The organism is Nocardia sp. NPDC050799, assembly GCF_040654015.1.
GTDB lineage: Bacteria > Actinomycetota > Actinomycetes > Mycobacteriales > Mycobacteriaceae > Nocardia.
The window spans coordinates 1-57,285 of sequence record NZ_JBFAHF010000009.1; the positions used below are offsets into that span (position 1 = coordinate 1).

Genomic DNA, 57,285 nt, shown 5'->3' on the forward strand with positions numbered 1-57,285 from the left:
GCGGGCGATCCGTGTGGATCGCCCGCACCGCCGCGGCCGCTGGATGGAGTCGCCGGTGAACGGCGTCAGTAATAGTGGCGCCGGCCACCGACGGGCCGGCCCACCGAGCCGGCGATGGCCAGTACCGCGCCGACCACGAGCAGAACGAGGCCGATGGTAGTGAGCACGCCGATACCGAGCAGGTAACCGACGATGAGCAGAACAAGTCCGAGAACGATCATGACACTGACTTTCTGATTCGATATTCGATATCCGGGTGAGGGACAGGGATTACTTGGCGGTCGCCGCGCTCTTGTCCGGCTTGCGCAGCAGTTTGCTCATCGACCAGGCCGGAGCTGCCGGAGCGGCGGGCGCGGGCTTCTTCGCCGGGTCCTTGGTCTTGGCGAGATCCCGCTGGGCGGCGGCGATCTCCTTACGCGACTGCCGCAGTTCACGGCGGGTCTCCAGGCCCCGGCGGGTGGACCGCCACGCACCGGCGGAGACGAGACCCACTCCTAGCCCGCCGACGACACCGACGATGATGCCGATGAGGAACAGTTCACCGGTGGTACCGGCGAAGTGATAATCGAAGACCGAGAAGTCGCTGGTCAGCCGATTGACATCACTGGTATTGGCCGCGACGCCGGCGACACCGGCGGCAACCGCCGCGACGGCGATCACGAGCCCGAGAACAATGATCATGGCAATTCCCAAGGGTCGAGGAACACTATGCTCCCGCTATTCCCGGCGACGACGAAGTCAAACGGGGGAAGGCCAAGTCCGCCAGATCGATTCACCGGCGGGGTGGATCCGGGGTCTCGGACGGCGGGGGCTCAGGCGAACAGGTCGCGGACGAACGGCACCGAGTCGGGTAGCGAATCGTGCACGGCGCCATCGTGATCGGTGGGGTACACCCTCAGCGTCACCGGCTGCCGGTTCGCCCCGAGCACCGCCGCGAACCGCAGCGTCTCCGGGGTGATCACATCGGTGTCGAGCAGACCCTGCCCGAGGAAGAGCGGCTTGTCGTAGCCGGATTCCGGCAGGCCGAGATAGCGGGTGAGCAGCCCGCGCAGATCCGGGATATCGGCCAACGGCCGGGAGAAGAGGTCTCCGATCACCACACCGTGGGCCACCAGTTCGGCACCGAACGGGGACAGGCATTCGGTGCGCGCGCGTGCCAACCAGTACCGGCCGGAATCGGTGAGCAAGGATTCGATGTCCAGCTCGGGGTAGGTGGTGCGCAGGCCGTTGAGCAGGTACAGCGCGTACGCCGTGGTGTGTGCGCCCAGTTTCACCGGCGGTACGCCCGGACCCATGAGAGCGAGAATGTTCTCGATATAGGCGGGGACGCCGGTAGCCACCGCGCCGCGGTAGTCCAGTTCCGGGCCGCCGAATTCGGTGGCGTACCGGGCGGTGGTGACCGCGGCTCCCCCGCCCTGTGACTGCCCGACCACGACCCATTTGTTCGACAGGGCGGAGTAGTGCCCCGACGCGGCCCGGACCGCGTCGACGACACTGTGCGCCTCCACCACCCCGTTCAGATACGGATGCTCGCCGGAGGTACCCAGCCCGGCATAGTCGGCGGCGACGATGGCATAACCCTGCTCGAGCCAGCTACCCAGGTACGCCCAGTCCCGTGCCACGGCGCCCGGGCCGGCCACACTGTACGCGCAGGAATCGCCGAGCCCGACCGTGCCGTGCGCCCAGGCGATCACCGGCCAACCGCCGGCCGGGGGCGCGCCGGCCGGGAAGTACACGGCGGCACTGGCCACGGTCGGCGCTCCGCCGACCGTGGTCGTCGTATAGAGCATGCGCTCCGAACCCGCCGAGCCGGGCAGCACGGCCGGGGCGGCCAGCGGTTCGACGGATTCGACGACGCCGGTGCCCGGTGCCGCTACCGCGTGCCCGCCGGGCAGCCCGGCGATGGCCGCCGCCAGCAGCGCGGTGACCGCGGCCGTACCGCATTTCCGCATGATCTTCCTTTCGCCGGATCGCCCACCGGTGCCGTGCCGCCTCGGGCGGACCCGGCCAGTCTTTCACCTGGACGGACGACCAGCCATATCGGCATGCCGACCGGCCCGCGACGATCGGAAGAACGGTGCGCCAGGTCCGGCCGGCCGGCTCGGCCCCGAGCCGGTCCGGGCGACGGTCGATAGATCATCGGCGGCGGGATGCCGATCCATCCTCGCCCCGCCCGGCAGCCGACGGAGACCGCCGGGCGGCTCGGCGGTCAGCCGCCGATGGCCCGCGCCAGATGCGGCCACGAATCGTGCAGGTCGTATTCGAACTGCCCCCAGGTGTGCGCGCCGGCCGGACGGTCGATGTGCACCGCGCCGATGCCGAGTTGCCCCAGGTGGTCGGCGAAGGCCGAGGTGCAGGCGGCGGCAATGGCTTCGACCGGCGGGAACCCCCAGCCCCGGTCGATCTCGCCGGGGATACCCGACGCCGCGGACAGGTACACGGTCTTTCCGGCCAGCCGGGAGGCATGCGCGAACGCGTCGTGGGCCTGCCAGCCCGCGGACCCCGGCGGACCCCACATCTTGCCCGGGTCGGCACCACCCCGCACCACCTGCGCGCTGACCATCGCGATTCCCGCGGCGTCGGCCGACCACGGGCATCCGCTATAAGACGCGACCGCTTCATAGCGGTCCGGCGCCTGGATGGCGAGGTCCACGGCCGACCCGCCACTCATCGACACCCCGGCGATCGCATTGCGTCCGGTGGTGCCGAACCGGGCGTCCACGACCGACGGTAGTTCCCGGGTGAGGTAGGTCTGCCAGCGGGCGCGGCCGACTACCGGATCGTCGGTGTGCCAATCGGTGTACATCGAGTAGGCACCGCCGATCGGCATCACCACGTTCACGTTCTTGTCTCCGAAGAACTGCCGGACATCGGTATCGTCCCACCAGGAGATACCGTCGGCACCGCCACCGATCCCGGTCAGCAGGTACACCGTGGGCGCCGGTCCCCCGCCCGGCGCGGGGATGACCCGATTGGTCACCACGGTGTCCATGGCGGGTGAGTACACCTCGAGCAGGATCGCGCGACCGTCGATCGGTTTCTCCGCGTCGACCCGCGGCCCCGGGGCGGCCGCGGCGGGTTGGACGGTGAACAGGGACGCCGCGACAGTCAGTACCGCGGCCGGCATGGTGAGCAAGAATTTGTACCGCACCCCTCCGGTGTACCCATTCGCGCACCGGATCGCCGCCGGACTTCTACGGTTCATCCGTTGTGTGCCAGTGTGTCTCGCGGTCGTGCGCGAAAAGCCGCTGCTCGGTCCGGGCACCTCCGGAGCCGCCCGGTACGAGTACGCCCGGCCGCGCGGCCGGAATGCTCCGGTACGGCGACCCCACCGCCATCGGGCCCGGCCCGGCCGTACAGACCGGTTGTCGGCGGGTCTGCGCACGGCCCGGCCGGGCCACCCGGTAGAAAGAAGACAGGGCACACGCCGGGCGCGCGGCCGGTCTCCACGATCATCGCGGCCCGGTGGACCCGCCGAAATGTTGGAACAGTCGAACGAAAGAGCTGGTTCATGGCTTCCTCCGCAGCGCGTGCACAGATCGGGGTCACCGGCCTGGCGGTGATGGGCAGCAATATCGCCCGCAACTTCGCCAAGCACGGCTACACCGTGGCACTGCACAATCGCAGCGTCGCCAAAACCGACGCGCTGCTCGCTGCGCACGGCGACGACGGCGATTTCGTCCGCACCGAGACCATCGCCGAGTTCGTCGCCGCCCTGGAGAAGCCGCGCCGGGTGCTCATCATGGTGAAGGCCGGCGACGCCACCGACGCGGTGATCGAAGAACTCGCGGGCGCGATGGAAACCGGCGACATCATCATCGACGGTGGCAACGCCCTCTACACCGACACCATCCGGCGCGAGGCCGCACTGCGGGCCCGCGGCCTCAACTTCGTCGGCGCCGGCATCTCCGGCGGCGAGGAGGGGGCCCTCAACGGACCGTCGATCATGCCGGGCGGGCCCGCGGAATCCTACGAATCGCTGGGACCGCTGCTGGAGTCCATCGCCGCCCAGGTGGACGGCACCCCGTGCTGCACCCATATCGGCCCGGACGGGTCCGGCCATTTCGTGAAGATGGTGCACAACGGTATCGAATACGCCGATATGCAGCTCATCGGCGAGGCCTACCACCTGTTCCGGGCCGCACTGGACCTGGATCCGAAGCAGATCGCCGATATCTTCACCCAGTGGAACTCCGGCGAGCTGGAGAGCTACCTGGTGGAGATCACCGCCGAGGTGCTGAACCAGGTCGACGCGAAGACCAGGAAGCCGCTGGTCGATGTGATCGTGGACGCGGCCGAGCAGAAGGGCACCGGGCGCTGGACCGTGAAATCCGCGCTCGATCTGGGTGTTCCGGTGACCGGTATCGCCGAGGCCGTATTCGCCCGGGCGCTGTCGGGATCGCGGGGGCAGCGCGCGGCGGCCGTGGGGCTCGCCGCCGGCGAACTCGCCGCCAAGCCCACCGATATCGCGCAGTTCACCGAGGACATCCGGCAGGCCCTGTACGCGTCCAAGGTCGTGGCCTACGCCCAGGGGTTCGATCAGATCGCCGCCGGCAGCGCCGAATACGGCTGGGATCTGACCCCCGGCGATCTGGCCACCATCTGGCGCGGCGGCTGCATCATCCGGGCCCGCTTCCTGAATCGGATCAAAGAGGCCTACGAAACCGATCCGACGCTGCCGAGCCTGATCCTGGCGCCGTATTTCCGGGACGCGATCGAGACGGCGATCGACAGCTGGCGGCGGGTGGTCTCGACCGCCACACTGCTCGGTATCCCGGTGCCGGCATTCGCTTCCTCGCTGTCCTACTACGACGCGTTGCGCGCCGACCGGCTGCCCGCCGCGCTCACCCAGGCCCAGCGCGATTTCTTCGGCGCGCACACCTATGAACGGGTCGACGTCGAGGGTAAGTTCCACACACTGTGGAGCGAGGACCGTTCCGAGGTCTCGGCGGGCTGAACACCCGGTCGCCGGGCGGGCGGTCCGCCCGGCGACGCACACGTCCTCTTGACTCCGGGTCATCCGACCAGTTGCAATGGGGTGTGAGCTACGACACGATCATCAAGGGTGGCCGCTGGTTCGACGGTACCGGCGCGGCCTCGGCGATTCGCCATCTCGGACTGCGCGGCGACCGGGTCGTGACCGTCTCCGCGGAACCGCTCGACGAGACCGGCTGTCCGGATGTGGTGGACGCGGCGGGCAAATGGGTCCTGCCGGGAATGATCGATATCCACACCCATTACGACATCGAGGTACTGAAGTCCCCCGCGCTGTCGGAATCGGTCCGGCACGGCATCACCACGGTGCTGCTGGGCTCGTGCTCACTGTCCACCGTGCATATCGACCCCACCGGCGCGGGCGATATCTTCGGTCGCGTGGAGGCCATTCCGCGCCGCCATGTGATCGATACGCTCGACGAGACCAAGACCTGGACCTGCGCCCGCGAGTACGTGTCCGCCCTCGAGCAGTTGCCGCTGGGCCCGAATATCGCGGCCATGCTGGGGCATTCCGATATCCGGACCGCCCGCCTCGGCCTGGACCGGGCCACCCGCAAGGAAGTCCGCCCCACCCGCGCGGAGCTGGCGGATATGGAGGCGGCGCTGCACGAGGCGCTCGACGCCGGATTCCTCGGTATGTCGGCGCAGCAACTGCTGTTCGACAAGGTCGACGGCGAGACCTGCCGTTCACGTACGCTGCCGTCCACCTATGCGCGGGCGAAGGAGCGCCGCCGTCTCAATGCGATCCTGCGGCGGCGCGGCCGGGTTCTGCAGGGTGGACCGGATATCACGTCACCGCGCAGTCTCGGGGCGATGATCTTCAGCAGCCTGGGTATCGGGCGCCGCAAGCTCAAGACCAGCCTGCTGTCCGCCGCCGATATCAAGGCCAACCCGTTCGCCGTCGTCCTGATCGGCACACTGGCACGGCTGGTCAACGCGCTCGGCGCGGATTTCCGCTGGCAGCATCTGCCGGTGCCGTTCGAGGTGTACGCCGACGGTATCGATCTGGTGATCTTCGAGGAGTTCGGGTCCGGCGCGGCCGCCCTGCACCTGGCCGACCGGGTGGAGCGGGACGCGCTGCTCGCCGACGAGGCCTACCGCCGCCGCTTCCGCAAGGACTACGACGCGAAGTTCGGGCTGCGGGTCTGGCACCGCGACTTCTTCGACGCCGAGATCGTGAGCTGCCCGGACGAGGAGGTTGTGGGTAAGACCTTCGGACAGGTCGGTGTGGACCGGGGTGGTCTGCACCCGGTGGACGCCTTCCTCGACCTGGTACTCGAACACAGCACCAAACTGCGCTGGCGCACCACCATTTCCAACCACCGGCCCGAGATACTGGACCGCTTCGCCGCCCATCCCGGCATCCAGCTCGGCTTCTCCGACGCGGGCGCCCATCTGCGGAATATGGCCTTCTACAATTTCGGGCTCCGCTTCCTGCGCCGGATGTACCGGGCCGAACAGGCGGGCACTCCGGTGATCCCGCTCGAGCGGGCAGTGCACCGGCTCACCGGCGAGCTCGCCGACTGGTACGACATCGACGCCGGTCGCCTGCGCGAAGGCGACCGCGCCGATCTGGTCGTCATCGACCCGGCGGGCCTCGACGATTCGCTCGACGCCTACGCCGAGAGCCCGGTGGCCCAGTACGGCGGACTGGAGCGGATGGTAAACCGCAACGACGCCGCCGTCGCGGCGGTGTACATCGGCGGGCAGTACGTGTTCGGTGACGGCGCCGCCGATCCGGCCCTGGGCAGCACCCGCACCGGACGCTTCCTGCGGGCCGGGCAGCGCTGAGATAATTCCGGCGGGGGCCGTTCGCGGTCGCCTGCGATCGCTCCACCCGCGAACCGTCCGCCCGGGGCCGGCCACCGCAACCGGTCCGCCCGGGCCGGTCACCGTGGTCGGTCCACCCGTGAACGGTCCACCCGCCGTCGGTCACCGGTGTCAGCCCGCCTGGGCTCGGTCACCCCGTCCGGCCCGCCCCGGGTCGGTCACCGGCGTGCGGGCAGCCCGCCGCCGGCGCGCCGGGGTCGCCGGAGTTCTCGATCGTTGTCACGGTGTCCCCTCGGCGATGGCCGGTGCCGGACGCGCTCAGCGCCGGTCGGCGGGTACCGCGAAGGATTCGAGACCGTAGCTGCGGCAGACGGCCACGAGTTTCTCGTACTGAAGGCGGTTGTAGGCCAGGGGTTGCATCAGCCACCGGTCGGGCAGCGTCCGCCAGGCGAGCTGCAACAGCCACACGTAGAGTGCGAACTCCGTGTCGTGGCGCGGTGTGAGTTCGAATCCGGTGAGCTGTTGCACGGCCGGATGCATGGCTTTGGACGAGCACACCTGGATCACGTGTCCGGCCACCGGTCGCAGCACCAGCCACATCGGGGTCAGTGCCCGGCGGGCCAGCGGCGGCAGCCCGAGGGTCGGCAGCGGCAGTTTGGTCAAGTCGGCGAACTTCTGGACGAGGAACGGATTCTCGGCCAGTTCCTGGGTCGCCATCCGGTCGTAGTAGGCGCGCGCCTCGGCGAGGTCGGCCGGCAGTTTCCCGGCGGCACTGGGCAGTTCGAGATCGGCGAAGGCGGCCCGCAACTGCTGATAGGCCGCCTCTTCCTCGTCCGGGCGCAGTTCGGTCCCGGTGCAGTGGGTGAAGGTGTTCAGCACGACGAAGATGCCGCTCACCGCGATCCATTTCCAGGTGAAAGGATTCAGCGCGCTGTATTCGACCTCGCCGAACGCCGCGCTACCGGACCCACGGACGTCGCGGTGCCTGAGTTTGAGCCATTCGGCTTCGGCGCGGCGGTCGTCGGAATCACCCCACAGCGCAATCATCGCCGAGACGCCGCTGCGGACACCGCGATCGGCGAAGTTCTGCTCGAACCGGCCGGTCCGGTCCACGGCGGCAGCCACCGGGACCAGGGCTACCTGGTCGAAGGCAGCACCGGCGAAGGCGCCGGCCAGGACGCTGCCGGAATGTTTGCGGAATTCACGCAGTACCTCGGGCCGGACTCGCGGGTCGGTCGACTCTTCGGCGGTGCGCTCCGTTGCGTGGGTCGCCATCTCGTCACCTCGGGGCGAAGAAGAATGATGATGATAGATTGAACGCCTTGATTCTATCATTCGGGCGGCATGGAAACCATGGTCCCGGCGCGCGGATCCGGTGCCCACGCCGGGTGCGGCGGCAAGGCGGTAGGCTGATCCGAATGGAAACAACCGCTGCGCAGTGGACCGAACTGCAGCAGTTGGACACCAGATCCCGCACGATCGTCGACGCCGCGCGCGAATGTTTCGCCGCGCACGGGTTCGAGGAGACGACCATGGTGCGGATCGCCGAGGTCGCGGGCGTGGGCGTGGCCACCGTCTATCGTCGTTTCGGCACGAAATCCGCGATCGTCCGGTACGCGCTCATGGCCGAATCGCAGCGGCTGGCAACGATCGTCGCCGACGCGATGCACCGGTCCGCGGGCCCGGTCGGAGCGCTGGCGGATATGTTCGCCGCGTTCGTCGGGGAAGCCACCGCACCCAAACTGCTGACCCGCAGCCTGCGCGTTTCCGGCGCGGCCGGCCAGCTCACCGATTTCCTCACCGACGACGATGTCATCCAGCAGGGACGCGGACTGGTCGCGCAATTCCTGACCTATTGGCAGGAGCGCGGGGAGCTCGGCAGTTTCGACCCGGAGGTGGTGGCCGAACTGTTCGTCCGGCTCACCGTCTCGTTCATCTCCAACCCGCGCGGGGTGCTACCGCTCGGGGATACCGACGCGGCCCGGGCCTTCGCCCGCCGCTACCTCGCACCGCTGATGTATCCCCATCCCGGTAGCGACTGACCGGACTCCGGGGGCGGGTTCGATCGGCGGCGGCACCGGCCGGCGCGGATCAGCCGCCGGGCACGATCGTGATCGGCTCGCGCGGGGTCTCCTGCCGCGGGCGCACCGTGTACGCGGCCGATTTCAGCTCCCGCTGCTTCATCTTCTGGATCTGCTGATGATGTTTACGGGCGTGGTAGGCGATCGGGAAATAGGTCAGCCGGTCCGGCAGCACGCGGTAGGCGAACCGGATCACCGCGTAGGCGCGTTCCAGTGCCCGCTGGTCCGCGTCGGTCCACTCGGCGCCGATCATCGTGCGCAGGCGGGGATCGAGGAGCCCGACGATCGACAAGTAGTTGAAACGGATCATCGGATACCCCAGCAACCGCGCGATACGGCCGGCGGGAAACCCCATGGCCCGGAACTGGTCCAGATCACCGGTCCGCAACTGACGGTACTGTTCGCGGACCTCGTCGTCGGCGGAGAGCACCTCGGTCACGATGTACTCGTAGTACTCGTCGAACTCGGCACGGGTCTGCGGATACCCCTTCATCGGAACCTGCAGGATGCGGGCTATCCGGATGTTGTCGCGCAACAACTCCTCGAGTTCGTCGTCGGTGAACTCGCGGCCCATCAGCAGCGGCCCGGCCTTCGAGGTGGTCACGTAGGCGGTGGCGATCACCCACTGATAGGCACACGGATGCAGGGCACTGATCTGTTTGCCCTCGCTGCCCTTCATACGCAGCGGCGCGTGCAGCGACCGCAGCCGCCGACCGTCCTGCACGGCCTCGAGACCGCCGTAGGTCCAGCGCAGTACGGAATCGACGGAGCGGATGGCGCGACCGGCCGGATCGGTTTTTGCTACCGAATACTTGTCGGTGACCTCGCGGATCACCGGGTGCAGCCCCTGCATCGCGAAGGCCGCGCCCTCCATCATGAGATAGGTCCAGTGCCCGACCATTTCGGCGGTCAGCGAGTCCAGCGGGACCAGTTCGATCGGATCGTCGGCGGCCGGGTGGCCGCCGCTGCGCGGGGTATCGGACGCGGATGCGGTGGTCATACTCTCTCCTGGATAGTGGGTGGAACGTGCAGCGGGGCGGGAGCCCCGGTCCGGGTGTGGTCTCCCCCGCTCCGGCCGCCGGTCCGGAACCGCTCACGTCGGTGACGGTCCAGTGCGCGGCGCGGTTCGGAGTCAGGGTGTAGGCGGCGGTCGCGGTGACGCCTTCCGGGGCCTGGCAGCTCGTCGAGCGCATCTCCACGAACGCCTGCACGGTGTACAGGTCGCCGTCGCGGCCGGTGACCCTCGCGGCGAGCATCGTGGCCGTGGACCGGTACTCCATCTGCGCGAGCCGCGGGCCCACCACATCCATGGCGGCAGACCACGCCTGCACCAGGGTTTCGCGAACCGGGAAACGGAGGCGGGCACTGTCGGCCACCACGATCGCCGCGGCGCGGACCCCCAGCCGAAGCTACGGGTACTGGCTTCGAGCCGCTCCGCCACGGCCGCAAGAGGTCCACCGGCCGGGGCAACGCGAGCCTGGGACATGGCGACTCCTAGCGCGGGCGGCCCCGCGGCATCGAGGAGGACCGCATCGGCGAACCGAAATCCACAGTGATAGTGAATCCAGCCTTAGGCTATCAATTGTTCGGGGTGAAACGACGCGGATCAGCGAGATCCGATCGATCGAACAGGGTCGGAGAATCTATTCCGGCCGTCCTCTCGATCCCCGATCGCGGACGACCCGGATCAGGCGGGCGTCACCGACACCGGGACGCCGTTGAACACGGCGTTACCGGACGGGACATCCAGCACCGAATCATCGGTCAGCACATTGGCGTTGACACCGGCGTGCTGCCGCGCCACCTGCTGAGAACTGGTCGCATGCCCCCAGCCGTGCGGCAGGCTCACCACTCCCGGCATGATCGAATCGGTGGGCTCGATCGGCACCGTGACCGACCCGGCCGCGGATTTCACCAGGGCCTGCTCCCCCAGTCCGAGCCGGGCGATATCGTCGGGATGGATCTGCAGGGTGCAGCGATTCGTCCCGCCCACCAGCCGGGGCGCGTTGTGCATCCAGCTGTTGTTGGAACGCAGATGACGGCGGCCGATCAGCACCATCTCCGCCGGCGCGGTCGCGAACCGGGCACGCAGACGGTCGAGATCGGCCAGCAGCATCGCCGGCGCCAGCTCCACCGTCCCCGAGGCGGTGCGCAGAACTTCGGACAGGCGCGAACGCAGCGGACCGAGGTCGAGACCGTGCGGATCGGCCAGCAGGCTACGCAGATTCAGGTGCCCGCCGTTCCATTCGCCGTAGGGTCCCAGCCGCAGCATCAGGTCCAGACGCTGCTCGGTACTCGTACTACCGGTGAGCTCGTGCCGTCGCTGTTCGAGACCGGCCTGCCGCAGCGTGGTGCCGAGGACGAGCTCGTCGAACGCGGCCAGCGGATCGTACTCCGCGGCCGGGTTGTGCGGCTGCCCGCTCACCGCCGCCGCCAGCCGGACATAGACCGCGGCCTCCGACGGCCGGTCCCCCAGCGGCACCAGCGGCGGCGAGAACCGGGCGTAGTTGCGGACCGCGAACTGCAGCAGCGCGAAATCGTAGTGCGGAGACTGCACCGGACGCGGCGGCGGCAGGATCACATCGGCGTGCCGGGTGGTCTCGTTGAGATAGCAATCCAGGCTCACCATGAAGTCCAGCCCGGCGAACGCGGCGTCCAGCCGGGCGCCGCTCGGCGCCGACAGCACGGGGTTGCCGGCCGCCGTGATCAGCGCCCGCACCTGCCCGTCGCCGGGGGTGGCGATCTCATCGATCAGGGTGGCCACCGGCAGTTCACCCATCGACTCGGGCAGGTCGCGTACGCGGCTGCGCCAGCGGCCCGGCCGGAACGGTTTGGTGCGCACGATCCCGCGGACCGCGGCCGTCGCGAACATGGCGCCGCCGGGCGTGTCGAGATTGCCGGTGAGCACGTTGATCACGTCCACCAGCCACTGGGTCACCGTGCCGAATTCGGCGGTGCAGGTACCGATCCGGGCGTACACCACCGCGGTCGGAGCGGCCGCCAGTTCACGCGCGAGCCGGCGCACGGTCTCGGCGGGCACCCCGGTGCGCGCGGCCACGGTCTCCGGATCGAATTCCGCGGCGGCGGCCCGCACCTCGTCCAGGCCCGTGACCGCGATGCCGACGTCGGTCAGCCCCTCGGCGAAGAGGGTGTGCACGATCCCGAACAGCAGATACGCGTCGGTGCCCGGTCGCACGAAGAGGTGCTCGTCGGCGCGGGCGGCCGTGCGGGTCCGGCGGGGATCCACCACGACCAGGCGGCCGCCCCGCGCCCGCAGTGCCTGCAACCGGCCCGGGAAGTCCGGTGCGGTACACAGGGAACCGTTCGACTCCAAGGGGTTGGCACCCAGCATCAGCAGGTAATCGGAGCGGTCCAGATCCGGGACCGGCACGGCGAGCGGGTCCCCGAACATCAACCCGCAGGCCACCTGTTTGGGCATCTGGTCGGCGGTGCTGGCGGAGAACACGTTCTTCGTCCCCAGGGCCCGGATCAGCGCCGGCGCGTACAGGGTTCCGGCGACGGTATGCGCGTTCGGGTTGCCCAGATACAGCGCGATCGCCTGAGCGCCGTACTCGGCCCGGATCGCCGGAATGCGCGCGGCGATCAGATCGAATGCCTCCGCCCAGCCCACGGTCCGCCACGAGCCGGTGGCACGATCCCGGACCATGGGCTCGGTGAGGCGATCGGGGTCACCGTCGAGCTGCCCGAAACTGGCCCCCTTGGGGCACAGGAAGCCCTTGCTGAACGGATCCAGCTTGTCACCCCGCGCACCGGTCACCCGATCCTGCGAGTCGAGGGTCAGCTCCAGGCCGCAGGCCGCCTCGCACAACGGGCAGGTGCGCAGCAGGTTCCGGACGGCGGTATCGGGTACGGCGGGGTTCGGTGCGGCCATGCCACCATCATCACTCTTTGAGACACCGGACAGAAGGTGTATTGAGAGAATTCGGATAGATCTGTCGCAAGCGCAGCCCGGGTCACCAGAGCCCTGGGCCCGCCGATCCGGCGGCGCCGCCGAGGGACACCACCCCACCCTTCGCCGCCGATTCACGGGCCGCCTCGAGGACCCGCAGGCCCGCCAGGGCGTCGGCGGGGTCGACCGGTACCGGCGCAGCATCCAGGACGGCGGCGGCCGTGGCCGCGTAGAAGGCGGGGTAATCGCCGGGCAGGGTGGGGTACGGTGCCGGGTCGTCACCGGCGCCGAGCACACCGAAGTCCGCTTCGCCGGCCTCTCCCCACGGTGTTCCGTCGCCCGGGCGGTGCCCGGCGCGCAAGGCCGCCTCCTGGGGGTCCAGTCCGTGCACTTCGTAGCCTGCGCGGTCCCCTAGGACCCGGAAGCGGGGGCCCAGCAGCGGGGCCACCGCGCTCGCCCACAGGTGGGAGCGCACACCGCCGGTATGGGTCAGGGCGAGGAACATATCGTCGTCGGTGCTGACCCCGGGGCGGCGACGGGCCAGTTCGCAGTAGACGCTCGCGGCCGGGCCGAACAGGGTGAGCGCCTGGTCGACCAGGTGACTGCCCAGGTCGTACAGGATCCCGGCGGCATCGGCCGGGCCGCCCAGTTCGCGCCAGCCGCCCTTGGGCACCGGACGCCAGCGCTCGAACCGCGATTCGAAGCGGCGCACCGGGCCCAGCGCGTCCTCGGCCATCAGCCGGCGCACCGTCCGGAAATCGCCGTCCCAGCGCCGGTTCTGGAAAACGGTCAGCACTCCCCCGGCTTCCCGGGCGTAGCGCAACAGATCCTCGGCTTCCGCGGCGGTCACCGCGAAGGGTTTGTCGACCACCACCGCCGCCCCGGCCGCGAGCGCCCGCCGGGCCAGTTCGGCGTGCACGCGATTGGGCGCGGCGACCACGACCAGATCGATCCCGGACATATCGGCGAAAAGACTGTCGGCATCGGGCAGTACGCGCACCCCGGGGTGCTCCTGTCGCGCCTGCTCCGCCCGCTGCGCCGAGCCGGTCACCACCGCGGCCAGCCGGAGCCGGGGTTCGGCGGCGACGAGTGGGGCGTGGAATACCGCACCGGCCAGCCCGTATCCGATGATGGCGACTCCGAGACTGCTCATACCCGCCGACGTTACCCGGCGGGCGCGTTCACCCCGCGGAGGTCAGGAACGACAACCGCACCTCACGATCCGGATTGTCGATATTGATATCGACCAGCGCGATGGACTGCCAGGTGCCCAGTGCCGGTTCGCCGTCCAGGACCGGAACGGTCGCGTACGGGGCGATGAGCGCGGGCATCACATGGGAGCGACCGTGTCCGGGCGACCCGTGCGCATGCCGCCACCGGTCGTCGGCCGGGAGCAGATCGCGCAGGGCGGCCAGCAGATCGTCGTCACTATGGGCGCCCAGTTCCAGGATCGCGATCCCGGCGGTGGCGTGCGGTACGAAGATATGCAGGAGCCCGTCGCCGCCGGCGTCGTTCACGAACGCCCGGCACTGCGGGGTGATGTCATGGACCACTTCGCTGCGGCCGGTGTGCACCGCGATGACTGTGCTGCGCATATCCGGGCAGCCTACGCGGGCCCGGCCGGGCCGGCCGCGGGACGCGCGCCACGGATCCGGTAGCGCTCGGCGAGTCCGGACAGTACCGGTGAACATCCGGCGTCCAGCCGCCGGTCGGCGAGACCGTCGCTGCGCGTGGCGCCGCGATTCACGATCACCACCGTGCCGCCGTTGCGGGCAACCCGGTGCACGAAACGACGGCCCGACAGCACGGTCAGACTGGACCCGGCCACCACGATCACGTCCGCCGCGTCCACCAGTTCGTAGGCGGCCGCGACCCGTTCGGGCGGCACGCTCTCCCCGAAATAGACGATATCGGGCTTCCACATCCCGCCGCATCGCGCGCAATCCAACATGCGGAAACCGCTGGTGTCCTCGACCACGGCGTCGGCGTCGGGAGCCACTTCGAGGCCGGTCACCGCGGCGGTCGCGAAACCTGGATTCGCCTGCTCCAGCTGCTCGGCCAGCGCCATCCGGGAAAGGCCGGCACCGCAACCCAGACAGCGCACCTGGGCATAGCTGCCGTGCAGGTCGATCACCCGGCGGCTACCCGCCTTGGTGTGCAGCAGATCGACGTTCTGGGTGATCACGCCGGCGACCGGGCCCCGGCGCTCCAATTCGGCCAGGGCCCGGTGACCGGGATTGGGACGGGCGGCGTCCATGTACCGCCAGCCCACGTGATTACGCGCCCAATAGCGCTGCCGGAACACCGGATCACCGACGAACTGCTGGTAGGTCATCGGCGTCCGTGGTGGGGCGTCCGGGCCGCGGTAGTCGGGGATACCACTGTCGGTGGAGATCCCCGCACCGGTGAGCACGACCGTGGATCGGTCGCCGATCAGCTCGACGAGATCGTCGAGGGCATCGGACCAGGCGTCCGGGTGCGGCGGGATGAGCAGTGCCGTTTCGGGCATACCCCGAGCGTACGTGCCGGTCCGGCCCCGGCCACCCGGGGCCGGAGAGCACCGGTCAGGTCTGGACGCCGGCGAGTTTGCCCGCTTCCGCATCGAGACCGAGCATGGCCAGCAGATTGCGGCAGTCGGCGGCATCGGTGGAGTGGCCGGCCACGATCCGGGCCGCGACGGCGCTGCGGCGGGCGACCTCGGCGCGTTCGGCATTGCGGATTTCGGCGAATTCGGCCAGATCGGCCTCGGGAAGAGCGTGTTCGACAACGGTGGGACGGCTGGATATGCCAGGCATGGGTCTCCTTCGAGTTGTCCGAAGCCTACGCCGAGGACCGGTGAGGCACTGCACAACCGAAAACTGGATCCGGCCGCTGGACCGCCCCGCCCCGGACCGCATCACCTGCGCCGACCAGGACACGGACCGGTGTGACGCCCGCACCGCCGGACATCGGAACCCAGAAGAGTTGGGCGGCAGCGGATACTGGAACCAACATGCCGAACGATTGCCAGGATCGATAGCAGTCGATCAGGTAATGTGTCTCACGTCATAGCGCGACTACGGGGGCGCCGTCGCGCCGATTCGGTGTCGCAGGTGCGCCGAAGTCATTTTTGCGGCCCTTGTTTTTTATGATCCAACTCCTCTAAATTCACCTCCTGCACGTTCATCAATTTGGAATGCTCGTGTTCCGCTGTCACGGGGGCGGGGTTCCACCCCAGCGAGGAGGTTCACCGGTGGAGATCGACCACTTCAGCCATGGCTGGCTCACCCCCGTGGTCGCGTACGTCATGTCGTTCACCGGATCGTTGCTTGCGCTACGGTGCATGAGCCGCGTACGCAGCGGATCACCGTTCGACGGCTGGCTGATCGCGGCGTCGGTCGCCCTCGGCGGCACGGGCATCTGGGTCATGCACTTCATCGCCATGCTGGGTTTCCGGATCGACGGCGCCGCCATCCGATATGACGTACCCGTCACCCTGGTCAGCGCCGCGATCGCCATGGTCGTGGTCTGGCTCGGACTGTGCCTGGCCCAGCAGCGCCGGCTGGGCGGCCAGAGCCTGCTGGTCGGCGGCGTGGTCACCGGGATCGGCGTGGGTGCGATGCACTATGCCGGCATGTACGCCATGAAGACCGATGTGGAGATCGGTTACGAGTGGTCGACCGTGGCGTTGTCCATGGTGATCGCGGTGATCGCCGCGACTGCCGCGCTCTGGTTCACCCTCAATGTGCGCGGCGCGCTGGCCACCGTGGGCGCCGCCCTGGTGATGGGCGTCGCCGTGGCCGGTATGCACTACACCGGCATGTACGCCATGCATCTGGGCGAACAGCACCATATGACGCCCACCGGCGCCGGAGCCGCCCAGCTGCTGACCCCGCTGATCGTCGGTGTCAGCCTGCTGACCGTGGGCATGCTGTTCCACCTGGGCCTGACCGAGGTGAGCGGCGGCGCGTCCCTTACCCGCCGCCCCGCCACCGACAACTACTGGCCCACCCGCGACTGACCGGAAGTCGTCCACACCGCGACATTTCCGGCAGATCGACCGAAATGCGTCACTGTGACACGACCCACGCCGAATCCGCTGCCGTCTCCCCCGATAGGGTCATGGAGTGCGGCAGCGGATCATCCTGGACGTGGACACCGGCGTGGACGATTCCCTCGCCCTGCTCTTCCTGCTCGCCAGCCCGGACGCCGAGATCATGGGAATTGTTTCCACCGCCGGCAATGTGCCCGCGACCCAGGTCGCGATCAACAATCTGGCCTGGCTCGAGCTGGCCCGCGCCCCGGAGATCGAGGTGACCCTCGGGGCGGCCGAACCGCTCGCGATCCCCTTGCGCACCACCGAGGACACCCACGGACCGCACGGCGTCGGCTACGCCGAACTCCCCGCCCCGACACGGCGCATCTCCGATCGCAGCGCGGCGCGGATGTGGGTGGATCTGGCACGCCGCCATCCCGGGGAACTGATCGGACTGTGTACCGGGCCGCTCACCAATCTCGCCCTCGCCCTCCGCGAGGAACCCGAGCTGCCCCGGATGCTGCGCCGGCTGGTGATCATGGGCGGGGCGTTCTCCCACCCCGGCAACACCACACCGACCAACGAATGGAACATCCATGTCGACCCCGAGGCCGCGAAGATCGTCTTCGACGCCTTCTCCGCCGCTCCGCCGGACCGCCGTCCGCTGGTCTGCGCCCTCGACATCACCGAAACCATCGAGATGCGGCCCGCCCACCTGATCCGGCTGGCCGAGCGGGCCGGCAGCTTCCCGCTCGAGACGGTATCGCCCGCCGACCCACCCACGGCGCGGTCGGCGGCGAGCAATCCGATCATCCGGTACCTCACCGACGCGGTGCGCTTCTACTTCGATTTCCACCACGGATACGACCTCGGCTACCTGGCCCATATGCACGACCCGTTCGCGGCCGCGGTGACCCTGGACCCGGCGCTGGCGCGCACCCGGCCCGCTACCGTGGACGTCGAGCTCACGGGCACCCTCACGCGGGGCGCCACCATCGCCGACTGGGCCGGTATGTGGGGGCGGCCACCCAACGCCGATATCGTCGTCGGCACCGACCCCGTGCGTTTCTTCGATCGCATGATCGCCCGGATCGGCGATCACGCGCGCACCGTGTATCCCGGCAAGCCCGTCGGTGAGCCCGTCGCCCGGCGTCGATGACATTCCGGACGCCCCCTGTCCGATCCGATCGAGAGGGACGAGCGTGAACTCTTCCGGAACATATGAGGTTCCGGCCGACGAGGCGTATCTGGCGGAGTTCCGGCAGCGGCTGGGTCTTCCGGGAATGATCGATGTGCACACCCATTTCATGCCGCACCGGGTGCTGCGCAAGGTCTGGGCGTACTTCGACGATGCCGGTCCGCTCACCGGACGCCCCTGGCCGATCACCTATCGCGCCGACGAACCGGTCCGGCTGGAGACACTGCGCCGGTTCGGAATCCGCGCGTTCACCGCACTGGTGTATCCGCATCGACCGGAGATGGCGGCATGGCTGAACGAGTGGACCGCGAAATTCGCCGCCGAGGTGCCGGAATGCCTGCACACCGCCACGTTCTACCCCGAGCCGAGTGCGGCGGGATACGTGGCGGCGGCGGTGGACCAGGGTGCGCGGGTGTTCAAATCGCATATCCAGGTCGGCGCCTACGACCCCCGTGACCCGCTGCTCGATCCGGTCTGGGGCCTCCTCGAGGACGCCGGCGTACCCACCGTCATCCACTGCGGTTCCGGCCCGGCGCCCGGCGCGTTCACCGGGCCCCAGCCGGTCGCCGAGGTGCTGCGACGGTTTCCGCGCCTGCCCTTGATCGTGGCGCATATGGGCATGCCCGAATACCGCGACTTCCTCGACCTCGCCGACCGGCATACCGGTGTTTCGCTGGACACCACCATGGCGTTCACCGATTTCGCCGAAGCCGATATCCCGTTCCCGGTGGCCGACCGGCACCGTTTGCTCGACCACGGCGACCGGATCATGTTCGGTAGCGATTTCCCGAACATCCCGTACCCATACCGGCACGCCGTCCAAGCCCTGGAACGGCTCGACCTGGGCGACGACTGGTTGCGCCGGGTCTGCTACCGCAATGCCGCCGACCGGTTCGGCCTGCCCTGACGAGGATCTCGGCAGCGCCCGGCGCCGATGCGGTCCGGTGTCAGGCCGGTCGTTCCGTCCCGGCCCCCACCCGCGCGGGTGGCTCCTCCGGCGTGCCGGGCCCCGCCCAGCGGGTCAGCGCCGCACGGCATTCGGCGATCTCGCCGGGCGTGGGCGCGGAGTCGGTGGCCCAGGCCACCCGGCCGTCGGGTCGCAGCAGCAGTGCGGTCGCCGTGGTGTCCCCGGTGTGGGCGCGCACCACGCCGACCCGGCTCGGCAGGCCGGGGAGGGCCGCGGACCACGCCCCGTCGGCGCCGAGGTCCAGCAGCAGTGGACGGTAGTCCCGGATCAGCTCGGCCAGGCGCACCACACCGCCGCCGACGCGCAGCGTGAGGTCCGGGGCGCTGTAGCCGACGAGCGGATGCGGGTTCGCGGCGCCCATCTCGTAGCGGATATCCGTCCCGGCGATCATCGCGGCCACCCGCGCGACCGCGGATTCGTCGGTGAGCAGTTCGGCGAACACCGTACGCAGGGCGGTGGCGTCCCCGCCCGGGGCGAGCAGCGCCGATTGGGCCCGGGCGGCCAGTTCCGTCCGGGTGGCCGCCTGCCGCCGTTCCCGGTCGTAGCTGTCGAGTAGACCTGGCGGCGCCCAGCCGTCGATCTCCGCGGCCAGTTTCCAGCCCAGTTCCACCGCGTCCGCCAGTCCCACGTTCAGTCCCGGCCCGCCACCGCCGGTGTACACGTGTGCCGCGTCGCCGGCCAGGAAGACCGGTCCGTCACGGAAGCGTTCAGCCACCCGGGTATGCCCGCCGCGCAGCCGCCGCAGCAGGTGCGGGCCCGGTCCCACGGGCTCGCCGAGCGGGATCTCCGCGCCGAGGACCCGGAAGATACTGGCCCGCATCTCCGCCAGCGTCATCGGTTCGTCGGCCGGGGGTTCGTCCCATTCGACAGTGGACAGCATCGGCGGCCGGCCCGCGAACGGGGCGTAGGTGAAACCACCGTGCTCGGTACGTAGCGAAAGGAACGGCCGGACCGGGCCGTACCCGGGCACCCGCAGCTCACCGGAAGCCGGGTCCACCCACCCGGCGGGAATCGAGGCGTGGACCGTACGGGCGGTCGTGCGGTCGTATCCGATGCCGGGGAAACCGATCCCGCGCTGTTTGCGGACGATGCTGTGCGCGCCGTCGGCGCCGACCAGGTAGCGGCCACGAAGATACGCCGAGCCGTCCGGGCCCGAGACCTCCACCGCGACCCCGTCGCCGTCGTCCGCGACGGCCACGATCGCCGCGCCGCGCCGGACCTCGATACCGAGTTCGGCGGCGTATCCGCCCAGGGCGGCGACCAGTTCCCGCTGTGGGATCGGCAGGGTGTAGATCGGCCCGTCGTCGAGCAGACTCAGATCGAGGGCCAGCCCGCCGAACATGAAGTACCGGTCGTTGGGCCGGGGTGGACCGGAGGTCCCGCTGAGCCGCTCGTACAGCCCGCGCCGATCCAGCAGCGGCACCACCTGGCCCACCAGGCCGTTGGCCCGGGGTTCGGTCTCGGTCTCGGCGTTGCGTTCGATGAGGAGCGGCCGGATTCCGGCCCGGCCCAACTCACAGGCCAGCAGCAGCCCGACCGGGCCCGCCCCGGCGATGATCACGTCGTAGCGCATCTCAGCTCCCGCCATTCGGTTCGGGCAGCCCGGCGGCCACCTGGATCAGCGCCGCGCGCAATGCGGCGGCGAGGGATTCGGGCGGCCGGGTGGTCCGGGAGTGCTCCGTGGCGACCGCACAGGCCGAACCCACCACCGCGGCCACCAGTTTCGGATACAGGTCCCGGTCGGGATCGCCGCCGACCCGTCCGGCGACGGCCGCGGCCAGTTCCCGCTGCGCGAGCGCGTCGGCCTCCAGTACGGCACCGCGTACCGCGGGCTGGGAGAGAATCTCCCCCACACCTTCGGCCCAGCGGGTATCGCCCGACCAGTGCGCCTGCGTATCGCCCTCGCCCACCTCGAATCCGTGCAGGACCGCGGCGGTGATCGCGCTCCAGAGCGGTTCCGACACCGGGCGGGCGCTCAGCAACCGGCCGATCTCGGACATCCGGTCCAGGTGCCGGGAGGCCACTGCTTCGGCCTTGCTGCCGAAATAGTTGCGGAAGGTCCGATCGGAGACACCGACGGCGCCCGCGATCTCCTCGACGGTGACCGCGTCCCAGCCCTTCTCGATCGACAGCCGGATGGTGGCGAGACTCAGCGCCAGGCGCGTTTCCCGTTTCTTGCGCTCCCGTAATCCGGGTTCGGCATCGTCCATGCCCACCACGGTACACAAAGTTTCCAAAACGGAAAGATTTCCATGTCGGAAACTTTTTAGCTGTCGAAGGCGTCCAGCAGTTTCTGCGCGGCCAGCGCCGCGGTCAGTGTCCCGTCCCGGACCTCGCGCTCCACTTCGCCGCGCAGCGCCTTCACCTCCGGGTTGTCGGCCAACCGGCGGAGCAACTGGTCGTGCACCATGGTCCAGGTCCAGTCGACCTGCTGCCGGCGGCGCTTCTCGGCGAACTCACCCGCGTCGGTGAGCACCCGGCGGTGTTCCAGCACGGTCTGCCAGAACTTCTCCAGGCCGACCCCTTCCAGACCGCTCATGGTGAGCACCGGCGGCCGCCACAGCGCGTCGTGCGGATGGATCAGCCGCAGCGCCCCGGACAGTTCCCGGGCCGCCGATTTCGCCTCGATCTCGTGCTTACCGTCGGCCTTGTTCACCGCGACCAGATCGGCCAGTTCCAGGACACCCTTCTTGATGCCCTGCAACTGATCGCCGGTACGCGCCAGGGTGAGGAAGCAGAAGACATCGACCATGTTCGCCACGGTCACCTCGGATTGCCCCACCCCGACGGTTTCGACCAGAATGACGTCGTACCCGGCCGCCTCGAGCAGCACGATCGTCTCGCGGGTCGCCTTCGCCACCCCGCCGAGGGTGCCCGCTGTCGGGGACGGCCGGATGAAGGCGTTGCCCTCCACCGACAGCCGCGCCATCCGGGTCTTGTCACCGAGGATCGAACCGCCGGTCCGGGTGGACGACGGATCCACCGCCAGCACGGCGACCCGGTGCCCCTGCCCGATCAGCTGCATACCGAGGGAGTCGATGAAGGTCGACTTCCCCACCCCGGGCACCCCAGTGATCCCCACCCGGTTCGACAGTGCCGCACCGGTTTCCGGGGTCAACCGGAGCAGCAGCTGCTGCGCCTGGTCCCGATGGTCGGCCCGGGTGGACTCCACCAGGGTGATCGCCCGCGCGAGGGCGGCCCGCTCACCGGAGCGGACCGCCTGCGCGAGTGCTTCCACGTCGACGACACGTGTGCTCATCCCTGGTTTTCGACCCCGGATCCACTGTCGCCGGAACCGAGTTCGTGCCCGAGCGCGGCACCGAGCTTGCGCAGCAGATCGATCGCCGCGTCGGCGATCACGGTGCCCGGCGGGAAGATCGCCGCCGCACCCGCCTCGTACAGCTCGTCGAAGTCACCGGGCGGGATGACCCCACCGACGATGACCATGATGTCGGGCCGGCCGACATCGGCCAGTGCCTGCCGCAGAGCGGGCACCAGCGTGAGGTGACCGGCGGCCAGCGAGGACACACCGACGACGTGCACGTCGTTGTCCGCCGCCTGGCGGGCCACCTCTTCGGGGGTCTGGAACAGCGGGCCCACATCGACGTCGAATCCGAGATCGGCAAAGGCCGTGGCGATCACCTTCTGGCCGCGGTCGTGCCCGTCCTGGCCCATCTTCGCGACCAGGATGCGCGGACGCCGCCCTTCGGCCTCGGCGAACTCGTCCACCAGATCCCCGGCGGTGGTGATGTTGGTGACCTTGCCGGCTTCGTCGCGATACACCCCGGACAGGGTACGGATCTCGGCCTGATGCCGGCCGTAGACCTTTTCCAGCGCGTCGGAGATCTCGCCGACGGTGGCCTTCGCGCGCGCGGCGTCGATGGCCAGGGCCAGCAGGTTGTTCGCCATCCCGCCCGCCGACGAGGCGGCGGCTCGGCCGAGTTCGCTCAGCGCCCGGTCCACCGCGTCCTGATCACGGTCGGCCCGCAACTGCCGTAGCTTCTCGATCTGCTCGGCGCGCACCCGGGAGTTCTCGACCTTGAGGACCTCGACCTCGTGATCCTCGGCGACCTGGTATTTGTTGACGCCGATCACCGGCTGCTGACCGGTATCGATCCGCGCCTGGGTCCGGGCCGCGGCCTCCTCGATGCGCAGCTTGGGGATGCCCTCGCCGATGGCCTGGGCCATCCCGCCGTGCGCTTCGACCTCGGCGATATGCGCCCGGGCCCGTTCGGCGAGCTGATGGGTGAGCCATTCGACGTAGTAGGAGCCGCCCCACGGGTCGATCGGCCGTGTGGTGTTGGACTCCTGCTGGATCAGCAGCTGGGTGTTGCGCGCGATCCGGGCCGAGAAATCGGTCGGCAGCGCGAGCGCCTCGTCGAGCGCGTTGGTGTGCAACGACTGGGTGTGCCCCTGGGTCGCGGCCATGGCCTCGATACAGGTGCGGGCCACATTGTTGTAGGCGTCCTGCGCGGTCAGCGACCAGCCGGAAGTCTGCGAATGGGTCCGCAGCGATAGCGATTTCGGGTTCTTCGGATCGAACTTCGCGACCAGTTCGCTCCACAGCAACCGGCCCGCCCGGAGTTTGGCGACCTCCATGAAGAAGTTCATCCCGATGGCCCAGAAGAACGACAGCCGCGGCGCGAACTTGTCGATCTCCATGCCCGCATCGATGCCGGCCCGCAGGTATTCCACGCCGTCGGCGAGGGTGTAGGCGAGTTCGAGATCGGCGGTCGCCCCGGCTTCCTGGATGTGGTAGCCGGAAATCGAGATGGAGTTGAACTTCGGCATCTTCGCGCTGGTGTAGGCGAAGATATCGGAGATGATCCGCATCGAGGGCTTCGGCGGATAGATGTAGGTGTTGCGGACCATGAACTCTTTCAGAATATCGTTCTGAATGGTTCCGGCCAGCTGTTCCGGCGCCACGCCCTGCTCTTCGGCGGCGACCACGTACAGCGCCAGGATCGGCAGCACCGCGCCGTTCATGGTCATCGATACGCTGACCTGATCCAGCGGGATGTGGTCGAACAGCTGGCGCATGTCCAGGATGGAGTCGATGGCCACCCCGGCCATACCGACATCACCCTGTACCCGGGGATGGTCGGAATCGTATCCGCGGTGGGTGGCCAGGTCGAACGCCACCGACAGGCCCTTCTGTCCCGCCTGCAGGTTACGACGGTAGAAGGCATTGGAATCCGCGGCCGTGGAGAAACCCGCGTACTGGCGGATCGTCCACGGCTGGTTCACGTACATCGTCGGGTACGGCCCACGCACGAAGGGCGCGACACCGGGCACGCTGTCGAGCGGGAACCCGGCCTCGGCGACGGCATCACGATCGGCCTTGGTGAACACCGGCGGGACATCGATCCCCTCCGGAGTCGACCACACCAGCTGCTCGGGAGCGTAGTTGTTCGCCGCGGCCGCCTCCTGCACGAAGGAGTCGCGGGCGCTCTGGTCGGCCTTGCCGGGCGTGAAACCCGGCTCGGTGAGCGGTACGTCGGCGAAACTACCGACCTCCTGCTCGATTCGCTGTGTCGTCATCAGGCTCCCACCTTCTCCAGCAGGGCGGTCAGGGCGGCGACCGCGTCGATCCGGGCCGCCAGGAACCCGTCCGGACGCCGGGCCTCCTCGATACCGGCCACGACCTTCTCCGGACCGGCCAGCAGCACAGTCCCGACTCCGGCGCCACGCAGTTGTTCCACCGCACCGGCCGCATCGGTGCCGTAGCGCGCGTCGGTACCGCAGAGCACCGCGATCGAGGCACCGGATTCCTTTGCTGCCGCGGCGATATCGCTCTCGGCGAGCGGCCCCGGGTTGATGGATTCGATACCGCCGGACGCCAGCAGGTTGGCGATGAAGGTGACCCGCACATTGTGCTCGGCCACCGTGCCCAACGGCACCAGCAACGCCTGCGGGCGGCGGCCGTGCGCCGCGAGGTAGGCATCCGAGCGATCCCGCAGCGCGTCGAAGGCGGCACCGTAGCGCTGACCGGGGCCGGCCGTACGAGCAGCCTCCGACAGCGGCGCCTCGGCGAGGTTCGGGAATTCGTTCACCCCGGTCACGGCGGTGCGGCGATGAGCGATATCGCTTTCCCGGCGGGTGTGCGTCTCGGCGATCCGGGTGGCCACCAGACCCGAGTCCAGCGCGGCCCGGTAACCGCCGGCGGCTTCGAGCTCCTGCATGAACGCCCAGGCGGCGGTGGCGAGTTCGTCGGTGTAGCTCTCGACGTACCAGGAACCCGCGCCGGGATCCTGGACGTGCCCGAGATGGGATTCCTCGAGCAGCAGTAGCTGGGTGTTGCGAGCCATCCGTTCGGAGAACGATGCCGAGACCCCGAGCTCACCGGCGGGCAGCGCGGAATCGAACGGCTGCACGGTGACGGTATCGGCGCCGCCCACCCCGGCGCCGAAGGCGGCGAGGGTGGTACGCAACAGGTTCACCCAGGGGTCGCGCCGGCTCATCATGGCCGCCGAGGTCACCGCGTGCTGCGGGGCCGCGCCCTCCGACGGCGCGCCCAGCGCGTGGGCGACCCGCGCCCACAGGCGCCGCGCGGCCCGGAACTTGGCGATGGTGGCGAACTGGTCGTCGGTGGCGGCGAACCGGAACTCCAGCCGACGCAGCGCTTCGGGGACCGGCATCTCCCCGGACAGCACCCGCAGGTATTCGAGCCCGGCGGCGACGGCCGCACCCAGTTCCTGGGCGTCGGAGGCGCCGGCATCGTGGAAGACGGTGCCGTCCACGCTGATCGCCCGGACGGTTTCGGGCCGCTGCCCGGCGGCGACGGCCAGGGCCGCGGTCTCGGCGAGGCCGATATCCTCGGTTCCGGCGAACGCGCTGGTGAGGGGTGCCGCACCGAGAGAGATCCGGATGGCGGTGCGATCGGGCGTCGAGTACCGGTCGAGCACCTCGTAGACCGCCGCGGCCGCGGCCGCGGTCGCGGTCCCGGCACGCAGGGCCAGCGGCGCCAGTTCGAAGAGCAGACCGTCGAGCGCGGCGGCGATATCGGCCACCGGCAGACCGTGCGCACCGACCCCGAGTTCCACGGCGCTCAGGCCGTTCTCCAGTCCGCCGGTGATCTCCCGATTGGCGGACGCGGCATCGGCGGCGCCGATCCGGGCACTGACGAACCAGCCGCGGTGGACATCGCGGGTGGCGTCGCCGCCGCGGACGAACGGATAGGCGCCGGGCAGCGGCAGCTCGGGCAGTTCGTCTCGACGTGTGTACAGCGGCGCGATACTCAGCCCGTCGTAGGTGGACTGGTTCAGTAGCTTTTCGGGTTCCGCACCGAGTTCGGCCGCGTCGACCTTGCGGGTTTTGGCCAGCACTCCCGCCACACCCTTGCGCCAGGCGGGATATTCGGGCACCGCGGACGAGGACGGATCAGCTCCGGCCGCGGGCTCTGCAGCAATCGGCATACCCTGTTCCCTCATTGTCGTTCCAGTACAAGCGCACCACTGGGTGCGCGGGTACCTTGGCATCCGCCCAGCTCAGCGAATACGTTGGTTAACGAGCATTCAGCCCGCTCCTCCGATGCTAGCGGGATGCCCGTACGGCATCGTCCGTGGCCACCACTACCAGCGAGTAACCTCGCTGCCGCGATCCCCGCCGCGCCTGTTCACCGGCGCCCCGGAGCCGTGACCCTCGCGGAAGCGTCCTGCGGCGGGCGCGCGGTGCGGTAGCGGCGTTCCGATCTCGGCCGGTACGACGGCGGCGCCGCGGACCGCGAAACCGACCTCGCGGACACGGGTTCACCTTCCACATCCGCCGTGGACGATCCGGCGGCCGTCCGAGGGGCGGGCAGCTCCACACCGCTCGGCGGGCGTCCGGCGGCCGACCGGTAACCTCGGCCGGTGTCCCGAATGCTCCGCGACCGGCGGCTGGTCCCGCTGCTGTGCTGCGCCGCCCTCATCTGCGCGGCGGCACTGCTGACCCCCCTGCCGAGCCCCGGGCAGATCCAGCAGTGGGCCGGGGAAGCCGGTCCCTACTTCCCGGTGCTGTTCTTCGTGGCGCACACCCTGATCACCATCGCCCCCGTCCCGCGCACCGTGTTCACGGTGGCCTCGGGCCTCCTGTTCGGTCCCGTGGTCGGGCTCGCGGTGGCCGTGGGCGCCACCGTGCTCAGTGCCGCCGCCGCATTCCTTCTGGCCCGCGCCTACGGACGCGACCGGGTGGGCGTGTACCTGGACCATCCCACCGTGCGGATCGTGGACGAGCGCCTGCACCGGCGGGGCTGGCTCGCCGTGGGCGCGCTCCGATTGATCGCCTTCGCACCGTTCTCGGTGGTCAACTATTGCTGCGCCCTGTCCTCGATCCGGTTCTGGCCGTACCTGGGCGCGACTGTCATCGGGATCCTGCCCGGCACCGCCGCCACCGTCATCCTGGCCGACGCGCTGACCGGAGGCACCCATCCGGTGATGGTGGCGGTCTCGATCGCCTGTATCGCCGCCGGCCTGCTGGGTCTGGCGATCGATCAGCGGTGGAAACCGGCGGTGGCGGATCCGGTCGGCGTCCTCGATTGACCGGTCCGGGAGCGCGACACCACGCCATGATCGTCGTGGCGCTGTCCGGGCGCTACAGGACCGGCGTGGAAATCGTCTCCTCCCGCACCTCCAGCGGCCAGCGCTCGAAATCCGGCGGTTCGGCCCCACCGCGGATCGTCGCGGCGTGGCCGGTGTAGTAGGTCACATGGGCCGCGCGGGGATTGCGCCGGCCGGCCTCGGCCAGCCAGCTGTGCGCGTAGCGCTGCACCTCGGCGACGTCGTGCGCCGGTTCGCCGTCCAGGACCAGATCGCCGTGCTCGGGCGCGACGATCACCGCGGCACCGAGGTGCTGCAGACAGCGTCCGATACCGCTGTTGTCGGCCAGCTCTCGATAGATGGTCAGGGCGTGCTGCCAGCAGCGCAGGGCGCCACGCGGTTCACCGCGGGCCCAGGCGACCGCACCCGCGATCTCGTGTACCCGGGCCCAGCCGTCGGCGTTCTCGTCATCGCGTGCGCGCAGCGCCGCCAGCTCCAGCCGGTCTCGGGCGGCGTCGAGGCGGCCCTGATGGATATGCGCCACGGCGAGGTCGGTCAGCACCCGCACCTGGTTCGCCAGGTCTTCGCGCGGCAGTCGCCACCAGGCCGCCCGCAACCGATCGACGGCGGCGGCCAGCGCATCGGGGGTCTCCGCCGATTCGAGTAGCGTCAGACCGGCGGTGTGTTCGGCACGGGCGCCGATCCCGGTGGCCCGGCGCCACCACGGGCGCCACCGCCACGGCGGTGCTCCGGCCGGCTGAGCGCGCAGCGCGAGCGCCCGGTGGTGGCCACCCAGTACCTCCGGCCCCAGCCTCACCACAGCCGCTGCCAACGATCGTGTTCTACTGTCGGGGGCCGGACGGACGGCATACCAGGTATCGAGAGCGTCACAGATACGGACCAACTGGGCCGCCGTGGCCGAGGGGATCGCCGCGACGCGATCACTATCACCGAGGCAACATCGACGCACAAGCGTGCGCAGGCGCGGGTCCTCCACCGCGAACCAGCGGCGGGCCGGTGGTCCGAACGGCACCGTGGTGACCCCGATGGCCCAGCCGGCGGCCCGGTCGGCGCTGTGGCGCAGGAGCGCGAAAAGGGCTGCCTGAAAGATCGCCCCGGCGAGCACGGTCGCCCGGTCTGGTTCCGCCGGATAGCGGGCGAGCCGATAGCGCTGGGTTTCGTGACAGACCAGCACCCCGTCCGAGATCAGTTGCGCCAGCAGGTCCGTGGCGGTCCATCGCTCGCCCGGTGCGATCGGCTGCGCCCCCGCCGAGGGGCTCCCCGCCTCCGGGTGGAGCGCCAACTCCATTCCGATCGCGGTCAGAATCGCGTGCACAGTGGCGGCGTCGTATTCGGCGACCGGCAGTGCGCGCAGCGCGGCCGCGACCGGGTGGTCGCCGAGGGTCGGGTCGGGCCCGACGCCGTATTCGCCCTCGGACTCGTCGATGCGTTCGTTGTTCTCGTCGTCGTTCTCGGAGGATGACAGCAGGTGGTCCGAGGCCCACGGACCGGTGAGCGGCGGTCCGTCCAAGCCCGCGAGTAGATCGCGGCGGCGCCGCAACCGGCGTCGGTCCCGCCGTTCGGCGGTCAGCCGGTATCCGGTGTAGAGCAGGGCCAGGACGACGAGCAGCACCGCCAGCCAGCGCAGCCCGGAAGCCACCAGCTGCACCTCGGCGCTCTCACCGAACGAGTCCATGACCAGGTTGCGACCCAGTTCCAGCAGCAGGGCCGAGGCCAGCACCGACAGACCGCTCAGTACCCCCGAGACGACCGAGGTCCGCGGTAACGGTTCTCTCATCGCAGCACCCCGCCGGTCAGTCCGGGCACGATCCACCGCCGCCACGTCGCCAGCACCAGTGCTACCGGCAGCAGTCCCGCGATCAGCGAACCGGCCGCCAGCTGGGCGGCGTTCTCACCGAACTGCCGAGCCTCCCCCCACAGCAGCAGCGACCAGGGTGAGGCACCGGCACCACTGATCAGCAGGCCGACGATGAAATCGTTCCAGACCTGGACGAATTCGAGTACGGCCACCGCGCCCAGAGCCGGGCCCGCCGAATCGAACAGCCGGCGGCTGATGGTGCCCGGGGCCGCCAGCCCGTGCAACGCGTCCGCGGCCGGGCTGCCGGGCGGTGCCGCGACCGCGCCGCGCAGGATCAGCACCGCGATCGGCACCCCGGCCGCGGCGTGCACGAGCACGAGCGGCACCCGGGTCCCGGAGAGTCCGTGGTCGTCGATGAAGATGTCCAGCGGACCCAGATACGCCTGGACCGGCAACACCGCCAGTACCACCAGCACGGTGACGATCGTGCGGGTCACCCATCCGGCGGGAGCCACCGCGAGACGGTACGCCAGCGGCGCGGCGGCGGCCACCACGATGATCGTCGCGAGCAGGGCCACCCAGAAGGTCGCCTCGACCGAATGCAGCAGCCACCGGTCCCGCCACACATCGGTGAACGCGGCCGCCGACCAGCCGTCCGGCCCGCGGAACGCCACCACCGCGAGCACCACCAGCGGTATCACCGCGGCCACCGACACCGCGCCGATCAGCACACCCCGGGCCCAATCGGCGACAGTTCTGACGGTGGGCGCGGCGGGGATCTCGTCGGCGGGATGTGCGGCGGGCGGAAAACCGGCGCGCCGGTCCCGGAGGTCGGTCTGCAGCGCCCAGGCCGCCACCCCGAGCAATGCGGCCAGCGGGAGAGCGTAAGCGGCGGCCTCGCCCGCGGTGGCGGGGTCGGTGGCCAGCCGCCACCACGACACGGTGGCACTGTCCACCTGGTACTGGACCGAGCCCGGTACACCGATGAGCACCACATCGAACACGCGCGCCGCGGCGACCCCCACCACGAGTCCGGCCACCAGAACTATCGACCGCTGCAGGGCGAACAGCCGCCATACCAGTGGGAGCCCGCTCTTCTCCCGGAGCCTGGTCCATCGCACGGGGTCACGCTCCAGGGCCCGGATACCCGCCCGGAACACCCCGACCAGGAACCCGAACCAGGTCCACAGAAAAGCCGAGCCCAGCATCACCACGAACCAGGTGCGATATCCCGGGAAACCGTCGAAACCCAGCCGCGCGCCGGTGTACTGGAAGATCAGGCGGAACGCGACCCCGGACACGATCGCCGAGATACCGAACGGCACGATGAGCGGCAGCCACAGCCCTCGGCCGCGCCGGGTCCACCAGGCCAGTAGCATCGCCGTGACCAGCAGCGCGGCCGCGAACGCCATCCAGTAAAGGCTGCGCGCGTACGATTCGTCCGACAAGTACAGCACAACGAGCGATACCGCACCCACCAGCGCCGGAACCGCCCATAGGCGCCGATTTTCGCCGCGGCGGGCCGCCTGCACCGCGGCAACGAACACGGCGGCCGCCACCACGCTGACCACCACCGGCCACAGCCGTGTGCGCACGGCCAGCACAACGGTTCCGGTAGCCGGTACCAGCAGCAGTGCCAAGAGGAGCGCGGCCGGTAGGCAGGCGACCAGGGTGATACCGCGTTGCGGCGGCCGCCCGGGCTGCAGTGGGCCGTGCATCGGCCCGAGCGGCAATTCCAGTCGCAGGTTATGTGCTTCGAAGCCCGGTGCCGCGGTCATCGCCAACCTCTTTCGAAACGCCCCAGGGTCGCGACGGCGGTCTCGGCGGCGGCGCCGACATCACCGCCGATGTCACCGACGGTGATCAGGAATTCGGTGAGCACCCGCCACAATCCGTCGCGACCGCCGACCACGCCGAGACGGTCGGACAGATCGAAATCCGGCCAGTCGGCCAGTGCCGCGGCGGTGGGCGCCGACCAGCGTGAATATCGGGCCCGGGTGTGCAGGTTGGGCCCGAGGAATCCGCCGACCTGTTCGATCCACGGCACCGGCGCCCCATCGGCCGCCAGCGCGGCCACCACCGCGTCCGCGCGTGGATCCGCCGACCGCGTCAGCACCATCACATCGCCGCCCATGATCCGCGGCTTCTCTCCGCCCGGCAGCACACTCGGGAACGGCACCACCGTGGCCGCTTCTTCGGTCCGGCCCGACCGCCGCAGCGCATCACGCACCACCGGCTCGGCGAAGTCCGGCGCCGCCACCGCCAGCGCCCGCCGGTGTGCGAAAACATCGCGCACGGCATCGGCGAACTGTTCGGTCAGCGCGGTGCCCACCCCGCCCGGTAACCCGTTCCGGATACCCCACAGCCCGCCCAGCCGAAGAAAGGTCTGGTGCACGGCCGCCGCATCCCAGGTCCGTACTCCGGCGCCCAGCTCGCGATACACCGCCGGCGATTCGGCCAGCAGCAGGTTCTCGAAGAGATCGGTGAGCACCCAGCCGTCGGCGGCGCCCAGGGCGAGCAGCCGCCGGGACATGCCGGCGGTTTCGCGCACCCCCGCGAGCCAGTCGTCGACCGTCCAGCCGGCCGGATCGCCCAGCCCGGACGCCGCGAAGGCGTCCCGGTCGTACCAGATCAGCGATTTACCGCTCGCCTTGAACGGCACCCCGTAGAGCCGGTCCCGATGGTGGCACAACTGCCGCCACTGCTCGGCGTAACGCGGCCCGTCCGGGCCGGACCACAGCTCCGCCGGCACCTCCCGCAGCCGTCCGGCGGTGACCAGATCCCGGAGCTGCCCGGCCTGCGGCAGCATGACGATATCCGGTGCCGACCGGCCGCGCGCGGTGAGCGCGGTGCCGATTTCGTCGCCCAGCGGCACCACCTCGACCGGCGCCGGCAGGGCGGCGGCGTCGAGCACCGACCGGAAGGCCGTCAATTCCAGCCCGCTCCAGGCGACCGCGATCCGTACCACCGCACGGTCGCCGAGCAGCACATCCGGTGAGCAGGCCACCAGCAGCGGCGCGAGCGCGGCCGTCCGGAGCACGGCACGACGTGTTCTCACGATCCCCCGATGCGCTTGTCCGGCAGTGGGTTCCGATTATGACCCAGCTGCCGGTCCGGCGCGTGCTGTTCGGCGAACCTACGGGATGGTCACCGGAGCGATCGGCCCCGGCGACGCGGTTACCGGTCCGGCTGCTGCTGCTGCGGTGGTACGCCGGGTTGCTGCGCCGCGATTCCGGGTTGCTGTGCGTGCTGCGGCGGCAGAGCCGCCGGGACGGCGGGCTGACCCGGCTTGGTGGTCGTCACCGGTGCGGCGGTATCGACCGGGGTCCGCGCGACCGACTCCGCGGCGCGGACCGCCCGCTCCACCGCCGGATCGGTGCTGGTATCGAACCAATCGGCCACCTCGTCGGAATCGTCGTCGGGTTTCCCGGGGACCTCCGCGTCGGCGGGCGGCTCGTACCGGAACACGCCGTCCTCGCCCTGCGTCGCGAAGTTCTTCGCGAAACCTTCCAGCGCCTTGCCGAAATCGCTGGGAACAAGCCAGACCTTGTTCGCGTCGCCGCGCGCCACCATGGGTAGGGTCTGCATGTACTGGTACGCCAGCAGTTCGGGTGTCGGTTTACCGGACTTGATCGCCGCGAAGACCTTCTCGATAGCTTTGGCCTGGCCCTGGGCCTGCAGGTACGAGGCGGCCCGTTCGCCCTGGGCGCGCAGGATCCGGCTCTGCCGCTCACCCTCGGCCGACAGGATCGCCGACTGCTTCGCGCCCTCGGCCGACAGGATCTGTGCCTGTTTGGCGCCCTCGGCGGTCTTGATCTGCGATTCCCGGGTGCCCTCGGCGGTGAGGATCATGGCCCGCTTCTCCCGGTCCGCCTTCATCTGCTTCTCCATCGATTCCTGGATCGACGGCGGCGGATCGATGGATTTGAGCTCGACCCGCGCCACCCGCAGGCCCCAGCGTCCGGTGGCTTCGTCGAGCACCCCGCGCAGCTGGTTGTTGATCTGATCGCGGGAGGTCAGCGTCTCCTCCAGCGTCATCCCGCCGACCACATTGCGCAGGGTGGTGACGGTGAGCTGTTCGACGGCGGCGATGTAGTTGGAGATCTCGTAGACCGCGGCCTGCGGCTGGGTGACCTGGAAATACACCACCGAGTCGATCTGCAGGGTCAGGTTGTCCTGGGTGATCACCGGTTGCGGCGGGAAGGACACCACCCGTTCGCGCAGATCGACCTTGGCGCGGATCCGGTCCACGAACGGGATCAGAAAGGTCAACTGCCCGGAGACCGTCCGGGAGTACCGGCCGAGCCGTTCGATCACCGCCGCCTCGGCCTGGGGTACCAGCGCAATCGATTTGAACACGACCACCGCCACCAGCAGTACCAGTGCCAGGACGATTATCAGTGCAGCCATTACGGCCCTTTCCAGACGACGGCGGTCGCGCCGTCGATCTTCATCACATACACGGTCGCGCCCTCCGGGTATTGCTCCCCCGGGTCCAGAGAACGCGCGGTCCACACCTCGCCGCCCAGTTTCACCAGACCGGCGTGCTCACCCACCGGTTCCAGCACCAGCGCGGTCTTACCCGGCAGTGCGTCGGCATTGGTCAGCGTCGGCGGCGGAGTGCCGAAGCGCCGCAACAGAACCGGCCGGACACCCAGCAGCAGCACCACCGCCGACACGGCGAACACCACCGCGTCGACCACCGGCGCGGTGTCGCCGAGGAAACTCACGCCCGCGGTGAGCAGTGCGGCGGAACCGAGCATCAGCAGAGTCAGTTCGCCGACGAACATCTCCGCGGCCGCCAGCAATATGCCGGCGACCAACCAGACAAGTGCGGCCACACCGCCCACCTTAGTGCGATATCCGCTGTCCCGGGGCCGGACCGACGACACCCCGGCACCGGAGACCGCCACGGCGGCGGCGCGTGCGCTACGTTCGGGCCGGTGAGCGATCGATACGGTGACATCTTCTCCGGCCACCCGCGCACCGCCCGGCGCACCGTCCCGCGGGTGGACGCCGACCCCGATCTGGTGGTCGAGGACGCGGCCAGCGGGTTCTGCGGCGCAGTGGTCGGATTCGACCGCGGCTACGACGGTGATTTCGTGAAGCTGGAGGACGCCCGCGGCACGGTACGCCTGTTCGCGTTACGGGAAGCCGCGTTCCTGATCGACGGGAAGCCGGTCACGCTGGTCCGGCCGAAGGCGCCCGCGCCGAGCCGGCCCGGCCGCTCCGCGTCGGGTTCCACCCGGGTCGAGGGGTTGCGGGCGAAAGTCGCCGCGCCCAGCCGGATCTGGGTCGAGGGCGTACACGACGCGGCGCTGGTGGAACGGGTCTGGGGACACGACCTGCGGATCGAGGGCGTGGTGGTCGAACATCTGGAGGGGCTGGACAACCTCGGCGCCAGGCTCACCGATTTCGGACCCGGCCCGGGGAGACGAGTCGGCGTACTGGTCGACCATCTGGTCACCGGATCCAAGGAGACCCAGCTCACCACCGGGCTCGGCGAGCACGTGCTGGTTACCGGGCACCCGTACGTGGACGTCTGGCAGGCGGTGAAACCGGCGGTGCTGGGCATCCCGGAGTGGCCGCGAGTGCCGCGCGACGAGGACTGGAAAACCGGCGTGTGCCGGCGGCTCGGCTGGGGCACACCGCAGGAGGGCTGGCGCCGGGTGTATTCGGCGGTGAATTCGTTCCGCGATCTGGAGGCTCCGCTGCTGGGCGCGGTGGAACGGCTGATCGACTTCGTGACCGAACCGGGTGAATCATTCTAACCCCCGGAAACGGCCTGTGCAGAGGCTGCCCGCCGGTTGCCGACACCCTTTATGCTCGATGATTATGTGCTCTCCCAGTGCCACCCTCACACTGTGGGCCGGATCGTGGCTCGCGGGTCGCAGCGCGCCCGACGACGTCCTCGAGGCGCTGCACGCCTGGGCGCCGCGGCATACGCTCGCGGCCGGGGACCCGGTCACCGGCGGGCGCACCGACCTGCCGTGGTCCGCGCACGGGAACCCGAACGGCACCGGAGTCATGCCGCTGCTCAAGCTGATTCGCGAGGAGCTGGCCGTCCCCGGCGCGGAACTACGGCTGGTGCTGCCGGTGCCCGGCGATGTCCGCGGCCTGCCGACCGGGACCGCTTTCGCCGCCGACGCCGTGGAAGCCGGGGAGGGTCTCTTGCTGGGGGTCCCGGGCGCCGAGGGCACCGGGCTCATCCCCTACCCGGTGGACGAGAACACCCTGCAATGGACCGTCTACAGCGTGCCGATGCCGCGCGCCGGCGGACCCGATATGTCGCTCGGCGAGGCCGAATACGCGATGCGCGAAGCCGTCCGGGATGCGGCGGACGCGCTGATGCGCCTGCACACCACCGGCCTCGGCGCCGGTGACGCCGACCCGCGTGAACTCATCGAGGCCGAACTCGCCGACTATTCACGGCACACCTATCCCGAATGCGTACCGTTGCGCGCCAAGCGGATCCTGGATTCGGCCGACCATGTGGCGGCGATCCTGACCGTGGCCCAGCGCGAGCCGGCCTCCGCACCGACCTCGGCCAGCGCCGCCACCGCGCACGAGACCCTGCTGCGGCCGCTGTGGGACGCCCTCCGCGCGGCCCGCCTCGTCGCGGTGCACACCGCCGCGCCGCAATCGCGCTGATTCGGACCGGGGTGCCCGCCGTGCCCCGCACGCACCGGCGAGCTCCCGTCACGCGGTCACCGCCGGGCCGGTATTTCGAGGCGCCTGCTCGCACGGCATGCCGGACGGACTACCGGGCGAACCGAGGGTCAGCGGGAGGCGATGATCGCCGAGCCGTGGCCGAAGAGGCCCTGATTCACCGCGATACCCGCGCGCGCGTTCTCGACCTGACGGTCGTCGGCCTGCCCGCGCAGTTGCCAGGTGAGCTCGCAGACCTGGGCGATTGCCTGGGCGGGGATCGCCTCGCCGAAGCACGCCAGCCCGCCGCTCGGGTTCACCGGCACCCGTCCCCCCAGTGTCGTGGCGCCGCTGCGCAGCAGTTCCTCGGCGCCGCCCGGCTCGCAGAGCCCGATCTCCTCGTACCAGTCCAGCTCCAGCGCGGTGGAGAGGTCGTAGACCTCCGCGAAGGACAGGTCGGTGGGTCCGAGACCGGCTTCCTCGTACGCGGCGTGTGCGAGGGCGGACCGGAACGTGTGCCGCGGGGGTTCCACGGCCACGGCCGAGTCCGTGGCGAAATCCGGCAGGTCGAGGACGGTTTTCGGGAAGGTCGGCGTGACCGTCGACAATGCCCGGATCCGCACCGGATCGCTGATCCCGTGCCGGCGGGCGTACTCCACCGACGTCAGGACCAGGGCCGCGCCGCCGTCACTGGTCGCGCAGATGTCGAGCAGGCGCAATGGGTCGGAGACGATGGCCGAGGCCGCGACCTCCGCCGCCGAGACCTCTTTGCGATAGCGGGCGTACGGATTGTTCAGTCCGTGCTTGGCGTTCTTCACCTTCACCGCGGCGAAGTCGTCGAGGGTGGCGCCGTGCAGCGCCATCCGGCGGCGGGCGTAGAGCGCGAAATAGATCGGGTTGGTGGCGCCGAGCAGGTGGAAGCGCAACCAGTCCGGATCGTCACGGCGTTCGCCGCCGACCGGCTGGAAGAAACCCTTGGGGGCGGCGTCCGCACCCACCACCAGCGCCACATCGGTCAGCCCGGCCAGGATCTGGGCGCGGGCGTTGGCGATGGCCTGCGCACCGGAGGCACAGGCGGCGTAGCTGCTCGAGATCCGTGCGCCCGACCAGCCCAGCGCCTGGGCGAATGTCGCCCCGGACACGAAACCGGGGTAGCCGTTGCGGATCGTATCCGCGCCGGCGATGTAGCCGACGTCGCGGTGGTCGACACCGGCGTCCGCCAGGGCCGCGCGGGCCGCGACCAGCCCGTATTCGACGAAATTGCGGCCCCATTTGCCCCACTGGTGCATACCGGCACCGAGGACGGCGATATCGCGATCATTCCTGTCGATCATCGACCGGCCTCCACATCCATACCGTGTGATCGGCTTCCTCGTCCGTGTACAGCACCCCGAGGGTGAGCTCCACCGGCATTCCGACGGCCAGGTCGTCCACCGTGAGGCCGCGCACGACCTGCCCGAGAACCACCATCTGCTCGACCTCGAGCTCCACCGCCGCGACGACGTAGGGCTCGAACGGATCGGATGAGACATACGGCGGGGGCGGCTTGTACCGGGCATCCGCGTAGGACCAGATCCGGCCCCGCGTGGAGAGAAGGTATTCGGATAGTTCCGAGCCGTCCTTCGGACTTGCGCACTGCGGATTGCGGCAGGCCAGTGTGTTTCGTGGGAAATACGGTGTGCCGCACACATCGCAGCGACTTCCCACCAGACGTGGCGTGCCGTCGTCCGCGGTGAACCAGTCCGGTACCGCCGGGCGTTGTTCCTTCTGCACAATCCGACACTATAGGAACACGTTCTATTTTTGAACAGGAACACGTTCCATTTCTGGGCGGAAATCGCCTCCGCCGCGGTATCGCCGGCGGTACCGTGAACCACGATGGGTATCAGAGCCGTCGACCCGCAGTCGATCCGAAATGTCACGATCGTCGGAGAGCCCGCCGAGACGACGCAGGTGGTCCGGCGCCTGCTCCGCGATCATGCGGGGACCCCCGCGGCCACCGTGGTCCATCGGGTACCCGGCCGCGGCGAACACACGATCCGCGTCGCCGAGCTGTCGAGCCACGCGCCCATCGCGAATCTGGAACGAGCCATCCGGGTGGCCGACGGCGCGGTCGTGGTCCTGAACGCCGCGGCGGAGGGCGCCGCCCGATTCGAGACGATCCTGCGGGTGGCCGACGACCATCAGGTGGCGAGGCTGTGCCTGGTGACCGGACTCGATCATCCCACCGCCGACTTCGACCGTTGCGTCCGCGCGATCGCCGACACACGAGGCGCACGGCCGCTGACGCTGCACCTCCCGCTCGGCGCCGGGCCCGGGTTCGACGGTGTCATCGATCTGGTCCCGATGTGGGCGCTCGAACCGATGGCCGCCGAGTTCTACGGCAGCCGTTGGCAACTCGCCGAGCAGTGGTACCGCAACCTGGTGGCCGCGGTGACGGATCAGGACGACGAGGATTCGGACACCGGTGGTGGACCGCGAAAGATCCCGCCCGCACAGTTGCACGACCACATCCGCTCCGTCACGCGTATCGGTGAGGCCATCCCGGTGCTGTGCGACGCGGCGCGGCACGGTGGCGATATCGCCGCCCTCCTGGACGCCATCGTCCGCTATCTGCCGTCACCCCTGCTCGTCTGCCAACCGGAGCACGCCCTCGACTACTGACGGATGCCGCCGAAACGCACGCCCTGGCACTCGACGGCGCCGGTGGGCTCACCGACCCGCAGGGCGGCGCGATGGCGCGCAGCAGTCGACCGCGCAGGGCGCGCCGTCGGTGGTGCACCCGTAGCCCGGCACCGTGCCCAGCCGGCGCGGTGTGACGTCGCAAACGTGTTCGCCGATCAACTCGACCACCATCTCGGCAAACCGTGGATCGGTCCCGGGTGTGGCCGCTCGCGCGAAGGACAGACCGAGTTCGCCGGCTTTCTCGGCGGCCTCGTTGTCCAGATCCCAGATCACCTCGAGATGGTCGGAAACGAAACCGACCGGACAGACGATCACGGACTCGAAACCCTTGTCCGCCAGCGTTTCCAGATGATCGACGATATCCGGCTCCAGCCACGGGATATGCGGCGGACCCGAACGCGATTGCCAGATCACATCGTAATCGTCGAAACCCGTTGCGGCGGCGCACAACCGAGCCGCCTCGGCGACCTGGCGACTGTAGAGACGCCCACCGTCGACCGGCGGCCCGGCCGCCGCATCGGCACCTACCGGCACCGAATGCGCGGTGAAGACCAGCCGGGCGACCGCCCGATGCGGCGCGGGCAGAGTGTCCCGCGCGGCGCGTACGGCGTCGGCGAAGGCGGCCACCAGGAGCGGATGATCGAAGTACTGGCGCAGTTTCACCAGCTCCGGGGCGTCCGGGCCTACCGCGGCGCGGGCCCGGGCGATGTCCTCGTCGTACTGCCGGCAACCGGAGTAACCGCCCCACGCGGAGGTGGGGAACACCAGGGCCGACCGGACTCCGTCCGCGGTCATCCGCGCCAGCGTGTCCTCCACCATCGGATGCCAGTTGCGGTTACCGAAGTACACCGGTAGCCGCGAGCCGGTGGCGGTCAGCTCCCGTTCCACCGCGGCGATGATGTCGCGGTTGAGGGCGTTGATCGGCGACACCCCACCGAAGTGCAGATAGTGTTTCGCGACCTCGGCGAGCCGTTCCGGGGGGACACCGCGGCCGCGGGTCACGTTCTCCAGGAACGGCAGCACTTCGTCGGGTCCTTCCGGACCTCCGAAGGACAGCAGCAGCAGTGCGTCGGCCGCGCGGGCCACAGTGTCTCCTCTCCGGCCGGTCGTCAGTCCTGCGGCATGTTCTCGGGGAACCAGGTGTTGTGGCTGGCGCCGCCGTCGACGTAGATGATCGATCCGGTCGTCGCGGGCAGCCAGTCCGACAGCAGCGCGACGATGGACTTGCCGACCACCTCGGCACCGCCGTCCCAGCCGATCGGCGAGGCGCCGTCCCAGTAGGTGTCGAGCTGCTTCAGTTGCTTCGCGTCATCGGTGGCGGTCCCGGCGATCGCCTTGGCGGCCAGCGTCTTGACCGGGCCGGCCGCGATGAGGTTGGAGCGGATCTTCTTCGCGTAGCCGACCTCACGCGCCACATACCGGTTCACCGATTCCAGCGCGGCCTTGGCCACACCCATCCAGTTGTAGAACGGCATGGCGGTGCGGGGGTCGAAATCCATCCCGACGATCGAGCCGCGCTCGTTCATCACCGGCAGCACCGCGCGGGCCAGCGCCGCATAGCTCCAGGCCGAGATCTCGAACGATTTCGCCGCGTCCGCGCTCGGGCCGTCCAGGAACGGCAGGGCGTCGGGACCCATCAGGGTCTTGGGGGCGAAAGCGATCGAGTGCAGGACCCCGTCGATCCCCTCGGGCGCGAGGCGGCGGATCTCATCGGGCAGTTTGCGCAGGTCCTCGTCATTGGTGACGTCGAGACCGATGGCCGGCGGCACCTCCTCCGGCAGCCGCTTGGCGATCCGGTCGATCAGCCGCAACCGCTCGGTGAGGCCGGTGATGATCACCTTGGCCCCCTCCTTCTGCGCGATGGCCGCCGCGTGGAACGCGATGGAGGCATCGGTGATGATGCCGGTGACGAGGATCGTCTTGCCTTCGAGCAATCCGCCCATGAGTTGTCGCTTCTCCTGAATGTGGTGTCGTATTCCGCCGCGCCCGGTCGAGGTGCCGACCCGGTACCCGGGATCGGCGCGGCTTTCGATCTGTTCTGAAGGAATGCGGGGCGTCAGTGCCCCATACCCATACCGCCGTCCACCGGGATCACCGCGCCCGAGACGTAGGCGGAGTCCTCGGAGGCGAGGAAGCTGACCACCGCCGCGACGTCCTCGGCGGCACCGAGGCGCTGGAGCGGAATGAACTTCTTCGCCATATCCCGCATGTCCTCGGGGAGGTCTTTCGTCATATCGGTCTCGATGAACCCGGGCGCGACGACGTTGGCGGTGATCGACCGGGAGCCGAGCTCGCGGGTGATGGAACGGGCCAGGCCGACGACACCGGCCTTCGAGGCGGCGTAGTTGATCTGCCCGGCCTGACCGGAGAACCCGACGACCGAGCCGAGGAAGATCATCCGGCCCCAGCGCGCCCGCAGCATCGCGCGGTTGGCGCGCTTGGCGCACCGGAAGGCACCGGCCAGGTTGGCGTCGACCACCTTGGTGAACTGCTCTTCGCTCATCCGCATGAGCAGCGTGTCATCGGTGATCCCGGCATTGGCGACCAGCACCTCCACCGGCCCCTGTGCGGCCTCCACCTCGGCGAACGCCCGGTCCACCGAATCACTGTCGGTGACATCGCATTTCACCCCGAGCAGGCCCTCGGGGGCGCCCGAACCGCGATGGGTGACGGCCACCTTGTGACCGTCTGCGTGCAGACGCTGCGCCACCGCGAGCCCAATTCCGCGGTTACCGCCGGTCACCAGGACCGAGCGTGCTGTGAAGTTCGACATGGGGACAAACCTACCTGGCTGCCTCGGTGATGCTCTCATGGGACGTCCACCGAGATTTCCCCCTGGAACTTGTGCAGGTCGTACAACGCGGACACAGCACTGCGGGCCGGATTTCACCCGGCCCGCAGTGCGATATCGACCTATCCCCGCCGGCGTCGGCGACGACGCACCGGCCGGACGGATCTCCGCGGGATCCGCACGGGGCCAGCACTTCTCACCGATCTGTCAGGGCAGCCGCTGGCGCAGCAGCAGCGCCGCCACCACGCCGGCCACCGTGGTCAGCAGACCGAGCAGCCACCACGGACGGCTGGCATCGCCCCGGGTGACCTCGTAGCCGATCTGCTCCTCCAGGGTGTCGTAGACACTGGACAGTTCCTGCAGGCTGGAGGCGGTATAGAACTCACCGCCGGACAATCGTGCGATCTCCTGCATCGCCTCGTCGTCCACCGGCACATCGACCTGGTCCGTGCCGCCGTCCTCACGCGGGATCTCGACCACACCCCATTTGGTGCCGAACGAGATCGTCGAAACCGGGATCTTCTTGGTCTTCGCGAGCCGCGCGGCGACGAACTCGTGCCGCGGATTGTCCACATCCTCGAAATCGGGCACGGTCTGTTTACCGTCGGACATCAGCACGATACGGGCCGGCGGTGGCGTCTCGGAGCCACCCAGGACCGAGGCCAGGGTCTCGATGGACTGCAGGGCGGTGAAGATTCCCTCACCGGTGGCGGTCCGCTCGGCGAGTTTGATGTTGTCGATGGCGGCCTTCACCGAACCCCGGTCCGTGGTCGGCGAGACGAGCACCGACGCGGTGCCGGCGTAGGTCACCAGTCCCAGGTTGATCCCCGGGGTGAGACCGTCGGCGAAGTTCTTGGCCGCCTCCTGCGCGACCTGCAGCCGGTTCGGCGAGACATCGGTGGCCTCCATGGACAGCGAAACGTCCATGACCAGCACCACGGTCGCCCGGTTGCGGGGCACCTTCTTCTCGGCGGTCGGTCCGGCCGCGCCGATCGTGGCGAACACCATGCCGATGATCACGAACACAATCGGCAGGTGGCGCCAGAAACTGGGCCGGTTGGGAGCGACTTTCTCGAGCTGCTCCATATTGCTGAACCGCAGCATCCGGCGATGCTTGCTGCGCTGCACCAGCAGATAGCCGAGTGCGAGCAGGAGAACGACAGCAAGAAATCCGAGCCAGATCGGTGCGGCGAAATTCGAAATACTCACTGGCGTGGCACCCGCGGGGTCGAGGCGCCGAGGCTGTGGCGCCGGGTGGAGACGAACCGGACCACATCGGCGATCCAGTCCCGGTCGGTCTGCAGGGTGAGCACCGGGGCGCCGCAACTGCGCAGGGTCTGCTCGACCTCGTCCCGGTGCCGCTGGGCCGCGGCCGCGTAATCGGCGCGCAGTTGCGGGGTGACGGTGAACTCACGGGTCCGTCCGGTCTCCGGATCGTGCAGCACCACGTCACCCATATCCGGTAGCTCGGTATCGCGCGGATCGAGGACCTCGACCGCCAGCAGATCGTGGCGCGCGGAGATGGCCCGCAGCGATCGCTGCCAGTCGATATCCCCGAGGAAATCACTGATCACGACCGCCAGACCGCGTTTACGCTGCGGCCGGCGCAACGATTCGATGGCGCCGCGCAGATCACCACGCACTCCGTCGCGCGGATGCGGGGTGGTGGCGATACTGCGCAGCAGCGACTGCGCGTGGACCCGGCCGCTGCGGGCGGGGATCCGCTGCATCTGCTCACCGGTCGCGACCACGGCGCCGACCCGGTTTCCGCCGCCCATCGTCAGATGGGTCACCGCGGCCGCGGCGGCCACCGCCAAATCGCGTTTCTGGCAGGCGCCGGTGCCGAAATCCAGGCTGGCGGACAGATCCACCACCATCCAGGTCTCCAGCTCCCGGTCCGCGATCATCTGCCGGACGTGCGGGTGGGTGGTCCGCGCCGTCACCGACCAGTCCATCTGCCGGACGTCGTCACCGGGCTGATAGGCCCGCGCCTCCCCCGGTTCCGAACCGGGACCGGGGATGAGGCCGAGGTGATCACCGTGCAGCACGCCGTCCAAGCGGCGGCGCACGGTGAGCTCCAGGGTTTTCAGGGCGGCCGTCAGATGCGGATCGGTCAGCTCGCCCGAACGGAACGACGGCGGAGCATGGGGGTCGGGCACGGTATCTCGGGCGCGGGGGTCCGGCGGCCGGGTCACTGGGGCTGGTTCGTGCCGGCGGTCTGCGGCACCTGCGGCGCCGGAGACTGCTGCGGCGGCGCGGGCGGCCGGTTGCCGTTCTCGGTGACGGGCGGGGCGCCGCCCGGCGCCACGGCCTGCGGCGCGACCTGCGGGAGTCCGACGGTCTGCATAACCCGCTGGATCACGTCCTCCGGGCTGATCTCGTCGGCGAGCGCGTCGTAGGACAGCACCAGCCGGTGCCGCAGCACGTCGGGTACGACCTCGATGACATCCTGCGGAACCACGTAGTCGCGGCCGCGGATGAGCGCTACCGCGCGGGCGGCGGCGATGATGCCGAGGCTGGCACGCGGCGAGGCGCCGTAGGCCACCCAGTTCGCCACATCGTGCATCCCGAATTCGGCCGGGACGCGGGTCGCGGAGATGACCCGGACCACGTAGTCGACCAGCGCGTGGTGCACGAAGGTGTTCGCGGCCAGTTTCTGGAGGCGGATGAGTTCGGTCGGCTCCAGGATGCAGTTCGGTTCCGGCGGGGTCACACCCATCCGGTAGATGATCTCGCGCTCCTCCTCGACCGAGGGGTAGTCGACGACCACCTTGAACAGGAAGCGGTCGCGCTGCGCTTCCGGCAGCGGGTACACGCCCTCGCTCTCGATCGGGTTCTGGGTGGCCATCACCAGGAACGGATCGGGCATCGGGTAGGTCTTGCCACCGATCGACACGTGCCGCTCGGCCATCACCTCGAGCAGCGCCGACTGCACCTTGGCCGGGGCGCGGTTGATTTCGTCGGCGAGGACGAAGTTCGCGACCACGGGGCCGAGTTCGGTATCGAACTCCTCGCGGCCCTGCCGGTAGATGCGGGTACCCACGAGGTCGGTCGGGACCAGGTCGGGGGTGAACTGGACGCGGGAAAACGAACCGCCGACCACTTTGGCGAAGGTCTCGACCGCGAGCGTCTTGGCGATACCGGGGACGCCCTCGAGCAGAACATGTCCCTTGGCGAGCACCCCGACGAGCAACCGCTCGACCAGCCGGTCCTGCCCGACGATGACCCGCTTGACCTCGTAGATCGCCTTCTCGAGGGTCTGGACGTCACGCTCGAGGGTGCTCGAAGCAGGCGTCGGCGGTGGTTTCGCCAAATCTGCCCCGCTGACACCGTCCGTCGAAGTCACCAACATCCCCGCTTTCGCCTTGGTCCTGTGCGTGCTGTCACAACTATTCCAGGTGATGGCCGCGGATACCGCAACCGGCTCCACTGTCGGGAAATTCGCCGTCGTTCGCGGAGGGTTTCCCGGTGGGGCCGGCAGGGCTTCCGGTGCTACAGCGGGCGCCGTCACCCACTCCCGTTCGACCATACGTACCGATACGGCATGGTGCCCGCCGTAGCGGTTACCGAAACCTGTCCGGCGTGATCCGGGAGGCGCCGACCGTCGTCGCGCGGCACACGCGTACCCCGGCGGCCGAGGCCGCCGGGGTACGCAAGGGCGAGTGGCGGCCCGGGGCGATCACCGGGCGACCGGCCGCGGCTAACCTGCGGCCGGTTCCAGCTCCGGATCTTCGGTGCGCTCGGTACGCCGGCCCGGCGCGGCGTCCGCGGGCGGCGGCGGCCCGCCCGCGCGGCGGGCCTTGACCCAGTACAGACCGCCTACCGTCAGCACCAGCCCCGCCAGGAGGACGATCGTGATCTCGGTCCAGCTCACCATCGGTGGCTGCTCGAGGCGGTGCACCAGGGTCTGGGCGGCTTGTTCGGTCTTTCCGCCGGTGAACTTGGATTTGTCCTCGGCCCACTCCAACCGGACCCGGCTGATCGAATCGCTGGTGGTGCCGATCCAGTCGTCGCTGAAGACCGCGACGGTGCCGTGCTGGAATCCGGCCACCTCCGTGGCGAGATCGCGCAGTTCGGAGTCGTGCCCCGGATTGCCGTCGAGCACCACGATGCTCAGATCGATGCCGTGCGCCCGCGCATCGGCCACGATGGCGGCCAGTTCGCTCTGATCGTCGCCCTCTGGCGTGGCCACTCCGTTGTCGGCGAGATCGGTCCGAACCTCTTCGAGGGTCTTCGAATCGAACCCGTCCGGCAGTTTGGTGGCCTTGAGGGAGAAGGCCGAGGTGTGGGTGACGGTCATCTTCCATCCGGTCTGTCGAGCCGCATCGTCCGACGACGCGACGGGGATTCCGCTACTGGCACGAACAGCCGGGGTACCCGTGGTACCGCCCGGCTAACTCGGACCAGCTCGAGAGCAGATTACGCGACGCGTGAGCGGTTACCCGACACCCGGCACGCCCGACGGCGGGCGCGCCGCCCGACCGCCTCGACATACCGCCCCGCGATTTTCATAGGACAAGCGTACTGTTAGGGTTGGGAACCGCGGGGAACCGGCGCCTTCCCGGGCCGGCACCTCATGCCAGAGACGTACCGCCGCCGGCACAGCCCCGCCGACGGCGTCCGCACACCCGACAAGTGGAGCTGACGTGACGAAAAGTATCGATACTTTCGGCGCCAAGGGCAACCTCGAGGTCGGAAGCAACTCCTACGAGATCTTCCGGCTCTCGGCCGTACCCGGCACCGAGAAACTCCCGTACGCACTGAAAGTTCTCGCCGAGAACCTGCTGCGCACCGAGGACGGCACGAACATCACCGCCGACCATATCCGCGCGCTGGCGGACTGGGACCCCAACGCCCAGCCCAGTATCGAGATCCAGTTCACCCCGGCCCGCGTGGTGATGCAGGACTTCACCGGCGTACCCTGCGTGGTCGACCTCGCCACCATGCGCGAGGCGGTCTCGGCCCTCGGCGGTGACCCGGAGAAGGTCAACCCGCTCTCGCCCGCCGAGATGGTCATCGACCACTCACTCATCCTCGACGTCTTCGGGCGCGCCGACGCCTTCGAGCGCAATGTCGAACTCGAATACGAGCGCAACGGCGAGCGCTACCAGTTCCTGCGCTGGGGCCAGGGCGCGTTCGACGATTTCAAGGTCGTCCCCCCGGGCACCGGCATCGTGCACCAGGTGAACATCGAGTACCTGGCCCGTACCGTCATGGTCCGCAACGGCCAGGCCTACCCGGACACCTGCGTCGGTACCGACTCGCACACCACCATGGTCAACGGCCTGGGTGTGCTGGGCTGGGGTGTCGGCGGTATCGAGGCCGAGGCCGCCATGCTGGGCCAGCCGGTGTCCATGCTGATCCCGCGCGTGGTGGGCTTCAAGCTCACCGGTGAGATCAAGCCGGGCGTCACCGCCACCGACGTGGTGCTCACCGTCACCGATATGCTGCGCAAGCACGGTGTGGTCGGCAAATTCGTCGAGTTCTACGGTCAAGGCGTCGCCGAGGTCCCGCTGGCCAACCGCGCCACCCTGGGCAATATGAGCCCCGAGTTCGGCTCCACCGCGGCGATCTTCCCGATCGACGAGGAAACCATCAACTACCTGCGTTTGACCGGCCGCACCGACGAGCAGCTGGCGCTCGTCGAGGCCTATGCCAAGGAACAGGGCATGTGGCACGATCCGGCCACAGAGCCCACCTACTCGGAGTACCTCGAGCTCGACCTGAGCACGGTGGTGCCCTCCATCGCCGGTCCCAAGCGCCCGCAGGACCGTATCGCGCTGGACGAGTCGAAGATCGCGTTCCGCAAGGACATCCACAATTACGTCCAGGATCAGCAACCGACGCCGCATTCGCAGCTGGACGAGGCGGTCGAGGAGTCGTTCCCGGCCTCCGATCCGGTCAGCCTTTCCTTCGCCGACGACGGCGCCGTTGATGTGCAGTCCGCGGCACTCAACGCCAACGGCCGGCCGACCAAGCCGGTGCGCGTGGTCTCCGAGGAGCGCGGCGAGTTCATCCTGGACCACGGCGCGGTGGCGGTCGCGGGTATCACCTCGTGCACCAACACCTCGAACCCGTCGGTCATGATCGGCGCCGCCCTGCTGGCCCGTAACGCGGTCGAGAAGGGCCTGTCCAGCAAGCCGTGGGTCAAGACCAATATGGCCCCCGGCTCGCAGGTCGTCACCGATTACTACGAAAAGGCCGGCCTATGGCCGTACCTGGAGAAGCTCGGCTTCTACCTGGGCGGTTACGGTTGCACCACCTGCATCGGCAACACCGGTCCGCTGCCGGAGGAGATCTCCCAGGCGGTCAACGACAACGACCTCACCGTCACCGCGGTGCTGTCGGGTAACCGCAACTTCGAGGGCCGCATCTCCCCCGATGTGAAGATGAACTATTTGGCCTCGCCGCCGCTGGTCATCGCCTACGCGCTCGCGGGCACCATGGACTTCGATTTCGAACACGACCCGCTGGGCAAGGATCAGCAGGGCAACCCGGTGTTCCTGAAGGACATCTGGCCCTCGGCCCAGGAGATCGACGACACCATCAAGTCGGCGATCAACCAGGAGATGTTCACCAAGTCCTACGCCGATGTCTTCAAGGGCGACGAGCGGTGGCGCAGCCTGCCCACCCCGGAGGGCAACACCTTCGTGTGGAGCGACGACTCCACCTACGTCCGCAAGGCGCCCTACTTCGACGGTATGGGCATGGAGCCGGAGCCGGTCACCGATATCAAGGGCGCGCGGGTGCTGGCCCTGCTGGGCGATTCGGTCACCACCGACCACATCTCCCCGGCCGGCGCCATCAAGCCGGGCACCCCGGCGGCCGATTACCTCGACTCGCACGGCGTGGCGCGCAAGGACTACAACTCCCTGGGCTCGCGGCGCGGTAACCACGAGGTGATGATCCGCGGCACCTTCGCCAACATCCGGCTGCGCAACCAGCTCCTCGACGACGTCTCGGGCGGTTACACCCGCGACTTCACCCAGGAGGGCGCGCCGCAGGCGTTCATCTACGACGCCTCGCAGAACTACCAGAAGGCCGGTATCCCGCTGGTCGTGCTGGGTGGTAAAGAGTACGGTTCCGGCTCCTCCCGCGACTGGGCCGCCAAGGGCACCCGGCTGCTGGGTGTGCGTGCTGTGATCGTGGAATCGTTCGAGCGTATCCACCGCTCGAACCTGATCGGCATGGGCGTGATCCCGCTGCAGTTCCCGCCGGGCGAATCGGCGAAGTCGCTGGGTCTCACGGGTACCGAGGTCTTCGATATCGCGGGTATCGAGGAGCTCAACGCGGGCACCACACCGTCCACCGTGCACGTCACCGCGACCAAGGACGACGGCTCGACGATCGAGTTCGACGCGGTGGTCCGGATCGACACCCCCGGTGAAGCCGATTACTACCGCAACGGCGGCATTCTGCAGTATGTCCTGCGGAACATGATCAGGTCCTGATCACGCTGTGTTACACGGCGCCGCCTTCCGGCGGCGCGGGGTCGCGCCCCCGAGCTCTCGTCGGTACGGACCCGGGTCTCGCGCCTGCGGCGCATCCGCCACGGGTCCACACCGACGAGACCGGCGCAGCTCGTAGGACTCCGCTCCCGACCGGGGCGAGGCGTCGGCACGTCATTTGTTCGTTCGCTCGTAATCTGATGGCCCCGCGCGGTGAATCCGCCGCGCGGGGTTCGTATATCCGTTGAAGGAGCACGATGCCCAAGGTCAGCGACGATCATCTGGCTGCCCGGCGTTCACAGATACTCGACGGCGCCCGCCGCTGCTTCGCCGAGTTCGGGTACGACGGCGCCACCGTCCGTCGCCTGGAAGATGCCATCGGCCTGTCCCGCGGTGCGATCTTCCATCATTTCCGCGACAAGGACGCGCTCTTCTTCGCCCTCGCCCAGGCGGATGCCGAGCGCATGGCCGAGGTGGCGGCCAATCAGGGTCTGGTGCAGGTGATGCGGGATATGCTCGCCGACCCGCAGGAGTACAACTGGCTGGGCACCCGGCTCGAGATCGCCCGGCGGCTGCGGACCGACCCGGAGTTTCGCGCCGGCTGGACGCAGCGTTCGGCGGAGCTGACCGCGGCCACACTGGCCCGCCTGGAGCGGCGTAAGGCGGCCGGTGCCCTGCGCGACGATGTGCCCACCGATGTCCTGCTGGGCTATCTCGATCTGGTGCTGGACGGGCTCATCGCCCGGATCGCCTCGGGCCACACCAACGAAAACCTCACTGCGGTCCTGGATCTCGTGGAGGCTTCGGTACGCCGCCGCCCCTGAGCGTGCCGGAGCGGGACCGGGCCCGCTCAGTCCCCGTATTCCAGTGCGATGAGCAGTTTGCCCGCGATCCGGTCCAGTTCGCCGCGTTCGGCCGCGGTCAGTGCCGACAGCATCCGCGTCTCGTTCGCGGTGTGCTCGGTGACCACCGTATCGACCAGTTCCCGGCCCGGGCCCGTGAGCGCGACGCGGACCGCCCGGCGGTCCTCCGCGTCCGCGATCCGCCGCACGTAACCCGCCGACTCCAGCCGGTCGAGTCGGCCCGTCATGCCCGCCCGCGACAGCATCAGGGCGTCGGCCAGCGCGGACGGGTTGAGTTCGAAGGGCGCACCGGATCGCCGCAGCGCCGCCAGGACGTCGAATTCGCCGCGCCGCAGGCCGTGGGCGAAGAAAACCGCCTCGATCGCGCGTTCGGCGACCGCGGCGAGCCGCCCGAGGCGGCCGAACACCACCATCGCCGCCAAGTCGAGGTCGGGGCGTTCCCGCCGCCACTGTCGTTCGATCGCGTCGATCGCATCGAATCCGGATTCGGTCATGGACAAGATTCTATTCGCTGCCATATAGTTAGATCGTTAACTATATGGCAGCGAATCATGAGGAGAATCCATGCCCACCACGCCGAAACCCACCGCGATCCGGCAGCCCGGCGACGCCGAGACGCTGCGCACCGAATCGGTCACCATGCGGCTGCTCATCGACGCCGAACAGGCCCATGGCACGGTGAGCACCCTGGAGGTCACCATGGACCGCGGCGCCGACGGCGCGGCACCGCATTTCCACACCCTGTCCGACGAACTCTTCTACGTCGCCGACGGCGAACTCCAGCTGATGGCCGGGGACCGTATCCTCACCCTCGGCGCGGGCGGCACGGCCGTCGTACCGAAGACGACCACCCACGCCTTCGGCGCCACCCCCGACAGCGGGGCGCGCATCCTGATCGCCCTCATGCCCGGCGTCCAGCGTTTCGGTTACTTCCGGCTGCTCGAGCGGATCGCTCGGGGCGAGGCCACCCTCGACGAACTCGCCGCGTCCCAGGACCAATACGACAACAACTTCGTCGACGCGCCCCGATGGTGGCAGGAGCGCAACGCCCAGCGGCGCTGAACCGGGAACAACCGTGCCGCGCGGCGGGTTCGCACCGCTATGACCTTCTCCGTCCCCGTAACCGTCCGCGGCTACGAACTCGATGTCCAAGGCCATGTCAATCAGGCGGTCTACCTCCAGTACGCCGAACACGCCCGCTGGGAGTTCCTGCTCGCCGCGGGCCTGCAGGCGGACAAACTGGTGGCGGCACGGGTGGGTCCGGTGGTTCTGGAGAGCACCATCAAGTACCGGCGGGAGCTGCGCGGCGGGGACGACTTCCGGGTCACCTGCGCATTCGAATGGGGCAGCGGGAAGACCTATCGCATCCGGCAGGAGATGATCCGCACCGACGGCGTCCTCTCGGCCGAGGTATCGGTGATCGGCGGCCTGCTGGATCTGGACGCTCGTCGGTTGGTCGCCGATCCGCCCGGTCGGTTCCGTGAATTGGCCACGCATCCGGACATGCTCGGACTCTGATTACCGGGGCCGCCACGACGGCACAGGGCCCCCGGCCGGCACAGCTACCGGACAGCCTCCGCCGCAGAACAATCTGCGGACGCAAGATCAGGTATCCGAACAGCGGAAATCCGGCGATATCGGCTTCCGCGGCCGCCGCGCGGCGTTATGATCCGGACGCGCTCGGGTCGTGGCACACCGCCGGCAAGATCGGAGAATCCAGATGACCGATGCCCTCCACCTCCTCGAGACCCCCGAACGCGGTACGTTCGCCACTCTCACCGGAGTCCTGGTCGGCGAATCCGACCGGGAGATCCGAGTTCGGGTTGCAGACGGGACGTGGACTTTCTGTCGCGACGATGTCCTGGCGATCCGGTTCGTCGACGAGCAGGCCACCGGCCGGCACGTGCACGTGGACATCCGGCCCGGCGTCACGGCCGATTTCACCCGCCGTCTGCGTATCGAGGTGGCGGAGCGGCCGATGACCCTGGCGGCGCCGCCGTCCGAGGCCTTCGGCGACCGGCAGCTGCGCCATCTCACCGAATCCTGGGCCCGGCGACTCGAGCTCGCCGGCACACCGGAATTCCCCGCGACATTCACCTGCGCCCAGACCAGGTCGCGCAACACCAGCGACGACGGCGTCCACAGCGACAGCTTCGACTGAACGGCGGGCGCGATGAGCACCCTGGAGGCCCGCGGGGTCCTCATCGTCTCCGAGGCCGACGATCTGCACGCCGCGGCCATGGTGGCGACCCTGCGCGAACAGCACGCGATGACGCCGCTCCGATTGGATCTGCGCGATTTCCCGCGCGAGCCGGGCAGTTTCCGGCTCGGGGCGGCCGGGGTCGAACGGTCGCTGGCAGGACTGGCCGGTCTGGACGAGGTCGGATCGGTCTGGTGGCGGCGACCGCACCCGAGCTCGGTACCGGCCGGGGTGCGCGCCGACGACAACGCGTACCGCCAGGCCGAATGCGACGCTTTCGTCCAGGGCCTGCTGTGGTCGCTGGGCGCCCAGTGGATCAACGATCCGGGCAACGACCGGATCGCCCATCGCAAGATCGTGCAACTCGATACCGCGCGGCGGGCCGGTTGCGCGGTCCCGGACACACTGGTCACCAACGATCCGGACGAAGCCCGCGAATTCGTCGAAACCTGCGGCAGCCGCGTGGTTTTCAAACGTACGGGCACCTCCCGCGCCGAATTCTCCGAAACCCGGCTGGTCGGGACCGCCGATCTGGACCGGCTCGGCAGTATCCGCTGGGCGCCCACCACCTTCCAGCGCTATATCGATCCGGAATGCGATATGCGGGTGGTGTGGGTGGACGGGCAGGAGTGGGCGGTGCGCATCGATTCCCGGGCCGGAGCCGGACGCGTGGACTCCCGGCTGGACACCTCGGTCGATTTCGTTCCGACCCTGCTGCCGGCCGCCGTCAGCAAATCGCTGGCGACGCTGATGGGCACGCTGGGGCTGAGTTTCGGCGTCCTGGATCTCCGGGTGGGCCTCGACGGCGAGTACTACTTCCTCGAGGTCAACCCGCAGGGGCAGTTCGCCTATCTCGAGATCAAGACCGGGCTGCCGATCTTCACCAGTCTCGCCAACCTCCTGGTGTACGGAGACGGCGCCGTATCCGGCTGGTGACTACCGCAACCGACCGATCCACACGCGGCCACTCACCACCGGGCGTATCGTCCCGGCGGCGGGGCCTGCGGATACGATGCGGCTAGCGGGATTTACGGCGGTTCGCACCGCCGCGGCTGCGGAGCTGCACATGCGACTCCGTCAGCACATTGTGGATGAACCCGTAGGAGCGGCCGGTCGCACGTGCCAGCGACCGGATACTCGCCCCCGCCTCGTATTGCTTCTTCAACTGGGTTTGCAGGCGATCCCGTGACTTACCCGTGACCCGGGTGCCCTTGCCCAATGTGCTCTTGCTCTGTACCGGCCTGTCGCCCATGGCTTCCTCCGAGTCGCCGAGCAGCGTCACTCTCAGGCTAAGCATTCGGCGACCATCCGGCAATGAGTTCTTGTGATGAAACTCACGCGAGCTGAATCAATTCCAGGTACTCGGCCGACCAGTGGTCCTCGGTGCCGTCCGGCAGCAAGATCACCCGTTCCGGGTTCAGGGCCTCGGCTGCGCCCGGATCGTGGGTCACCAGCACCACCGCGCCCGCATAGGTGCGCAGCGCGTCGAGGACCTGTTCGCGCGAGACGGGGTCCAGGTTGTTGGTGGGTTCGTCGAGCAGCAGCACATTGGCCGCCGAGGAGACCAGGCCGGCCAGCGCGAGCCGGGTCTTCTCGCCACCCGACAGCGTCCCGGCGGGCTGCTCCAGTTGCGGGCCGGTGAACATGAAGGCACCGAGCAGGCCGCGTAGCTCCTGTTCGCCCGCGTCCGGCGCCGCGTGCCGGATGTTCTCCCAGACCGTGGCCGTATCGTCGAGTGTGTCGTGTTCCTGCGCGAAGTACCCCACCTTGAGGCCGTGACCGGGCACGAGTCCCCCGGCGGTGGGTTCCTCGGTGCCCGCCAGCAGCCGCAGCAGTGTGGTCTTGCCCGCGCCGTTGAGGCCGAGCACCACCACGCGACTGCCGCGGTCGATGGCCAGGTCCACACCGGTGAAGATCTCCAGCGAGCCGTAGACCTTGGTGAGATTCTCCGCCATCAGCGGCGTTTTCCCGCAGGCGGCCGGTTCGGGGAACTTGATCCGGGCAACCTTGTCGGCCACGCGGATTTCGTCCAGTTCCGCCATCAGCCGATCGGCGCGTTTGGCCATGTTCTGCGCGGCAACGGCTTTGGTCGCCTTGGCGCCGAGTTTCGCGGCCTGGGCGCGCAGCGCCGACGCCTTCTTCTCGGCATTGGCCCGCTCGCGACGGCGGCGCTGTTCGTCGGTAGCGCGGGCGTCGAGGTACTTCTGCCAGCCCATGTTGTAGATATCGGCCTCGCCGCGCACCGCGTCCAGGAACCAGACCTTGTTGACCACGTCGGCGAGCAGATCGACGTCGTGGCTGATCACGATCAGGCCACCGTCGTGGTTCTGCAGGAAGCCGCGCAACCAGGTGATGGAATCGGCATCGAGGTGGTTGGTGGGTTCGTCGAGCAGCAGGGTGGTGTCGGATCGGCCGCCGCTGCCGTCGGAGGCGGCGAACAGGATGCGCGCCAGTTCGATTCGCCGCCGCTGACCGCCGGAGAGCGTACGCAGCGCCTGGTCCAGCACCCGATCCGGCAGGCCGAGGCTGTTGCAGATCCGCGCGGCCTCGCTCTCGGCCACATAACCACCGAGCGCGGAGAAACGGTCCTCCAACCGGCCGTATTTCCGGACGGCGCGTTCGCGTTCGGTTTCGTCGGCCAGTTCGGCCATCAGTGCCTGCTGCTTCTCCATATCGCGGATCAGCGCGTCCAGCCCGCGCGCCGAGAGGACCCGGTCGCGGGCCAGGACGTCGAGATTTCCCTCGCGCGGATCCTGCGGGAGGTAACCGATATCGCTGGACCGCATGATCGTCCCGGCGTACGGTTCGCCTTCTCCGGCGAGGACGCGCAGCGTGGTGGTCTTACCGGCGCCGTTCCGCCCGACCAGGCCGATCCGGTCGCCGGCCTGTACCCGCAGCGCCGGTCCGGGCGCGGTCAGCAGGGTACGGACGCCGGCCCGGACCTCGAGGTCGGTCGCGGTGATCACAGATATCTCCTAGGAAACACGGGTTGGGGGCAGCGGCCCGGGGCGCCCGACAGTGGGCCCATCCACCGATCATCGGATGTCTCCGGACACGGAACCACCGATTTTACCCGGACCACGACACTGCCCCGTCCCCGGCGGCCGGGGTGATCCGCGCCCGCCGGGGTCACAGGTGAGCACGGTAACGTGCCCGGCTATGAGCACCGATCTGTTGGGCAAGAGCGCACTGGTCTCCGGAGCCAGCCGCGGTATCGGCTACGCGGTGGCCGCCGAGCTGCTGAGCCGGGGCGCGAATGTGCTGATCACCGCGCGCAAGGCCGACCCACTGGAGAAGGCGGCCGCCGAACTGCGGGCGCTGGGGCACCAGGGCGAGGTCGTCGCCCTGGCCGGTAACGCCGGCGACGACGAGGCACGTGCCGCCGCGGTGCAGCGCGCGGTCGCGGAGTTCGGGTCGCTGGACATCCTGATCAACAACACCGGGATCAACCCGGTGTACGGCGCGCTGATGGAAGCCGATCTGGACGCGGTGCGCAAGATCTTCGACGTGAATGTCGTGGCCGCGCTCGGCTACATCCAGCAGGCGTACAAGGCGTGGATGGGCGAGCACGGCGGCGCCGTGGTGAACGTGGCCAGTGTGGCCGGTATCCGCTCCACCGGTGTCATCGCGGCGTATGGCGCCTCCAAGGCCGCGCTGATCCGGCTCACCGAGGAGCTGGCCTGGCAGCTGGGCCCGAAGATCCGGGTCAACGCGGTGGCGCCCGGCGTGGTGAAGACCAGTTTCGCCGACGCGCTGTACTCGGCGGACGAGGAGGCCGCCGCGCAGGTGTACCCGATGAAGCGGCTCGGTTCGCCGGAGGACGTGGCGCGGCTGATCGCGTTCCTAACCTCTGATCAGGCGGCGTGGATCACGGGCGAGACGGTGCGGGTCGACGGCGGGCTGCTGTCGACCGGCGGTATCTGAATCGATCGACGAGGGCCGGGGCAGTGTGGACACTGCCCCGGCCCTCGGTATTCCACCGGCCCTGGGCCGGTCCGTGTTCAGGAACGATGGGGCAGGTTCTGCAACCGGACCTGGCCGCGTGCGACCAGCCGCCCGTCCTCGTCGGTGACCACCACCTGCCACAGCTGCTGCAGACCGCCCCGGTGCAGCGGCGTGGCCTCGGCGGTCAGTTTCCCGTCGCGCACCGCACGCAGGAAATCGGTGTTGTTGTTGACCCCGACCACCACGCCGCGCTCGCCGTACCAGGCGGCGCCGCCGGTGCTGGCCAGGGTTTCCACCACGGTGCACAGCACCCCGCCGTTCTGGATACCGGCCGGCTGGTGCAGCTGCGGCGTGACAGTCCATTCCCCGCGGACGCGGTCGGGTCCGAGCTCGGTCACGTGCAGACCCATCAAATCCGCGAAGGTCCCCTTGTTGATCTCGTTGAGTTGTTCGGCGCTGAGATCGGCCATCGACATCGGGGGGCGGGTCTGCTGTTCGGTCATGGTTCCACGATCGCATGTGGGTCCGCGGCGGGGAGCACGGGCCGGTGGTCGAGCGGTGGAAAGAGAGCGGCGGACCCCACCTCGAAGATGGAGTCCGCCGCAGGCATTGGATCGGGGGTCACCGCAGCCCTCGGGACTCTCGCGCGATCCGTACGCCGTCTTTCACTATAGGGCAGGCTTACCTTACTAGGCAACACGTTGGGCGCGCCGGATCGCCATTCCGCGCTCCTCCAGCGCCATCAGCAGCCCCTGCCCCCGGCGCGCACCCGCCACGGGATCGGTCCGGGCCAGATCCGGAACGTAAGTGGTGGCCCCGGAAACGGATTCGGCCACCAGGGCCCAGAACCGGCGCGGGCTCAGCCCCGCACACCGCGCGAGCGCTCCCTGGATCAGCAGCAGCGAAGGTTCGCAGCGATAGGCGAGCCACACCCACATCGCCCGCTCGCATGGCAGGGAGACCACCCCGGGCGAGCCCTCCAATGGGTCGCCGGCCACCACCCGGACGGTGGTGTCGGTCAGGCCCGTCCAGTCGATACCGCCGTCGTTGTCGGTGTGGATCCATACATTCTCCAGCCCGGGGTCCCAGGCTCGGCCGTCGGCGACCCATAACGCGGCGACCCGGCCGAGCACGGCATGGATGAGTGCGGTGGCCACCACCTCCGAGGCGGCGGTCGCACTGATCATCTCCGCGGCATGCCGTCGGTACATCAGGTCGATCCGGCCCTCACGCAGGCCCGTGGACAGCGCCCACCAGCGCCGTTTGCCCTGTTCGGCCATGGCCGCGGCGGCATAGACGCGGGGATGCTCCGGCTGCAGGGACCGTAACCGGGAACATGCCGACCCGAATGCCGCCTCGTACGGACGGGGGATGCGCACAGTGGCGAGTTCGGACATTCGAACCTCCTCGAGATCGGCGTCGCAGTTACGACCT

At 69.2% G+C, this 57,285-nt stretch carries 52 protein-coding genes; 17 read left to right on the forward strand and 35 right to left on the reverse strand.

Features of this window, described 5'->3' with window-relative positions; all coding sequences use genetic code 11:
• Positions 1-65: 65 nt before the first annotated feature.
• The 4 genes from AB0H42_RS11410 to AB0H42_RS11425 all read right to left on the reverse strand — a co-directional run bounded on the left by AB0H42_RS11410 (position 66) and on the right by AB0H42_RS11425 (position 3,151).
• A complete protein-coding gene (locus AB0H42_RS11410; RefSeq protein ID WP_085995414.1) occupies positions 66-221 on the reverse strand; it encodes a DUF6131 family protein in 156 nt (51 codons plus the stop codon).
• Between the two features lie 49 nt (positions 222-270).
• The gene (locus AB0H42_RS11415) at positions 271-681 is read right to left on the reverse strand and encodes a hypothetical protein (RefSeq protein WP_357053416.1); all 411 of its coding nucleotides are present in this window, start codon (positions 679-681) and stop codon (positions 271-273) included.
• Positions 682-812: 131 nt separating this feature from the next.
• Entirely contained in the window at positions 813-1,952 is a 1,140-nt protein-coding gene (locus AB0H42_RS11420; protein WP_357053419.1) for a lipase family protein, read from the reverse strand.
• A 257-nt stretch (positions 1,953-2,209) separates the two neighbouring features.
• Positions 2,210-3,151 carry an alpha/beta hydrolase family protein gene (locus tag AB0H42_RS11425; protein ID WP_357053422.1) on the reverse strand — a complete coding sequence of 314 codons (942 nt, stop codon included), beginning with the start codon at positions 3,149-3,151 and terminating at the stop codon, positions 2,210-2,212.
• 360 nt (positions 3,152-3,511) lie between these two features.
• On the opposite strand from AB0H42_RS11425, the gene gndA reads away from it, so the two are divergent.
• Together gndA and AB0H42_RS11435 are read left to right on the forward strand one after the other, a co-directional pair.
• Positions 3,512-4,957 (forward strand): NADP-dependent phosphogluconate dehydrogenase, encoded by a 1,446-nt coding sequence (gndA, locus tag AB0H42_RS11430; RefSeq protein ID WP_357053425.1) that lies wholly within the window; start codon positions 3,512-3,514, stop codon positions 4,955-4,957.
• Positions 4,958-5,040: 83 nt separating this feature from the next.
• Entirely contained in the window at positions 5,041-6,786 is a 1,746-nt protein-coding gene (locus AB0H42_RS11435; protein ID WP_357053428.1) for an amidohydrolase family protein, read from the forward strand.
• A gap of 297 nt (positions 6,787-7,083) precedes the next feature.
• Here AB0H42_RS11435 and AB0H42_RS11440 read toward each other — a convergent pair whose 3' ends face one another.
• Entirely contained in the window at positions 7,084-8,040 is a 957-nt protein-coding gene (locus tag AB0H42_RS11440; protein ID WP_357053431.1) for an oxygenase MpaB family protein, read from the reverse strand.
• 143 nt (positions 8,041-8,183) lie between these two features.
• Between AB0H42_RS11440 and AB0H42_RS11445 the strand changes: the two genes are divergently transcribed.
• Entirely contained in the window at positions 8,184-8,807 is a 624-nt protein-coding gene (locus AB0H42_RS11445) for a helix-turn-helix domain-containing protein (RefSeq protein WP_357053433.1), read from the forward strand.
• 49 nt (positions 8,808-8,856) lie between these two features.
• On the opposite strand, the gene AB0H42_RS11450 is transcribed toward AB0H42_RS11445, so the two are convergent.
• The 6 genes from AB0H42_RS11450 to AB0H42_RS11475 form a co-directional block, all read right to left on the reverse strand.
• Positions 8,857-9,846, reverse strand: a complete 990-nt coding sequence (locus AB0H42_RS11450) for an oxygenase MpaB family protein (protein WP_357053436.1) — start codon at positions 9,844-9,846, stop codon at positions 8,857-8,859.
• A 687-nt stretch (positions 9,847-10,533) separates the two neighbouring features.
• Entirely contained in the window at positions 10,534-12,738 is a 2,205-nt protein-coding gene (locus AB0H42_RS11455) for a molybdopterin oxidoreductase family protein (RefSeq protein ID WP_357053439.1), read from the reverse strand.
• An 82-nt stretch (positions 12,739-12,820) separates the two neighbouring features.
• Positions 12,821-13,909 carry a Gfo/Idh/MocA family oxidoreductase gene (locus tag AB0H42_RS11460; RefSeq protein WP_357053442.1) on the reverse strand — a complete coding sequence of 363 codons (1,089 nt, stop codon included), beginning with the start codon at positions 13,907-13,909 and terminating at the stop codon, positions 12,821-12,823.
• 28 nt (positions 13,910-13,937) lie between these two features.
• The gene (locus tag AB0H42_RS11465) at positions 13,938-14,351 is read right to left on the reverse strand and encodes a secondary thiamine-phosphate synthase enzyme YjbQ (protein ID WP_063058052.1); all 414 of its coding nucleotides are present in this window, start codon (positions 14,349-14,351) and stop codon (positions 13,938-13,940) included.
• Between the two features lie 11 nt (positions 14,352-14,362).
• On the reverse strand, positions 14,363-15,265 hold the full coding sequence (locus tag AB0H42_RS11470) for a Sir2 family NAD-dependent protein deacetylase (protein WP_357053445.1): 903 nt from the start codon (positions 15,263-15,265) through the stop codon (positions 14,363-14,365).
• 55 nt (positions 15,266-15,320) lie between these two features.
• Complete coding sequence (locus AB0H42_RS11475) at positions 15,321-15,551, reverse strand: hypothetical protein (RefSeq protein WP_357053448.1); 231 nt, start codon at positions 15,549-15,551, stop codon at positions 15,321-15,323.
• Between the two features lie 437 nt (positions 15,552-15,988).
• On the opposite strand from AB0H42_RS11475, the gene AB0H42_RS11480 reads away from it, so the two are divergent.
• The 3 genes from AB0H42_RS11480 (at position 15,989) to AB0H42_RS11490 (ending at position 18,876) form a co-directional block, all read left to right on the forward strand.
• Complete coding sequence (locus AB0H42_RS11480; RefSeq protein ID WP_357053451.1) at positions 15,989-16,756, forward strand: MHYT domain-containing protein; 768 nt, start codon at positions 15,989-15,991, stop codon at positions 16,754-16,756.
• Positions 16,757-16,862: 106 nt separating this feature from the next.
• Positions 16,863-17,930, forward strand: a complete 1,068-nt coding sequence (locus AB0H42_RS11485) for a nucleoside hydrolase (protein WP_357053454.1) — start codon at positions 16,863-16,865, stop codon at positions 17,928-17,930.
• Positions 17,931-18,054: 124 nt separating this feature from the next.
• Entirely contained in the window at positions 18,055-18,876 is an 822-nt protein-coding gene (locus AB0H42_RS11490) for an amidohydrolase family protein (RefSeq protein ID WP_357053928.1), read from the forward strand.
• A 40-nt stretch (positions 18,877-18,916) separates the two neighbouring features.
• Here AB0H42_RS11490 and AB0H42_RS11495 read toward each other — a convergent pair whose 3' ends face one another.
• Genes AB0H42_RS11495 through AB0H42_RS11515 form a run of 5 tightly spaced genes read right to left on the reverse strand, consistent with a single transcriptional unit; the run spans position 18,917 to position 26,351 of the window.
• Positions 18,917-20,509 carry an FAD-dependent monooxygenase gene (locus tag AB0H42_RS11495; protein WP_357053457.1) on the reverse strand — a complete coding sequence of 531 codons (1,593 nt, stop codon included), beginning with the start codon at positions 20,507-20,509 and terminating at the stop codon, positions 18,917-18,919.
• A gap of 1 nt (position 20,510) precedes the next feature.
• Positions 20,511-21,146 (reverse strand): TetR/AcrR family transcriptional regulator, encoded by a 636-nt coding sequence (locus AB0H42_RS11500; protein WP_357053459.1) that lies wholly within the window; start codon positions 21,144-21,146, stop codon positions 20,511-20,513.
• A gap of 56 nt (positions 21,147-21,202) precedes the next feature.
• A complete protein-coding gene (meaB, locus tag AB0H42_RS11505) occupies positions 21,203-22,195 on the reverse strand; it encodes a methylmalonyl Co-A mutase-associated GTPase MeaB (RefSeq protein WP_357053462.1) in 993 nt (330 codons plus the stop codon).
• On the reverse strand, positions 22,192-24,477 hold the full coding sequence (scpA, locus tag AB0H42_RS11510) for a methylmalonyl-CoA mutase (protein ID WP_357053465.1): 2,286 nt from the start codon (positions 24,475-24,477) through the stop codon (positions 22,192-22,194). Before scpA ends, meaB begins: the two co-directional genes overlap by 4 nt.
• Positions 24,477-26,351 (reverse strand): methylmalonyl-CoA mutase family protein, encoded by a 1,875-nt coding sequence (locus AB0H42_RS11515; RefSeq protein WP_357053468.1) that lies wholly within the window; start codon positions 26,349-26,351, stop codon positions 24,477-24,479. Before AB0H42_RS11515 ends, scpA begins: the two co-directional genes overlap by 1 nt.
• Before the next feature lie 444 nt (positions 26,352-26,795).
• Between AB0H42_RS11515 and AB0H42_RS11520 the strand changes: the two genes are divergently transcribed.
• Positions 26,796-27,455: a TVP38/TMEM64 family protein gene (locus AB0H42_RS11520; protein ID WP_357053931.1), complete on the forward strand. Its 660-nt coding sequence runs from the start codon at positions 26,796-26,798 to the stop codon at positions 27,453-27,455.
• A gap of 52 nt (positions 27,456-27,507) precedes the next feature.
• Here AB0H42_RS11520 and AB0H42_RS11525 read toward each other — a convergent pair whose 3' ends face one another.
• From AB0H42_RS11525 to AB0H42_RS11545, 5 genes are all read right to left on the reverse strand, one after another.
• Positions 27,508-29,250 (reverse strand): hypothetical protein, encoded by a 1,743-nt coding sequence (locus tag AB0H42_RS11525; protein WP_357053471.1) that lies wholly within the window; start codon positions 29,248-29,250, stop codon positions 27,508-27,510.
• Positions 29,247-31,049, reverse strand: coding sequence for a hypothetical protein (locus tag AB0H42_RS11530; RefSeq protein WP_357053474.1), 1,803 nt, complete (start codon positions 31,047-31,049; stop codon positions 29,247-29,249). Before AB0H42_RS11530 ends, AB0H42_RS11525 begins: the two co-directional genes overlap by 4 nt.
• A complete protein-coding gene (locus AB0H42_RS11535) occupies positions 31,046-32,329 on the reverse strand; it encodes an extracellular solute-binding protein (protein WP_357053477.1) in 1,284 nt (427 codons plus the stop codon). Before AB0H42_RS11535 ends, AB0H42_RS11530 begins: the two co-directional genes overlap by 4 nt.
• 119 nt (positions 32,330-32,448) lie before the next feature.
• Positions 32,449-33,681, reverse strand: coding sequence for an SPFH domain-containing protein (locus tag AB0H42_RS11540; protein WP_357053480.1), 1,233 nt, complete (start codon positions 33,679-33,681; stop codon positions 32,449-32,451).
• On the reverse strand, positions 33,681-34,112 hold the full coding sequence (locus AB0H42_RS11545; RefSeq protein ID WP_030520494.1) for an NfeD family protein: 432 nt from the start codon (positions 34,110-34,112) through the stop codon (positions 33,681-33,683). The genes AB0H42_RS11540 and AB0H42_RS11545 overlap by 1 nt, the downstream gene beginning before the upstream one ends.
• Positions 34,113-34,214: 102 nt before the next feature.
• Here AB0H42_RS11545 and AB0H42_RS11550 point away from each other — a divergent pair, with 102 nt between their 5' ends.
• Together AB0H42_RS11550 and AB0H42_RS11555 are read left to right on the forward strand one after the other, a co-directional pair.
• Positions 34,215-35,042, forward strand: coding sequence for a DUF3097 domain-containing protein (locus tag AB0H42_RS11550; protein ID WP_357053483.1), 828 nt, complete (start codon positions 34,215-34,217; stop codon positions 35,040-35,042).
• 64 nt (positions 35,043-35,106) lie between these two features.
• Complete coding sequence (locus tag AB0H42_RS11555; protein ID WP_357053486.1) at positions 35,107-35,922, forward strand: hypothetical protein; 816 nt, start codon at positions 35,107-35,109, stop codon at positions 35,920-35,922.
• A gap of 128 nt (positions 35,923-36,050) precedes the next feature.
• On the opposite strand, the gene AB0H42_RS11560 is transcribed toward AB0H42_RS11555, so the two are convergent.
• Both AB0H42_RS11560 and AB0H42_RS11565 read right to left on the reverse strand, forming a co-directional pair.
• Positions 36,051-37,253 (reverse strand): lipid-transfer protein, encoded by a 1,203-nt coding sequence (locus tag AB0H42_RS11560; protein WP_357053489.1) that lies wholly within the window; start codon positions 37,251-37,253, stop codon positions 36,051-36,053.
• A complete protein-coding gene (locus tag AB0H42_RS11565; RefSeq protein WP_357053492.1) occupies positions 37,237-37,692 on the reverse strand; it encodes an OB-fold domain-containing protein in 456 nt (151 codons plus the stop codon). The genes AB0H42_RS11560 and AB0H42_RS11565 overlap by 17 nt, the downstream gene beginning before the upstream one ends.
• A 105-nt stretch (positions 37,693-37,797) precedes the next feature.
• Between AB0H42_RS11565 and AB0H42_RS11570 the strand changes: the two genes are divergently transcribed.
• The gene (locus AB0H42_RS11570; protein ID WP_357053495.1) at positions 37,798-38,583 is read left to right on the forward strand and encodes a GTP-binding protein; all 786 of its coding nucleotides are present in this window, start codon (positions 37,798-37,800) and stop codon (positions 38,581-38,583) included.
• Between the two features lie 48 nt (positions 38,584-38,631).
• Here AB0H42_RS11570 and AB0H42_RS11575 read toward each other — a convergent pair whose 3' ends face one another.
• The 7 genes from AB0H42_RS11575 to AB0H42_RS11605 form a co-directional block, all read right to left on the reverse strand.
• The gene (locus tag AB0H42_RS11575) at positions 38,632-39,690 is read right to left on the reverse strand and encodes a ferrochelatase (RefSeq protein ID WP_357053498.1); all 1,059 of its coding nucleotides are present in this window, start codon (positions 39,688-39,690) and stop codon (positions 38,632-38,634) included.
• Positions 39,691-39,713: 23 nt separating this feature from the next.
• Complete coding sequence (inhA, locus tag AB0H42_RS11580; protein WP_030520501.1) at positions 39,714-40,547, reverse strand: NADH-dependent enoyl-ACP reductase InhA; 834 nt, start codon at positions 40,545-40,547, stop codon at positions 39,714-39,716.
• Positions 40,548-40,660: 113 nt separating this feature from the next.
• Entirely contained in the window at positions 40,661-41,377 is a 717-nt protein-coding gene (fabG1, locus tag AB0H42_RS11585; protein WP_357053501.1) for a 3-oxoacyl-ACP reductase FabG1, read from the reverse strand.
• A gap of 225 nt (positions 41,378-41,602) precedes the next feature.
• Positions 41,603-42,604: a VWA domain-containing protein gene (locus tag AB0H42_RS11590; RefSeq protein ID WP_357053504.1), complete on the reverse strand. Its 1,002-nt coding sequence runs from the start codon at positions 42,602-42,604 to the stop codon at positions 41,603-41,605.
• The gene (locus AB0H42_RS11595; RefSeq protein ID WP_030520504.1) at positions 42,601-43,554 is read right to left on the reverse strand and encodes a DUF58 domain-containing protein; all 954 of its coding nucleotides are present in this window, start codon (positions 43,552-43,554) and stop codon (positions 42,601-42,603) included. Before AB0H42_RS11595 ends, AB0H42_RS11590 begins: the two co-directional genes overlap by 4 nt.
• A gap of 32 nt (positions 43,555-43,586) precedes the next feature.
• Entirely contained in the window at positions 43,587-44,747 is a 1,161-nt protein-coding gene (locus tag AB0H42_RS11600) for a MoxR family ATPase (RefSeq protein ID WP_357053507.1), read from the reverse strand.
• Positions 44,748-45,095: 348 nt separating this feature from the next.
• Positions 45,096-45,695: a DUF6676 family protein gene (locus tag AB0H42_RS11605; RefSeq protein WP_357053510.1), complete on the reverse strand. Its 600-nt coding sequence runs from the start codon at positions 45,693-45,695 to the stop codon at positions 45,096-45,098.
• Between the two features lie 346 nt (positions 45,696-46,041).
• Between AB0H42_RS11605 and acnA the strand changes: the two genes are divergently transcribed.
• The gene (gene acnA, locus AB0H42_RS11610) at positions 46,042-48,846 is read left to right on the forward strand and encodes an aconitate hydratase AcnA (protein WP_357053513.1); all 2,805 of its coding nucleotides are present in this window, start codon (positions 46,042-46,044) and stop codon (positions 48,844-48,846) included.
• Between the two features lie 254 nt (positions 48,847-49,100).
• Positions 49,101-49,667 (forward strand): helix-turn-helix domain-containing protein, encoded by a 567-nt coding sequence (locus tag AB0H42_RS11615; RefSeq protein WP_355233729.1) that lies wholly within the window; start codon positions 49,101-49,103, stop codon positions 49,665-49,667.
• A gap of 26 nt (positions 49,668-49,693) precedes the next feature.
• On the opposite strand, the gene AB0H42_RS11620 is transcribed toward AB0H42_RS11615, so the two are convergent.
• Positions 49,694-50,200 carry a MarR family transcriptional regulator gene (locus tag AB0H42_RS11620; RefSeq protein WP_357053517.1) on the reverse strand — a complete coding sequence of 169 codons (507 nt, stop codon included), beginning with the start codon at positions 50,198-50,200 and terminating at the stop codon, positions 49,694-49,696.
• Positions 50,201-50,345: 145 nt separating this feature from the next.
• On the opposite strand from AB0H42_RS11620, the gene AB0H42_RS11625 reads away from it, so the two are divergent.
• The 4 genes from AB0H42_RS11625 (at position 50,346) to AB0H42_RS11640 (ending at position 52,842) form a co-directional block, all read left to right on the forward strand.
• Complete coding sequence (locus AB0H42_RS11625; protein WP_357053934.1) at positions 50,346-50,768, forward strand: cupin domain-containing protein; 423 nt, start codon at positions 50,346-50,348, stop codon at positions 50,766-50,768.
• A 39-nt stretch (positions 50,769-50,807) separates the two neighbouring features.
• The gene (locus AB0H42_RS11630) at positions 50,808-51,224 is read left to right on the forward strand and encodes an acyl-CoA thioesterase (RefSeq protein ID WP_357053520.1); all 417 of its coding nucleotides are present in this window, start codon (positions 50,808-50,810) and stop codon (positions 51,222-51,224) included.
• A 202-nt stretch (positions 51,225-51,426) separates the two neighbouring features.
• Positions 51,427-51,867, forward strand: coding sequence for a hypothetical protein (locus AB0H42_RS11635; protein ID WP_357053523.1), 441 nt, complete (start codon positions 51,427-51,429; stop codon positions 51,865-51,867).
• Between the two features lie 12 nt (positions 51,868-51,879).
• Positions 51,880-52,842 (forward strand): hypothetical protein, encoded by a 963-nt coding sequence (locus AB0H42_RS11640; RefSeq protein ID WP_357053526.1) that lies wholly within the window; start codon positions 51,880-51,882, stop codon positions 52,840-52,842.
• A gap of 82 nt (positions 52,843-52,924) precedes the next feature.
• Here the strand turns inward: AB0H42_RS11640 and AB0H42_RS11645 are convergent, their stop codons facing one another.
• Positions 52,925-53,158 carry a helix-turn-helix domain-containing protein gene (locus AB0H42_RS11645; protein ID WP_030520514.1) on the reverse strand — a complete coding sequence of 78 codons (234 nt, stop codon included), beginning with the start codon at positions 53,156-53,158 and terminating at the stop codon, positions 52,925-52,927.
• Between the two features lie 82 nt (positions 53,159-53,240).
• A complete protein-coding gene (locus tag AB0H42_RS11650; RefSeq protein WP_357053528.1) occupies positions 53,241-54,872 on the reverse strand; it encodes an ABC-F family ATP-binding cassette domain-containing protein in 1,632 nt (543 codons plus the stop codon).
• A gap of 193 nt (positions 54,873-55,065) precedes the next feature.
• Here AB0H42_RS11650 and AB0H42_RS11655 point away from each other — a divergent pair, with 193 nt between their 5' ends.
• The gene (locus AB0H42_RS11655; RefSeq protein ID WP_357053531.1) at positions 55,066-55,830 is read left to right on the forward strand and encodes an SDR family oxidoreductase; all 765 of its coding nucleotides are present in this window, start codon (positions 55,066-55,068) and stop codon (positions 55,828-55,830) included.
• A 77-nt stretch (positions 55,831-55,907) separates the two neighbouring features.
• Here AB0H42_RS11655 and AB0H42_RS11660 read toward each other — a convergent pair whose 3' ends face one another.
• Entirely contained in the window at positions 55,908-56,321 is a 414-nt protein-coding gene (locus tag AB0H42_RS11660; protein WP_357053937.1) for a PaaI family thioesterase, read from the reverse strand.
• Positions 56,322-56,540: 219 nt separating this feature from the next.
• Positions 56,541-57,248, reverse strand: a complete 708-nt coding sequence (locus tag AB0H42_RS11665; RefSeq protein WP_357053534.1) for a hypothetical protein — start codon at positions 57,246-57,248, stop codon at positions 56,541-56,543.
• Positions 57,249-57,285 lie beyond the last annotated feature (37 nt).

What these genes read in the sequence shown, in the direction of transcription:
- AB0H42_RS11410 (WP_085995414.1), bottom strand. Translation starts at nt 221, where the DNA reads ATGATCGTTCTCGGACTTGTTCTGCTCATCGTCGGTTACCTGCTCGGT.
- AB0H42_RS11415 (WP_357053416.1), bottom strand. Translation starts at nt 681, where the DNA reads ATGATCATTGTTCTCGGGCTCGTGATCGCCGTCGCGGCGGTTGCCGCC.
- AB0H42_RS11420 (WP_357053419.1), bottom strand. Translation starts at nt 1,952, where the DNA reads ATGCGGAAATGCGGTACGGCCGCGGTCACCGCGCTGCTGGCGGCGGCC.
- gndA (WP_357053425.1), top strand. Translation starts at nt 3,512, where the DNA reads ATGGCTTCCTCCGCAGCGCGTGCACAGATCGGGGTCACCGGCCTGGCG.
- AB0H42_RS11440 (WP_357053431.1), bottom strand. Translation starts at nt 8,040, where the DNA reads ATGGCGACCCACGCAACGGAGCGCACCGCCGAAGAGTCGACCGACCCG.
- AB0H42_RS11445 (WP_357053433.1), top strand. Translation starts at nt 8,184, where the DNA reads ATGGAAACAACCGCTGCGCAGTGGACCGAACTGCAGCAGTTGGACACC.
- AB0H42_RS11450 (WP_357053436.1), bottom strand. Translation starts at nt 9,846, where the DNA reads ATGACCACCGCATCCGCGTCCGATACCCCGCGCAGCGGCGGCCACCCG.
- AB0H42_RS11455 (WP_357053439.1), bottom strand. Translation starts at nt 12,738, where the DNA reads ATGGCCGCACCGAACCCCGCCGTACCCGATACCGCCGTCCGGAACCTG.
- AB0H42_RS11460 (WP_357053442.1), bottom strand. Translation starts at nt 13,909, where the DNA reads ATGAGCAGTCTCGGAGTCGCCATCATCGGATACGGGCTGGCCGGTGCG.
- AB0H42_RS11465 (WP_063058052.1), bottom strand. Translation starts at nt 14,351, where the DNA reads ATGCGCAGCACAGTCATCGCGGTGCACACCGGCCGCAGCGAAGTGGTC.
- AB0H42_RS11470 (WP_357053445.1), bottom strand. Translation starts at nt 15,265, where the DNA reads ATGCCCGAAACGGCACTGCTCATCCCGCCGCACCCGGACGCCTGGTCC.
- AB0H42_RS11475 (WP_357053448.1), bottom strand. Translation starts at nt 15,551, where the DNA reads ATGCCTGGCATATCCAGCCGTCCCACCGTTGTCGAACACGCTCTTCCC.
- AB0H42_RS11490 (WP_357053928.1), top strand. Translation starts at nt 18,055, where the DNA reads ATGATCGATGTGCACACCCATTTCATGCCGCACCGGGTGCTGCGCAAG.
- AB0H42_RS11495 (WP_357053457.1), bottom strand. Translation starts at nt 20,509, where the DNA reads ATGCGCTACGACGTGATCATCGCCGGGGCGGGCCCGGTCGGGCTGCTG.
- AB0H42_RS11500 (WP_357053459.1), bottom strand. Translation starts at nt 21,146, where the DNA reads ATGGACGATGCCGAACCCGGATTACGGGAGCGCAAGAAACGGGAAACG.
- meaB (WP_357053462.1), bottom strand. Translation starts at nt 22,195, where the DNA reads ATGAGCACACGTGTCGTCGACGTGGAAGCACTCGCGCAGGCGGTCCGC.
- scpA (WP_357053465.1), bottom strand. Translation starts at nt 24,477, where the DNA reads ATGACGACACAGCGAATCGAGCAGGAGGTCGGTAGTTTCGCCGACGTA.
- AB0H42_RS11515 (WP_357053468.1), bottom strand. Translation starts at nt 26,351, where the DNA reads ATGCCGATTGCTGCAGAGCCCGCGGCCGGAGCTGATCCGTCCTCGTCC.
- AB0H42_RS11520 (WP_357053931.1), top strand. Translation starts at nt 26,796, where the DNA reads ATGCTCCGCGACCGGCGGCTGGTCCCGCTGCTGTGCTGCGCCGCCCTC.
- AB0H42_RS11525 (WP_357053471.1), bottom strand. Translation starts at nt 29,250, where the DNA reads ATGAGAGAACCGTTACCGCGGACCTCGGTCGTCTCGGGGGTACTGAGC.
- AB0H42_RS11530 (WP_357053474.1), bottom strand. Translation starts at nt 31,049, where the DNA reads ATGACCGCGGCACCGGGCTTCGAAGCACATAACCTGCGACTGGAATTG.
- AB0H42_RS11540 (WP_357053480.1), bottom strand. Translation starts at nt 33,681, where the DNA reads ATGGCTGCACTGATAATCGTCCTGGCACTGGTACTGCTGGTGGCGGTG.
- AB0H42_RS11555 (WP_357053486.1), top strand. Translation starts at nt 35,107, where the DNA reads ATGTGCTCTCCCAGTGCCACCCTCACACTGTGGGCCGGATCGTGGCTC.
- AB0H42_RS11560 (WP_357053489.1), bottom strand. Translation starts at nt 37,253, where the DNA reads ATGATCGACAGGAATGATCGCGATATCGCCGTCCTCGGTGCCGGTATG.
- AB0H42_RS11570 (WP_357053495.1), top strand. Translation starts at nt 37,798, where the DNA reads ATGGGTATCAGAGCCGTCGACCCGCAGTCGATCCGAAATGTCACGATC.
- inhA (WP_030520501.1), bottom strand. Translation starts at nt 40,547, where the DNA reads ATGGGCGGATTGCTCGAAGGCAAGACGATCCTCGTCACCGGCATCATC.
- fabG1 (WP_357053501.1), bottom strand. Translation starts at nt 41,377, where the DNA reads ATGTCGAACTTCACAGCACGCTCGGTCCTGGTGACCGGCGGTAACCGC.
- AB0H42_RS11600 (WP_357053507.1), bottom strand. Translation starts at nt 44,747, where the DNA reads ATGTTGGTGACTTCGACGGACGGTGTCAGCGGGGCAGATTTGGCGAAA.
- AB0H42_RS11605 (WP_357053510.1), bottom strand. Translation starts at nt 45,695, where the DNA reads ATGACCGTCACCCACACCTCGGCCTTCTCCCTCAAGGCCACCAAACTG.
- AB0H42_RS11615 (WP_355233729.1), top strand. Translation starts at nt 49,101, where the DNA reads ATGCCCAAGGTCAGCGACGATCATCTGGCTGCCCGGCGTTCACAGATA.
- AB0H42_RS11620 (WP_357053517.1), bottom strand. Translation starts at nt 50,200, where the DNA reads ATGACCGAATCCGGATTCGATGCGATCGACGCGATCGAACGACAGTGG.
- AB0H42_RS11625 (WP_357053934.1), top strand. Translation starts at nt 50,346, where the DNA reads ATGCGGCTGCTCATCGACGCCGAACAGGCCCATGGCACGGTGAGCACC.
- AB0H42_RS11630 (WP_357053520.1), top strand. Translation starts at nt 50,808, where the DNA reads ATGACCTTCTCCGTCCCCGTAACCGTCCGCGGCTACGAACTCGATGTC.
- AB0H42_RS11635 (WP_357053523.1), top strand. Translation starts at nt 51,427, where the DNA reads ATGACCGATGCCCTCCACCTCCTCGAGACCCCCGAACGCGGTACGTTC.
- AB0H42_RS11640 (WP_357053526.1), top strand. Translation starts at nt 51,880, where the DNA reads ATGAGCACCCTGGAGGCCCGCGGGGTCCTCATCGTCTCCGAGGCCGAC.
- AB0H42_RS11645 (WP_030520514.1), bottom strand. Translation starts at nt 53,158, where the DNA reads ATGGGCGACAGGCCGGTACAGAGCAAGAGCACATTGGGCAAGGGCACC.
- AB0H42_RS11655 (WP_357053531.1), top strand. Translation starts at nt 55,066, where the DNA reads ATGAGCACCGATCTGTTGGGCAAGAGCGCACTGGTCTCCGGAGCCAGC.
- AB0H42_RS11660 (WP_357053937.1), bottom strand. Translation starts at nt 56,321, where the DNA reads ATGGCCGATCTCAGCGCCGAACAACTCAACGAGATCAACAAGGGGACC.
- AB0H42_RS11665 (WP_357053534.1), bottom strand. Translation starts at nt 57,248, where the DNA reads ATGTCCGAACTCGCCACTGTGCGCATCCCCCGTCCGTACGAGGCGGCA.